Annotated in this window: 49 protein-coding genes and 1 pseudogene (2 of these 50 cut by a window edge); 27 read left to right on the top strand and 23 right to left on the bottom strand. The window is 66.0% G+C overall.

The window, feature by feature from the left end:
• The 8 genes from AC1ROK_RS11150 to AC1ROK_RS11115 form a co-directional block, all read left to right on the top strand.
• Window positions 1–916, top strand: the 3' portion of a protein-coding gene (locus AC1ROK_RS11150) for a dihydrodipicolinate synthase family protein (protein WP_492846793.1). It extends 11 nt beyond the left edge of the window; 916 of the gene's 927 nt are visible here — the last part of the coding sequence; its start codon lies off the left edge, out of view; it ends in the stop codon at window positions 914–916.
• Window positions 916–2085 (top strand): mandelate racemase/muconate lactonizing enzyme family protein, encoded by a 1170-nt coding sequence (locus tag AC1ROK_RS11145; protein WP_492846790.1) that lies wholly within the window; start codon window positions 916–918, stop codon window positions 2083–2085. The genes AC1ROK_RS11150 and AC1ROK_RS11145 overlap by 1 nt, the downstream gene beginning before the upstream one ends.
• A 27-nt stretch (window positions 2086–2112) precedes the next feature.
• Window positions 2113–3372 carry an ABC transporter substrate-binding protein gene (locus tag AC1ROK_RS11140; RefSeq protein WP_492846788.1) on the top strand — a complete coding sequence of 420 codons (1260 nt, stop codon included), beginning with the start codon at window positions 2113–2115 and terminating at the stop codon, window positions 3370–3372.
• A 94-nt stretch (window positions 3373–3466) separates the two neighbouring features.
• Window positions 3467–4396: a carbohydrate ABC transporter permease gene (locus tag AC1ROK_RS11135; protein WP_492847385.1), complete on the top strand. Its 930-nt coding sequence runs from the start codon at window positions 3467–3469 to the stop codon at window positions 4394–4396.
• Between the two features lie 13 nt (window positions 4397–4409).
• Window positions 4410–5240 (top strand): carbohydrate ABC transporter permease, encoded by an 831-nt coding sequence (locus tag AC1ROK_RS11130; RefSeq protein WP_492846786.1) that lies wholly within the window; start codon window positions 4410–4412, stop codon window positions 5238–5240.
• 4 nt (window positions 5241–5244) lie between these two features.
• Window positions 5245–6375 carry an ABC transporter ATP-binding protein gene (locus AC1ROK_RS11125; protein ID WP_492846783.1) on the top strand — a complete coding sequence of 377 codons (1131 nt, stop codon included), beginning with the start codon at window positions 5245–5247 and terminating at the stop codon, window positions 6373–6375.
• Between the two features lie 235 nt (window positions 6376–6610).
• A complete protein-coding gene (locus AC1ROK_RS11120; protein WP_492846781.1) occupies window positions 6611–8317 on the top strand; it encodes an SMP-30/gluconolactonase/LRE family protein in 1707 nt (568 codons plus the stop codon).
• Window positions 8314–9066, top strand: coding sequence for an SDR family NAD(P)-dependent oxidoreductase (locus AC1ROK_RS11115; RefSeq protein WP_492846779.1), 753 nt, complete (start codon window positions 8314–8316; stop codon window positions 9064–9066). Before AC1ROK_RS11120 ends, AC1ROK_RS11115 begins: the two co-directional genes overlap by 4 nt.
• 44 nt (window positions 9067–9110) lie before the next feature.
• Here the strand turns inward: AC1ROK_RS11115 and AC1ROK_RS11110 are convergent, their stop codons facing one another.
• The 6 genes from AC1ROK_RS11110 to AC1ROK_RS11085 are packed head-to-tail and all read right to left on the bottom strand — an operon-like array spanning window position 9111 to window position 15833.
• Window positions 9111–10586 carry a M81 family metallopeptidase gene (locus AC1ROK_RS11110; protein ID WP_492846777.1) on the bottom strand — a complete coding sequence of 492 codons (1476 nt, stop codon included), beginning with the start codon at window positions 10584–10586 and terminating at the stop codon, window positions 9111–9113.
• A gap of 21 nt (window positions 10587–10607) precedes the next feature.
• A complete protein-coding gene (locus AC1ROK_RS11105) occupies window positions 10608–11588 on the bottom strand; it encodes an ATP-binding cassette domain-containing protein (RefSeq protein WP_492846775.1) in 981 nt (326 codons plus the stop codon).
• Entirely contained in the window at window positions 11585–12403 is an 819-nt protein-coding gene (locus tag AC1ROK_RS11100) for an ABC transporter ATP-binding protein (RefSeq protein ID WP_492846773.1), read from the bottom strand. The genes AC1ROK_RS11105 and AC1ROK_RS11100 overlap by 4 nt, the downstream gene beginning before the upstream one ends.
• Entirely contained in the window at window positions 12400–13275 is an 876-nt protein-coding gene (locus tag AC1ROK_RS11095; RefSeq protein WP_492846771.1) for an ABC transporter permease, read from the bottom strand. Before AC1ROK_RS11095 ends, AC1ROK_RS11100 begins: the two co-directional genes overlap by 4 nt.
• Window positions 13272–14213 carry an ABC transporter permease gene (locus AC1ROK_RS11090; RefSeq protein WP_492846769.1) on the bottom strand — a complete coding sequence of 314 codons (942 nt, stop codon included), beginning with the start codon at window positions 14211–14213 and terminating at the stop codon, window positions 13272–13274. The genes AC1ROK_RS11095 and AC1ROK_RS11090 overlap by 4 nt, the downstream gene beginning before the upstream one ends.
• 39 nt (window positions 14214–14252) lie before the next feature.
• Window positions 14253–15833, bottom strand: coding sequence for an ABC transporter substrate-binding protein (locus tag AC1ROK_RS11085; RefSeq protein ID WP_492846767.1), 1581 nt, complete (start codon window positions 15831–15833; stop codon window positions 14253–14255).
• Between the two features lie 573 nt (window positions 15834–16406).
• Between AC1ROK_RS11085 and AC1ROK_RS11080 the strand changes: the two genes are divergently transcribed.
• From AC1ROK_RS11080 to AC1ROK_RS11055, 6 genes are all read left to right on the top strand, one after another.
• The gene (locus AC1ROK_RS11080) at window positions 16407–18176 is read left to right on the top strand and encodes an acetolactate synthase 3 large subunit (protein ID WP_492846765.1); all 1770 of its coding nucleotides are present in this window, start codon (window positions 16407–16409) and stop codon (window positions 18174–18176) included.
• A gap of 138 nt (window positions 18177–18314) precedes the next feature.
• Entirely contained in the window at window positions 18315–18869 is a 555-nt protein-coding gene (gene ilvN, locus AC1ROK_RS11075) for an acetolactate synthase small subunit (protein ID WP_291308381.1), read from the top strand.
• Window positions 18870–18920: 51 nt separating this feature from the next.
• A complete protein-coding gene (locus AC1ROK_RS11070) occupies window positions 18921–19808 on the top strand; it encodes a DMT family transporter (RefSeq protein WP_492846763.1) in 888 nt (295 codons plus the stop codon).
• A complete protein-coding gene (locus tag AC1ROK_RS11065) occupies window positions 19808–20683 on the top strand; it encodes a DMT family transporter (protein ID WP_492846761.1) in 876 nt (291 codons plus the stop codon). Before AC1ROK_RS11070 ends, AC1ROK_RS11065 begins: the two co-directional genes overlap by 1 nt.
• Window positions 20684–20769: 86 nt before the next feature.
• On the top strand, window positions 20770–21657 hold the full coding sequence (locus AC1ROK_RS11060) for a DMT family transporter (RefSeq protein WP_492846759.1): 888 nt from the start codon (window positions 20770–20772) through the stop codon (window positions 21655–21657).
• Between the two features lie 95 nt (window positions 21658–21752).
• Window positions 21753–22511, top strand: a complete 759-nt coding sequence (locus tag AC1ROK_RS11055; protein ID WP_492846757.1) for a pyridoxine 5'-phosphate synthase — start codon at window positions 21753–21755, stop codon at window positions 22509–22511.
• A 107-nt stretch (window positions 22512–22618) separates the two neighbouring features.
• On the opposite strand, the gene AC1ROK_RS11050 is transcribed toward AC1ROK_RS11055, so the two are convergent.
• Window positions 22619–22942 carry a hypothetical protein gene (locus AC1ROK_RS11050; RefSeq protein ID WP_492846755.1) on the bottom strand — a complete coding sequence of 108 codons (324 nt, stop codon included), beginning with the start codon at window positions 22940–22942 and terminating at the stop codon, window positions 22619–22621.
• A gap of 264 nt (window positions 22943–23206) precedes the next feature.
• Between AC1ROK_RS11050 and AC1ROK_RS11045 the strand changes: the two genes are divergently transcribed.
• The 5 genes from AC1ROK_RS11045 (at window position 23207) to AC1ROK_RS11025 (ending at window position 29432) form a co-directional block, all read left to right on the top strand.
• Window positions 23207–23503 carry a hypothetical protein gene (locus AC1ROK_RS11045; protein ID WP_055878440.1) on the top strand — a complete coding sequence of 99 codons (297 nt, stop codon included), beginning with the start codon at window positions 23207–23209 and terminating at the stop codon, window positions 23501–23503.
• 277 nt (window positions 23504–23780) lie between these two features.
• Window positions 23781–24386: an NADPH-dependent FMN reductase gene (locus AC1ROK_RS11040; protein ID WP_492846753.1), complete on the top strand. Its 606-nt coding sequence runs from the start codon at window positions 23781–23783 to the stop codon at window positions 24384–24386.
• Window positions 24387–24603: 217 nt separating this feature from the next.
• Window positions 24604–26517, top strand: coding sequence for a potassium transporter Kup (locus AC1ROK_RS11035; RefSeq protein WP_492846751.1), 1914 nt, complete (start codon window positions 24604–24606; stop codon window positions 26515–26517).
• Between the two features lie 30 nt (window positions 26518–26547).
• On the top strand, window positions 26548–27783 hold the full coding sequence (locus AC1ROK_RS11030) for an FAD-dependent oxidoreductase (RefSeq protein ID WP_492847383.1): 1236 nt from the start codon (window positions 26548–26550) through the stop codon (window positions 27781–27783).
• Entirely contained in the window at window positions 27780–29432 is a 1653-nt protein-coding gene (locus AC1ROK_RS11025; protein WP_492846749.1) for a saccharopine dehydrogenase family protein, read from the top strand. Before AC1ROK_RS11030 ends, AC1ROK_RS11025 begins: the two co-directional genes overlap by 4 nt.
• Before the next feature lie 163 nt (window positions 29433–29595).
• Here AC1ROK_RS11025 and AC1ROK_RS11020 read toward each other — a convergent pair whose 3' ends face one another.
• Window positions 29596–31434: an ABC transporter ATP-binding protein gene (locus tag AC1ROK_RS11020; protein WP_492846747.1), complete on the bottom strand. Its 1839-nt coding sequence runs from the start codon at window positions 31432–31434 to the stop codon at window positions 29596–29598.
• A 174-nt stretch (window positions 31435–31608) separates the two neighbouring features.
• Window positions 31609–32307: a TetR/AcrR family transcriptional regulator gene (locus tag AC1ROK_RS11015; protein WP_492846745.1), complete on the bottom strand. Its 699-nt coding sequence runs from the start codon at window positions 32305–32307 to the stop codon at window positions 31609–31611.
• Between the two features lie 202 nt (window positions 32308–32509).
• On the opposite strand from AC1ROK_RS11015, the gene AC1ROK_RS11010 reads away from it, so the two are divergent.
• Window positions 32510–33718 (top strand): multidrug effflux MFS transporter, encoded by a 1209-nt coding sequence (locus AC1ROK_RS11010; RefSeq protein WP_492846743.1) that lies wholly within the window; start codon window positions 32510–32512, stop codon window positions 33716–33718.
• A 211-nt stretch (window positions 33719–33929) separates the two neighbouring features.
• On the opposite strand, the gene AC1ROK_RS11005 is transcribed toward AC1ROK_RS11010, so the two are convergent.
• From AC1ROK_RS11005 to AC1ROK_RS10965, 9 genes are all read right to left on the bottom strand, one after another.
• The gene (locus AC1ROK_RS11005; RefSeq protein ID WP_492846741.1) at window positions 33930–34358 is read right to left on the bottom strand and encodes a hypothetical protein; all 429 of its coding nucleotides are present in this window, start codon (window positions 34356–34358) and stop codon (window positions 33930–33932) included.
• 246 nt (window positions 34359–34604) lie between these two features.
• Entirely contained in the window at window positions 34605–35741 is a 1137-nt protein-coding gene (locus tag AC1ROK_RS11000) for a helix-turn-helix transcriptional regulator (protein WP_492846739.1), read from the bottom strand.
• A 72-nt stretch (window positions 35742–35813) separates the two neighbouring features.
• A complete protein-coding gene (locus tag AC1ROK_RS10995) occupies window positions 35814–36941 on the bottom strand; it encodes an NADH:flavin oxidoreductase/NADH oxidase (RefSeq protein WP_492846736.1) in 1128 nt (375 codons plus the stop codon).
• Between the two features lie 119 nt (window positions 36942–37060).
• The gene (locus tag AC1ROK_RS10990) at window positions 37061–37423 is read right to left on the bottom strand and encodes a hypothetical protein (RefSeq protein ID WP_492846734.1); all 363 of its coding nucleotides are present in this window, start codon (window positions 37421–37423) and stop codon (window positions 37061–37063) included.
• 118 nt (window positions 37424–37541) lie between these two features.
• Entirely contained in the window at window positions 37542–38957 is a 1416-nt protein-coding gene (locus AC1ROK_RS10985) for an MFS transporter (protein WP_492846732.1), read from the bottom strand.
• A gap of 164 nt (window positions 38958–39121) precedes the next feature.
• Window positions 39122–39949, bottom strand: a complete 828-nt coding sequence (locus tag AC1ROK_RS10980) for a carbohydrate ABC transporter permease (protein WP_492846730.1) — start codon at window positions 39947–39949, stop codon at window positions 39122–39124.
• Window positions 39946–40827 (bottom strand): carbohydrate ABC transporter permease, encoded by an 882-nt coding sequence (locus AC1ROK_RS10975; protein ID WP_197421198.1) that lies wholly within the window; start codon window positions 40825–40827, stop codon window positions 39946–39948. Before AC1ROK_RS10975 ends, AC1ROK_RS10980 begins: the two co-directional genes overlap by 4 nt.
• A 112-nt stretch (window positions 40828–40939) precedes the next feature.
• Window positions 40940–42226 (bottom strand): ABC transporter substrate-binding protein, encoded by a 1287-nt coding sequence (locus tag AC1ROK_RS10970; RefSeq protein WP_492847381.1) that lies wholly within the window; start codon window positions 42224–42226, stop codon window positions 40940–40942.
• Window positions 42227–42312: 86 nt separating this feature from the next.
• On the bottom strand, window positions 42313–44655 hold the full coding sequence (locus AC1ROK_RS10965; RefSeq protein ID WP_492847379.1) for a family 78 glycoside hydrolase catalytic domain: 2343 nt from the start codon (window positions 44653–44655) through the stop codon (window positions 42313–42315).
• A 236-nt stretch (window positions 44656–44891) separates the two neighbouring features.
• On the opposite strand from AC1ROK_RS10965, the gene AC1ROK_RS10960 reads away from it, so the two are divergent.
• From AC1ROK_RS10960 to AC1ROK_RS10940, 5 genes are all read left to right on the top strand, one after another.
• The gene (locus AC1ROK_RS10960) at window positions 44892–45920 is read left to right on the top strand and encodes a LacI family DNA-binding transcriptional regulator (RefSeq protein WP_492846728.1); all 1029 of its coding nucleotides are present in this window, start codon (window positions 44892–44894) and stop codon (window positions 45918–45920) included.
• Between the two features lie 61 nt (window positions 45921–45981).
• The gene (locus AC1ROK_RS10955; protein ID WP_492846726.1) at window positions 45982–46944 is read left to right on the top strand and encodes an acetylxylan esterase; all 963 of its coding nucleotides are present in this window, start codon (window positions 45982–45984) and stop codon (window positions 46942–46944) included.
• Window positions 46941–47816 carry a carbohydrate ABC transporter permease gene (locus AC1ROK_RS10950; protein WP_492846724.1) on the top strand — a complete coding sequence of 292 codons (876 nt, stop codon included), beginning with the start codon at window positions 46941–46943 and terminating at the stop codon, window positions 47814–47816. Before AC1ROK_RS10955 ends, AC1ROK_RS10950 begins: the two co-directional genes overlap by 4 nt.
• A 2-nt stretch (window positions 47817–47818) precedes the next feature.
• Window positions 47819–48358, top strand: a complete 540-nt coding sequence (gene hpt / locus AC1ROK_RS10945; protein WP_055878403.1) for a hypoxanthine phosphoribosyltransferase — start codon at window positions 47819–47821, stop codon at window positions 48356–48358.
• Between the two features lie 40 nt (window positions 48359–48398).
• The gene (locus AC1ROK_RS10940; RefSeq protein ID WP_492846721.1) at window positions 48399–50429 is read left to right on the top strand and encodes a GMC family oxidoreductase; all 2031 of its coding nucleotides are present in this window, start codon (window positions 48399–48401) and stop codon (window positions 50427–50429) included.
• A gap of 35 nt (window positions 50430–50464) precedes the next feature.
• Here AC1ROK_RS10940 and AC1ROK_RS10935 read toward each other — a convergent pair whose 3' ends face one another.
• The 4 genes and pseudogenes from AC1ROK_RS10935 to AC1ROK_RS10920 form a co-directional block, all read right to left on the bottom strand.
• Window positions 50465–50899 (bottom strand): BA14K family protein, encoded by a 435-nt coding sequence (locus tag AC1ROK_RS10935; RefSeq protein ID WP_492846719.1) that lies wholly within the window; start codon window positions 50897–50899, stop codon window positions 50465–50467.
• Between the two features lie 102 nt (window positions 50900–51001).
• Window positions 51002–51634 carry an outer membrane protein gene (locus tag AC1ROK_RS10930; protein ID WP_492846717.1) on the bottom strand — a complete coding sequence of 211 codons (633 nt, stop codon included), beginning with the start codon at window positions 51632–51634 and terminating at the stop codon, window positions 51002–51004.
• A 181-nt stretch (window positions 51635–51815) separates the two neighbouring features.
• Window positions 51816–53168, bottom strand: coding sequence for a sensor histidine kinase (locus tag AC1ROK_RS10925; protein ID WP_492846715.1), 1353 nt, complete (start codon window positions 53166–53168; stop codon window positions 51816–51818).
• Window positions 53165–53838: pseudogene (locus tag AC1ROK_RS10920) on the bottom strand (response regulator transcription factor). The gene AC1ROK_RS10925 and the pseudogene AC1ROK_RS10920 overlap by 4 nt, the downstream one beginning before the upstream one ends.
• A 238-nt stretch (window positions 53839–54076) precedes the next feature.
• Here AC1ROK_RS10920 and AC1ROK_RS10915 point away from each other — a divergent pair.
• Entirely contained in the window at window positions 54077–54673 is a 597-nt protein-coding gene (locus tag AC1ROK_RS10915) for an HdeD family acid-resistance protein (protein WP_492846713.1), read from the top strand.
• A 324-nt stretch (window positions 54674–54997) separates the two neighbouring features.
• Here AC1ROK_RS10915 and AC1ROK_RS10910 read toward each other — a convergent pair whose 3' ends face one another.
• Window positions 54998–55987 carry an aldo/keto reductase gene (locus tag AC1ROK_RS10910; RefSeq protein ID WP_492846711.1) on the bottom strand — a complete coding sequence of 330 codons (990 nt, stop codon included), beginning with the start codon at window positions 55985–55987 and terminating at the stop codon, window positions 54998–55000.
• A 227-nt stretch (window positions 55988–56214) separates the two neighbouring features.
• Between AC1ROK_RS10910 and AC1ROK_RS10905 the strand changes: the two genes are divergently transcribed.
• On the top strand, window positions 56215–56841 hold the 5' portion of the coding sequence (locus tag AC1ROK_RS10905; RefSeq protein ID WP_492846709.1) for a TetR/AcrR family transcriptional regulator C-terminal domain-containing protein. Its footprint extends 12 nt past the window's final position; 627 of the gene's 639 nt are visible here — the first part of the coding sequence; its start codon is at window positions 56215–56217; its stop codon lies off the right edge, out of view.

Raw genomic sequence — 56841 nt, 5'->3', positions numbered from 1 at the left:
AGTGCTGCCGGTCCTGCCGACGCCGTTCGACGCGTCGGGGCAGATCGATGAGGCCGGCATGGCGCGGGTGACCGAGTTCGCCCTCGATGCGGGTGCGGATGGCGTGGTGTTCCCGGGCGTCGCCAGCGAGTTCGACCACCTGAGCGCCGCCGAGCGCGAGACGCTGGTGCGGATCGTCGGCCGTACTCTCGGCGGCCGCCGTCCGCTCATCGTCGGCGCCAGCGCCGCAACTCCCGCCGAAGTCATCGCCTTCTGCCGCCTGGGCAAGGCGGCCGGCGCGACGGCCGCCATGGTTATGGCCCCGGCATCCGTGGGCGCCGATCCTGCTCGCCTCGTTGCGTTTTTCGACGCTGTCGCGGCCGAGGCCGGTATCGACATCATTCTGCAGAACGCGCCGGCGCCGGTGGGCAGCGGCCTGCCGGTCGCGGCCATCGCCGAGGTGGTTCGCGCCGTGCCGGCCATCCGCTACGTCAAGGAGGAAACGCTCCCCTCAGGCCCCCGCATCACCGCCTTGCTCGAAGCGGCCGGCGATCGGCTCGACGGCGTCATGGGCGGGGGTGGCGCCCGCTATGTCTATGACGAGCTCGAGCGGGGCGCAGTGGCGCTGATGCCGGCAGTCGAGATCACCGATCTCCACGCCGCGCTGTTCCGGGCCTATCGCCGCGGCGATTTCGGTGGGGCGCGTGAGCTCTATATCCGCTCGCTGCCGCTGCTCCTGGTGCAGATGATCTACCGGATGTCGCTGACCAAGGAAGTGCTGATGCGCCGCGGCATCTTCACCAGCTCCGGCGTGCGGGCTCCGCTGCCAAAGTTCGATGCCCACGGCTTCGCAGAGATCGACATGATGATCGCCGAGATCGCCGACCTGCTGCCGGTCGGCACCGCGCCGAAACTGCCTGCGCTGGGAGATGCATGATGACGAGCCGCATCAAGTCGGTCGAAAGTTTCACCATCCAGATCGACCGGCAGGACGAGCCCTATCTGGGCGGCCCCAAGAACGGCGAATCCGCCAACGAGGCCGGCTATTTCGTCCGCGCCGAGAACCGGACGGTCTATCCGACCAAGGACCGCACGGTGCTCTGCCGCATCGAGACGGTCGATGGCACGGTGGGCTGGGGCGAGACCTATGGCATCGTCGCCCCGGGCGCGGTGCGGGCCATCATCGATGACCTGCTGTCGACCTTCCTCGTCGGTCGCGACCCATTCGACGTCGCGGTGATCTACGAAGACCTCTACGACCTGCAGCGCGTCCGCGGCCAGCACAGCGGCTATACCCACGACGCACTGGCGGCGGTGGATATCGCGCTGTGGGATATCTGCGGCAAGCTCCGCAACGCCCCGATCGCCAAGCTGCTGGGCGGGGCGCGCCGCAGCGAGGTGCCGGCCTATGTGTCGGGCCTGCCGGGCGAGACGCTGGCCGACCGGGCGAAGTTCGCCGTCAGCTGGCTCGAGCGCGGCTTCACCCAGTTCAAGTTCGCCTCGCCGCATGCGGAAAGCGGCGTGGTCGAGGAGTTCCGGGTGCTGCGCGACGCGCTCGGCCCCAAGCCGATGATCGCCGCGGACCTGCACTGGACCTTGACCGATGTCGAGACGGTGGCGCTGGCGCATAAGTGCCTGCCTTACGATCCCTGGTTCCTCGAAGCGGTGTGCAAACCCGAGGATATCGAGGGCATCGGCCGGGCGGCCGAGCATTCGCCCGTGCCGATCGCCGCAGGCGAGGAATGGCGCAACGTCTTTGATCTGCGCGCCCGGCTCGAAGCCGGGCCCCTGGCTATCGTGCAGCCGGAGATGGGGCACACCGGGATCACGGCGTTCCATCGCATGGGCCTCCTGGCCCAGGCGCATCACCGCCAGATCATCCCGCATGCCACCATCGGCACGGGCATCTTTCTCGCCGCCAGTTTGCAGGTCAGCGCGACGCTGCAGAACCTCCGCGGCCATGAATTCCAGCACTCGGTCATGGCGCGCAACGCGCCCTACGTCGAGACGGCGCTCGAGGTGCGGGAGGGCAAATATCTGGTGCCCGACAAGCCCGGCCACGGCGCCGAGCCGTCGGCCCGGGCGCTGGCCACGATGGTCAAATAACACGTCACATTTGGGAGGATATTGACGATGAAGCTTTCGAGAACATTCGCCGCGCTGCTCTTGGCCGGCATCGTCGCGCTACCGGGGCTCGCCGCCGCCGAAACGCGGTTGAACTTCGTGTCCTGGCAGAAGGGCGAGAAAGGCTATGGCGACTGGTGGCAGGCCGTTATCGACGAGTTCGAGACGACCCATACGGACGTCAAGATCGACTTCACGCTGATGCCGCGTGACGGCTACTCGGACGCGATGATCACCCAGTTCGCCGCCGGCTCGGCCCCCGACATCGTGCATCTCACCTCGTTCGAATATGTCACCTTCGCCGAGAACGGCTGGCTCGAGGACCTCGGCCCGTGGATCGAGAAATCGGGGATGGATCTCAACGGCTGGGCCGGCCAGAGCGTCTGCGAATGGGACGGCAAGACCCAGTGCATCATGATGCTCTATTTCGGGTACATCATGGCCTATAACGAGCAGATCCTCGCCGAGGCCGGCATCACCGAGCCGCCCAAGACCTGGGAAGAGTTCCTCGCGGCGGCCCGCGCCACCACCATCGACCGCGATGGCGACGGCATCAAGGATGTCTACGGCACCGGCGTGCACATGGTTTCGGCCAATTCCGGCTGGACCAACGACATGCTGATCTACGTGCTGTCGGCCGGCGGCAGCTGGACCAATAATGAGGGCAAGGTCACCATCAATACCCCCGAGACCATCGAGGGGATCAACCGCTGGCGTACGCTGGTGGATGAGGGGCTGGTGCCTCCGGGTGGGGCCGAGCTCGACCAACTGTTCATCGAGGGCAAGGTCGCCATGCGCCTCAATGGGCCGTGGATCAACGCCTTCCTGCAAAAGGCCGATCCGGCGATCCAGCCGCATCTGAAATATGCGGCCTCGCCGATGCAGCCACCGCTGGGTGGGGCGTCCAACGTGCTGACCCTGGCAGCCGAGACGCCGCAGGAAAAGAAGGAACTGGCCTGGGAGTTCATCCAGCTCGCGACCAGCCAGAAGTTCCAGGAGCTCTATTCCGAGCTCGGTGCCTCGCCGGCGCCGCGTCCGGGCGCTGTCGGCCCAGCCTCGTTCGAGAAGGTGCCGCACATGCAGCTCTTGATCGACGCCACCAACGCCGCCTCCGCTGCCGGTGTCGACCGCATGCCCAAGGGGCTCGAAGCGCAGAACAACGAGTTCACCAAGCTCGCGGCTGAACAGTTCCAGCGCATGATCATCGAGAAGCTGCCGACCGAGGCAGTCGCGGCGACGGTGCAGGCGGAAGCCGAAGCGCTGCAGTGATGACCGGCGGGCCGTGCATCGGAGGTGCGCGGCCCGCTTCCAGCCATCTTGAGGAGGAGAGGCTGATATGACCGACCTGACCCAGCCACGCCCGGTGACGGCGCCGGTGCGCCGCAGTTCCGGCTTGTTCGGCATTGACCTCGCGAGCCCGCGCCACGCCAGAAAGCTCGGCTACCTGCTGCTGCTGCCGGCAGTGCTGCTGATCCTCGGTATTCTCGTCTACCCGATGCTGCTCGCGATCGAGATCAGCTTTCATGACGTGAAGTTCGCGACGCTGAGCTTCGGCGCCAGCGAATACACGCTCAAGAACTACGTCAAACTGTTCTCTTCGAGCGATTTCTGGAACGCCATCGGCGTCAGCGCCAAATTGCTGGTAGTGGTGACCACGATCTCGATGCTGGTGGGGCTCGGCGCGGCCTTGCTGGTCAACCAGCAGTTCCGCGGCCGCGGCGTCGCCCGCATGCTGATCGCGCTGCCCTGGGCCATCCCCGAAGTGGTGGCGGTGATCACCTGGCTGTGGATCCTCGATGCCTCGTTCGGCGTGCTCAACTGGATGTTGCTCAAGCTCGGGGTGATCGGCCTGCCGATCTCGTGGCTCAACCAGCCGCTGCCGGCTTTCTCGGCCGTCACCATGGTGATGGTGTGGAAGGGCTTCCCGTTCATTTCCATCATGATCCTCGCGGGCCTGCAGTCGATCCCCGAGGAATATTACCAGGCGGCCCGGGTCGACGGCGCCAATGTGTGGAAGCGCTTCATCTGGATCACGCTGCCCTGCCTGATGCCGGTGCTCGGGGTGTCGCTGGTGCTGACCGTGCTCTGGGTGTTCCGCGACTTCTCGATCATCAACGTGCTGACCGGCGGTGGTCCGGTGGGCGCCACCGAGACGCTCGCCATCATGACCTATGAGGAAGCCTTCTCGTTCTTCCGCATGGGCTACGCCTCGGCGCTCGGCGTGGTGACGCTGGTCATCTGCGCGCTGATCAGCGCCTTCCTGGTCAAAAAGACCAGCCACGCCGTGTTCTGAGGGAGGGGGCTCGATGAAACGCAAGCTCTGGCAATCCATCCTGCTCTACGCGACGGTGATCGTTGCCTGTGCCGTGGTGCTGTTCCCGGTCTACTGGATGGTGGTCACCTCGTTGCAGCCACCCGGGTCGCTGCGCGCCTACCCGCCGCATTTCCTGCCGCCCGACCCGCAGTGGCAGACCTATATCAGGCTGTTCATCGAGACCGACATCCTGCGCTGGATGGCCAACTCGGCCATTGTCGCCGTCACCGCCACCGCCATCTCGATGGTGGCCGCGGTGCTGGCCGGCTACAGCCTGTCGCGCTACCAGACCAAGAGCAGCGAGAATGTCGGCCTGTTCATCCTGATGAGCAAGATGCTGCCGGCGACGATGTTGATCATCCCCTTGTTCGGCATCATGCGCTCCCTGGGCCTGATGGGTTCGCTCTGGTCGCTGATCTTCGCCCATGCCACGGCTATCGTGCCGTTCGCCACCTGGATGCTGAAGGGCTATTTCGACTCCATTCCCAACGAGCTCGAGCAGGCGGCGCAGGTCGATGGCTGCACGCCCTGGGGCGCGCTGTTCCGGGTGATCCTGCCGGTGGCCGCGCCGGGGCTCGCCGCCACCTCGCTCTATGGGTTCGTCCTCAGCTGGGCGGATTACCTGTTCGCCCGCACGTTCCTTGCCAACAATGCCGACAGCTGGACGGTCAACCTCGGCATCGCCACCTTCAAGGGCGAGTACCAGACCGACTGGAACCTGGTGATGGCGGCCTCGCTGCTGGCCGCGCTGCCGATCATGATCGCCTACCTCTTCCTGCAACGCTTTCTCGTCGGCGGCATGACCGCAGGCGCTGGGAAATAGTCCGATGGCCGATATCCAGATCCAAAACCTCAACAAGCGCTACGGCACCTTCCAGGCGCTCCACGACATGTCGCTTGACGTCAAGGATGGCGAGTTCATCGTCTTCGTCGGCCCCTCGGGCTGCGGCAAGTCGACGGCGCTGAAGATCCTCGCCGGGCTCGAGGCCGCCAGCACCGGCAGCATCATCATCGGCGGCGAGGACGTGACTGAGCTGGCGCCGGCCAAGCGCGACATCGCCATGGTGTTCCAGAACTACGCGCTCTACCCGCATCTGACGGTGCGGCAGAATATCGGCTTCGGCCTGATGATGCGCGGCACCGACAAAAAGCAGATCAATCAGCGCGTCGATCGGGCAGCCCAGGCGCTCGAAATCAGCGACCTGCTGGAGCGTCGCCCCAAGGCCCTGTCGGGCGGACAGCGGCAGCGCGTGGCGCTGGGCCGGGCGATCGTGCGCGAGCCGCGGGTGTTCCTGATGGACGAGCCGCTGTCCAACCTCGACGCGGCCCTGCGGGTGCAGATGCGGGCGGAAATCACCGCGCTGCAGCGGCGCATCGGCGTCACCACCATCTACGTCACGCACGACCAGACCGAGGCCATGACCATGGCCGACCGCATCGTCATCATGCGCAAGGGCGTGGTGCAGCAGATCGGCTCGCCTGACGCGCTGTTCAATCATCCGGCCAATATGTTCGTCGCCGGCTTCATCGGTTCGCCGGCGATGAACTTCCTCAGTGGCAAGGTGCAGCGCGACGACCGGGGCCTTAATATCGATGCCGGTGGCCTAAGGCTGCCGGTGGCCGAGGCGGCAGCGGCCTATCTCGGCAAGACCGTGATCTGCGGCATCCGCCCGGAATCGCTGGATCTGGCGCGCGGCGATGCGCCGGCGCTGGAGATCACCCCGACGCTGGTCGAGAGCTTGGGCACCGAGGCCTATGTGCATTTCAAACTGCCCGGACAGCAGGTCGCGACGGCGGTGGCCGGCGAGCACGAGCACCAGCCGCTCGGCAACGGCACGCTGATCGCTCGGCTCTACGACGTCGGCACGCCGCTTTCCGGGGGGACAATCCGGCTGGGCCTGAAGCCGCAGGCTTCCGTCCACCTGTTCGACCCGGCTACAGAACAGGCTATCAGCTAGAGAGCATTTCACAGATGACTGGAACCACACTCGATGTCATCCCTGCGAAAGCAGGGACCCAACTCGCCGCAGCGCAAATGGACAGATGGCTCCCAGCTTTCGCAGGGATGACAGCCGGTGGGTGGGTCAAAGCGCCGAGCCTGGCCGCCATGCCGATGCTGCCGATCGTTAAATGATCTAGAGCGCTTTCAGGAAGGCGCGACAAATCAAAAGCGCTGTCAGCGCTGGAGCCCCAATGCCGATCGATGCAAAGCAACTAGGCGGGCATGAGATGCCCATGGGCACCTCGGCCCTGGGCAAGGGGCTCTATGTGCTCGACCTGCTCGGCGAGGTCGAGCGGCCGCAACGCTTCACGCAACTGCTCAAGCTCACCGGCTTTCCCAAGGGGACGCTGCACCGCATCCTCGAAGCGCTGATGGAGTTCCGACTGATCCGCTTCAACGAGGCGGACCAGACTTATCGTCTCGGGCCGCGGCTGTTCGAACTGGCGCACAAGGTGTGGGACGAGTTCGATCTTAGGGGCGCCGCCGCCCCCGAGCTCGACCGGCTCGCCGACCTTACCCACGAGACCGTGTCGCTGTGTGAGATCGAGAGTGGCGCGATCCTCTATATCGACCGGCGGCTGGGGGCGGACGCCTTCGGCTTCCGCATCGAAGTTGGGCGTCGCGCCCCGTTGCACTGCACCTCGGGCGGCAAGGCGCTGCTGGCCTTCCTCGCGCCGCATCGCCAGCATGAATTGATCGCCGAGCTGCGCAATTCCGGCGATCCGACCAAGATTCCGCCCGACGAAGCGGGACTGCTGGCCGATCTCGGGCTCACCCGGGCCCGCGGCTATGCGCTGTCGATCGAGGAACACGTCGCGGGCGTGGTGTCGGTGGCGGCGCCGGTGCTCGACCATCGGCATGAACCGATCGCGGCGATCGGCGTCTCCGGCCCGCGCGAACGCATTTCGGTCGAGCGCCTGCACACCATCGGCCGCGACCTGATGGAGGCGGCCCGGCGCATTTCGGGCAATGTCGGAGCCACAGCCATGAGCATCAATGCCCCGGACCGGCCGCGCACCGCGGTTACCGCCAATGCCGAGTGCGTCTTGCCGGTGGCGGCGCATCTGGGCGAGGGGCCAATGTGGAGCGCGGCGGACAGCAAGCTGGTCTGGCTCGATATCCTCGCGCCGGCGGTGCATGTGTTCGACCCGGCCAGCGGAGAGGATACCACCACCAAGGTGTCGCGTATGGTCACCGCCATCGCCCCGCGCGCTGCCGGCGGCTATGCGGTGATGACGCAGAACGGCCTTGAACTCCTGGACATCGCCACTGGCGAGCTGACGCCGGTGGTGGACCCCGAAGCCGATATCGAGACCAACCGCTTCAACGATGCCAAGTGCGACCGCCGCGGGCGGTTCTGGGCCGGCTCAATGGCTCTCGATGCGTCGCGGCCGGCCGGCTCGCTCTATTCGATCGAGGCGGATGGCAAATGGCGGCGGCACGACACCGGCTTTACGGTCTCGAACGGCATGGGCTGGAGCCCCGATGACCGGCTGATGTATTTCGTCGACTCGGCCCAGGGCTGTGTCTTTGCCTATGATTTCGACATCGAGGCCGGCACCCTGTCGAACCGCCGCAGCGTGATCCAGATTCCGCCGGTCGAAGGTAAGCCCGACGGCCTCACCGTCGATGCCGAGGGCCATATCTGGGTCGCGGTCTGGGACGGCTGGGCGGTGCGCCGCTATGCGCCGGATGGCCGGCTGGATCGCGTCGTCGGCGTGCCGGTGCCGCGTCCTTCGAGCTGCTGTTTCGGCGGTGACAAGCTCGATACGCTCTACATCACCTCGGGGCGCATCCGCCTCGCCGAGCGCATGCTGGTGGAAGCGCCGCTGTCGGGCGGCATCTTCGCCATTGCCGCGGGCGTGCGCGGGCAGCCGAGCGGGACGTTCGGCCGATGAGCCTTTCCAACCGCTATCCCAGTCTTGACGGGCGTCCGGTGCTGATCACCGGGGCCGGCGCTGGTATCGGCCGCGCCATGGCGCTGGCCTTTGCGGGGCAGGGCGCCCGGTTGGGGCTGATCGACCGCGATGCCGCCGGGCTCGAACGGACGGCGAGCATGATCGACGGCACGGCGGTGACGCGGGTTGCCGATGTGACCGATATCGAGGCGTTGCAGAGCGCCATTGCGGCGATACGGTCAGAACTCGGGCCGATCCGCATCCTCATCAACAATGCCGGCAGCGATACCCGGCACGACTTCCGCACCATCACCCCGGACTATTGGGACGACCGCATGGCGACGAACCTCCGCCATCTCGCCTTTGCGGCGCAGGCGGTGACGCCGGACATGGAGGGCGCCGGCGGCGGCGTCATCATCAACCTCGGCTCGACCTCGTGGATGCAGGGCGCTGCCGGCCTCATCGCCTATGGCACGGTGAAGGCGGCGATCGGTGGCTTCACCCAGTGCCTCGCCCGCGATCTCGGCGAGGCAGGGATCCGCGTCATGTGCATCGCGCCGGGACGGACGGTGGTCGAACGAACGGCGACCGATCCCGCCTACGTGGCCGAGACCATCGGGCGGCAGGCCGTGAAGCACCTAGTAAAGGCCGAGGATATTGCGAGCCTGGCGCTGTTTCTGTGCTCCGACGATGCTCGCATCTTCTCGGGCCAAACGATCATCGCCGACGGCGGCCACATGATGCGCTAGGGGCGGAAGGCCAGTGGCCGTAGCGCCCGAAATTGGGCCTGCCGTCAGCTGAGCGGGAAGACCGGGCTGCGCAGGTTCTGGTAGGGGAGCGTCCGGATCGCGCTGGTGCAGGGCCCCGGTGTGGTCACGGTGTAGCTGGCCTTGGCGATCTTGTCGTAGGCGCGGCGATGGGCGACTGCGGCCTTGACCCCGATGACCGCGAGCTCCTCGGGGATGATGCCTTGCGAGCGGAGCTGACCAAGATCGAAAGGCGGGGTCTTGAGCGTCGTCAGCAGCACCTTGATGCCCTCTGTCTCGACGACGGCGCTGGGGCCCATGCTGATGTGGATGCCGCGCAGCGCAGCGAGGTGGCTGTTGCGATCCTCGAGGATGAACTCGCCGTCGCTCCGTGAGATGAAGGTCGCTTCGATCTCGACCGGCCCGGGGTCGAGCCGGCTGCCCTTGCCGCCCACCGAAAGCTTGCGACGCTCGCCGGGCCGGGCGTCGGCCAGCGCTTCTACGGCTTCGGCATCGGCGATGACGACGGCGGCATTGGAAATGCCGAGCCGCAGCAGGCCGCGCAGCACCGCGGTGCAGTCCCCCGGCGCGCCGCCGCCGATATTGTCCGCCGCTTCGACGATGACATAGGGCCCGCCGCCGCGCTGCTTCGCGTCGGCCAATGCGTCGTCGAGCGACCATTCGTCGGGCAGGCCGAGCTCGCGCAGCGAGATCGCCAGCGCCTCGAGCTCGGCCAGGGCGGTTTCGGCCAGCGCGGGCGCCGTTGATATCGCCGAGAAGGCAACACCGGCATAGGGAACATCGGAGAAGGAATAGCCCCCGATCACGTTGATGGCCCAGATCTCCGGGTGCTCGGCTTCCAGCCGGCGGGCCAGTGCCTCGAGATCGCGCATCGGCCGGTCGGCGGTTCCCGTACCGGTCGGGGGCCACATGATGGGCGCGTTGCGCACCGACATGCTGGGCCGGACGCCGGTAATGAGGGCGCGCGCCAGCAGTTTTGCCGCCAGCACCGCGGTGTCGCGGGCGTCGATGTGGGGGTTCTCGCGATAGCCGACGAGGCCGCTGGCATGCTCCGCCATCAGCGGGGTGAAGTTGGCGTGGAGGTCGAAGGCGGCAAACAGCGGAAGCTCGGCGGCGCCGGGAAGGGCGCGGATGCGGGCCAGCAACTCACCCTCGGGGTCCATGCTGGCTGTGGTCACCATGGCGCCATGGAGGTTCAGCCAGATGCCGTCGATGCCCTCACCAAGCGCGGTAATGAGGCCCGCTTCGAGCTCGCTCCAGAACAGTTCGAACACCGCATGGTCGACCGGGCCAGAGGCCATGGCGACGAAATTGCTCACCGGCAGGGTCTGCCAGCCTTCGGCCTCCGCCACCTCGAGGAAGCCGTCGAGGGCAGAGCCTTTGCCCTGGTGCGCCAGCAGCTCGGCGCCGCGCTCGATAGTGAACTCGGCAAGCGGGGTGATGGCATCAACGAAGCTATGGGTTTCGTGGACGAAGCCGGCAAACAGGATGCGGTGGGTCATGGGCTCGGCTGCTTGGTGGGATCACGAGGGTTTCGGCAGGAAGCGGCAGGAAATGCTGTGTCCGGGGGCGATCTCGTGCAACGGCGCGGTGCCGGTGGCGGCGTGGTCCTCGCCGAGGGCGCAAGGGCCCGGCGCGTGGTCGTCGACCAGGCGCAGCTCGGGTGGGGCCCGGCGCAGCCGCTCGCGCTGCAGCAGCGGATCGGGGATCGGCACGGCGTCCAGCAGGGTGCGTGTATAGGGGTGGCCCGGCGTATCGTAGACCTGCGCAGCCTCGCCCATCTCGACGATCTGGCCGCTATACATCACCGCCACCCGGTGGGCGACTTCGCGGACGATGGCGAGGTCGTGCGCGATGAACAGGTAGGAGAGGCCGAGCCGCTCCTGCAGCGATTGCAGCAGCGCGACGATCTGCGCCTGCGTCCGCACATCGAGCGCCGATACCGGCTCGTCACAGACGACGAAATCCGGGTTCACCGCCAGGGCGCGGGCAATGACGATGCGCTGGCGCTGGCCGCCCGAGAACTCGTGCGGATAGCGCTGCATCACGGCGGGGTCCATGCTCACCAGTTCGAGGAGCTCGGCCACCCGTTCCTTCATCCGGTTGGGCGGCACCGAGCGGTGCACCTCAAGCGGCTCGGTCAGCGTCTGCGCGATGGTCATGCGCGGATGGAGGCTCGAATAGGGGTTCTGCAGCACGAACTGCATATGCCGCCGCATGGCGCGGAGCTTGCCTGATGGCATCGTGGTGAGGTCCTGGCCCAGCAGCCTGACCGAGCCCGAATGCGCCTTCTGCAGCTGCAGTACGGCTCGTCCGGTAGTCGTCTTGCCCGAGCCGGATTGCCCCACCAGCCCCAGCGTCTCGCCTGGTCCGATCGAAAAGCTGGCACGGTTGACCGCCACCACCGGGCCATTGCCGCGCCGTGCCGGAAACACCACCGAGAGGTCGCGCACTTCGAGCACCGGCGCCGAAACCCGGGCCGCATCCGAAACGGGTGAACTCATGCGACCCGCCCCGCTGTATCGAGCCGCGGCACGGCGCCCAGCAGCGCGCGGGTATATTCGTGCTCGGGCTGGGCGAAGATGCGCTCAACTCCACCGGCCTCGACGATCTCGCCGCGGTACATGACATTGACCCTTTCGACCATGCCTGCCACCACGCCGAAATCGTGGGTGATCAGCATCAGCGACATGCCGCGTTCCTCCCTGAGCCGCATCAGCAGCCTGAGGATCTGGGCCTGCACCGTCACATCGAGCGCCGTGGTCGGTTCGTCCGCGATCAGGAGGTCGGGGTTGCAGGAAATGGCGATGGCGATCAGCACGCGCTGCCGCATGCCGCCGGAAAACTGGTGCGGATGGTCGTCGGCGCGGCGCTCGGGTTGCGGAATGCCGACCTGGCCGAGCAGTTCAATGGTCCGCTCCCGCACCGCCTTGGGTGAAAGGTCCATATGGCGGCTGACGATGTCATCGATCTGGGCGCCGATGGTCATCACCGGGTTCAGCGAGGTCATCGGGTCCTGGAACACCATGGCGATGCGGCGGCCCCGTACATCCCGCATCTGCTTCTCGCTCAGTTGCAGCAGGTCGCGGCCGTTGAAATCCACCGCACCGCCCAACGTGATCGACGTGCCCTCGGCCGCGAGCCGCATGATGGCCCGGGCCGTGACGCTCTTGCCGCAGCCAGATTCGCCGACGAAGCCGACTGCCTCGCCCTTGGCTATATCGAAGGAGACTCCCCTGACGGCATGGACCGTCTCCTTGCGGGTGACGATCTCGGCCGTGAGCTTCCTGACGCTCAGGATCGGCGGCTCGGCGCTCATCGCTTAGCTCCGACATCCAGCACTTCGCGCAGCCCATTGGCGAGGATGATGAAGGTGAGCGTGGCAAAGACGATCGCCGCGGCGGGCGCGACCACGGTCAGCGGCGCCAGCTCCATGAACTGCCGCGCCTCGGCCAGCATGCCGCCCCAGTTCGGATCTGGCGGCGGCGGCCCCATGCCGAGAAAGGAGAGCGCCGTGACCGTGAAGATGGTCTGCGCCAGGGTCAGGCTGGTGGCCACCACCACCGGTGAGATGACGATCGGCAGCACATGCCGGACCACCAGCCAGAACTCGCTGACGCCGACGCTGCGGGCGGCCTCGACATGGTCCCATTGCTTGACGCTCAGCACGGGCCCGCGCACCACGCGCGCCATGGCCGGGGTGTAGACGATGGCGATGGTGAGGATCAGGTTGGGCAGTGTCGGCCCCAGCGCCGCCACCACCGCAATGGCGAGCAGGAACACCGGGAAGGCGAACACCACGTCCAGCACCCGCATCACGGCTTCGTCCACCGCGCCGCCGACATAGCCCGAGATCAGCCCCAGGATCAGCCCGGCGACCAGCGCCAGCGCCACCGCGACGGTGGTGATCAAGAGGGTTGTGCGCCCGCCGGTGATCAGCCGGCTCAGCACGTCGCGCCCGATCAGGTCGGTGCCCAGCCAGTGCAGCGCGCTCGGGCCGGCCAGCGAATCCGGCGAGGTGGCCGAAGGATCGAAGGGCGCGATCAGCGGCGCGAACACGGTGACGACCACCATGATCGCCAGCATGATGAGCCCGAGCCCCAGCAGCACCGCGCCATTACTCGGGGCCAGCCGTCGCGCCGGCTTTGAGCGTTTGAGCCCGGGGGCGCTGGTATCCAGTGTGTCGCTCATGACTTCACCCGCGCGTCGACCCGCGCATAGGCGATGTCCACCAGCATGTTGACGAACACCACCACGGCCGCGGCCACCAGCACGATCGCCTGGATCACCGGATAGTCGCGGCTGGTGATCGAATCGAACAGGTATTGGCCCATGCCGGGGATGGCGAAGATGGTCTCGACGAGGATCGAGCCGCCAAGCAGCGACGCGACCTGCAGCCCGGTCACCGTAATCACCGGGGTCAGCGCGTTGCGCACCAGGTAGTTGCGCAGCACCGTGCCCGGCTTCAGGCCCTTGGCGCGGGCTACCATGACGAAATCCTGGCTCGAGACTTCCAGTACCGCGGCGCGGGTATTCTCCGAGATGGTCACCGATACGGCGAGCGCCAGGGCGAGGCCGGGGAGCAGCAGGCTGGTGATGTTGGCGATCGGATCGACCAGGAACGGCGTGTAGCCGAACACTGCGAGCTGCGGGAAATAGAGGCCGGCGAGCAGCACGATCAGCGTGCCGATGACGAAATTGGGCACGGCGAGGCTGAGCCCGTTGAAGATGCGCACCACCCAATCGACCCGGCCGCGCAGCCGCGCCGAGAGGAGCCCGGTGGTGACCCCGATCAGCATGGCGATCACCGCCGCGACCAAGGTGAGTTGGGCGGTGACGAGGAAACGTGGCCCAAGCTCGCCCAGCACCGGGCGCTTGGTGACGAACGAGGTGCCGAAATCGCCGCCGAGCGCATGGCCGAGCCACAGGAAATACTGCTCGAGCAGCGATCGATCGAGCCCGAGCTGGCTGCGGATATTGTTGAGCGCATCGTCACCGATGCTGCTGGTGCCCGCCGCGGCCTGGGCGAAATCGCCCGGCAGGGCGCGCATCAGCATGAAGGCGATGAACGACACGGCGAAGAGGATCGCCAGTGTCCAGGCGAGCCGGACCAGCACCGTACGGAGCATCTAGACCTCAACCACTTTGATGCGCACCCTCGGCATGGGCTATTTGGTCACCGAGGCCTCACGCACGAACGAGCGGATGTTGGCCGCCAGCGGTACGTAGCCCTCGACATAGTTCCACCATAGCTCCCAGCGCAGCGGGTACTGGTAGATCTGCAGCAGGTAGGCGTTCTCGGCGATCCGCTTCTGGATCTCGAGATTGGCCGCGGCGCGGGCCGCCGGATCGACCGTGGCGCGGGCGGCGGCGATCATCGCGTCGAGTTCGGTGTCGGAATAACCCTGGGCCTTGCCATAGTCGCTCTGGGAGTTGAGCCGCTGCAGGATCTGGTCCGGATCGGGGGTCCAGGACAGCGCGATCGACATCAGCGTCGGATAGGTACCCTTGACCCACAGGTCGATCAGCGGCGCCGTCTCCATCGGGTTGAGCTTTACCGTGATGCCGGCCGCCGCCCATTGCTGCTGCAGGATCTGCGCGCAGGCCACGTCGAGCGCGTTGGCTGCAACGACGATGTATTCGCCCAGGTCGATGCCATTGGCAAAGCCCGCCTCGGCGAGGAGCTTCTTCGCCCCCTCCGGATCGTACTTGTAGAACGGCAGCTCGCTGACGCCGTCATAGCCGCCCACCTGGCTCTCGGGCAGCATGGCGCCGATCTTGCCCGAACCGCCGAGCACCGTCTGGAGGCACGCCTCGCGGTCGGTGGCGAGGCTCAGCGCCTGGCGAACCCTGACGTCGTTGAGCGGCGCTGTCTTGAGGTTCATCCAGACCGGGAAGGTGCGCGAGGTCTGGCCCGGCGCAGAGGTCAGATCCGGCGAGGTTTTCGAGATCTGCGCGGCGACGCGCGGATCCTTCAGCCAGGTCATGTCGATGGCCTTGGAGCGCAGCGCTGAGGCCAGTGTCGCCTGGTCCTTGTAGAATTTGAACACCACATTGGCGAGCTTGGGCAGGCCCGCTTCGTAGTAATCGGGGTTGGCCTTGAGGGTGAACTGCTGGTTCGGTTCGTAGGAGACGAAGCTGAACGGGCCGGTGCCGACCGGCGCCGCGTCGAGGTTGTCGACTCCCACCGGCACGATGGCGCCGTCCGGATTGGTGGCCAGGTAGTTGAGGAACGCAGCGTCAGCCGTCTTGAGCTCGAATTTCACCGTCTGCGGATCGACGACCGTCACGGCCTTGACCCCGGCATAGTTGGTCTTCAGCCGGCTGGTGCTGTCGGGCGCGAGGATCCGATCGAAGGTGTGCTTGACGTCCGCGGCGCTGAACGCCTGGCCGTTATGGAACTTCACCCCGTCGCGCAGTTTGAAGATGTAAGTCGTCTCGTCCGGCTGCTCGTAGCTCAGCGCCAGGTCCGGCTCGATCTTCATCTCGGCGTTCCAGCGCAGCAGCCCGGTGTAGAGCAGCGAGGTGAAGTCGAACGACGAGAACGCCGAGATCGTCACCGGATCGAGCCCGATCGGATCAGCGTCGGCGCCGATCGTCAGCGTGCCGCCTTCGGCCGCCAGCACCGCACTCATGAACGGCGAGGCGGCAGCCACCGCACCGGCGGCGAGGCCAAGCCGCAGCAGGCTCCGGCGCGACAGCGCATAGGCGTCGGTATCGAATGGACCAGGCAGATCGTTGGTTTTCAACTTCAAGCTCCGGATGAGAAATGACTTCGGTTCGATCTCGTGAAAGTGTGGACGCCTGCTGCGTCGGCCGAGAGACACATGCCGGCTGCAAAGGAGCCGGCGATGAGCGGCGAGGCGCGAGACGTGCGGTCTATTGAGTGCCCTGCCTAGGAGGGCGTATCGCGCCAGCCCTGTAAATCGCCCGGCGTTCCGCTCGACGGAAAAACGCGACGCATTTGTCAGCCGAGCGCAACTTCCTGCCACTGGCCGATCCTGAGGGAAGGTGAGCCTGCAGACAGAGGAGCAGCGCATGGAGGCCGTATTGGCCCGAGTTCGAGTGGCCACACCTGGTGCAAAGCAGCCCCTTGACACCGCCACCCCGCCACCCCCATAACTCCGCACCTAATCTTGGAGCACGATCCGTGCAGAAGCTTATCGTAGTAGTGGGGCGCATCGAGCACGTGGGGTAAATCCCTGCGAGGGTCGGTGCGCTCGTTCGAAGGTCCCTAACGGGGCCTTTTTTGTTGCCGAATTTCCGCCGGTGACGGCGCGTTGCGAATGAAAGACCGGGTGAGCCCGGGGGAGTATGAGAAAATGGCCGAGCAGATGACAGGCGCGGAGATGGTGATCCAGGCCCTGGTCGATAACGGGGTGGAGCACATCTTCGGCTATCCCGGCGGGGCGGCGTTGCCGATCTACGATGCGATGTTCCAGCAGGACAAGGTCCAGCATATCCTCGTCCGCCACGAGCAGGGCGCGACCCACATGGCCGAGGGCTATGCGCGCTCGACCGGCAAGGTCGGCGTGGTGCTGGTGACCTCGGGGCCGGGGGCGACCAACGCGGTCACCGGGCTCACCGACGCGCTGATGGACTCGATCCCCTTGGTCTGCATTACCGCCCAGGTGCCGACGACGCTGATCGGCTCGGACGCCTTTCAGGAATGCGACACCGTCGGCATCACCCGCTCGTGCACCAAGCACAACTACCTGGTGAAATCGGTCAACGACCTGTCGCGCGTCATGCACGAAGCCTTCCATATCGCCAATTCGGGCCGTCCGGGTCCGGTGCTGGTCGATATCCCCAAGGACGTCCAGTTCGCGCTGGGCACTTACCTCGGCATCGACGAGGTCGGGCCGAGCCGCCACAAGAGCTACCATCCGGCCACTGCCGGCGACAGCAAAGCCATCGAGGCGGCCGTCGATATGATGCTGAAGGCCGAGCGGCCGATCTTCTATACCGGTGGCGGCATCATCAACTCGGGGCCGGAAGCCTCCGAGAAGCTGCGCGAGCTGGCCGAGCTGACCGGTTTCCCGGTGACCTCGACGCTGATGGGGCTCGGCGCCTTCCCGGGCTCCAGCCCGCAGTGGATGGGGATGCTGGGCATGCACGGCACCTACGAAGCCAACATGGCGATGCATGATTGCGACCTGATGATCAATATCGGGGCGCGGTTCGACGACCGCATCACCGGCCGCATCGATGCGTTCTCGCCGGGCTCAACCCGCATCCATGTCGATATCGACCCGTCCTCGATCGGCAAGAACGTCCGCACCGATCTCGCCATCGTCGGCGATAGCGGGCTGGTGATGGAAGAAATGGTCCGCATCTGGCGCACCAAGACCAACCAGCCGCGCACCGAGGCGATCGCGCCGTGGTGGGAGCAGATCGAGGGCTGGCGCAGTAAGCACTCGCTCGGCTTCAAGAACTCGACCACCACGATCAAGCCGCAGCACGCCATCCAGCGCCTGTATCAGGCGACCAAGGGCCGGGACGTCTACATCACCACCGAAGTCGGCCAGCACCAGATGTGGGCGGCGCAGCATTTCCCGTTCGAGATGCCCAACCGCTGGATGACCTCGGGTGGCCTCGGTACCATGGGCTACGGCCTGCCGGCGGCAGTCGGAGTGCAGGTGGCGCATCCTGATGCGCTGGTCATCGACATCGCCGGCGAGGCGAGCGTGCAGATGACCATGCAGGAGCTCTCGACCGCGGTGCAGTACCGCCTGCCGATCAAGGTGTTTATCCTCAACAACGAGCGGATGGGCATGGTCCGGCAGTGGCAGGACCTGCTGCATGGCGGGCGCTATGCGCACTCCTACAGCGAGAGCCTGCCCGATTTCGTCAAGCTGGCCGAAGCCTATGGCGGCAAGGGCATCCGCTGTTCCGATCCGGCGCTGCTCGATGCGGCGATAGAGGAGATGCTCGATTACGACGGCCCGGTGCTGTTCGACTGCCTCGTTGAAAAGCACGAGAACTGCCTGCCGATGATCCCGTCGGGCAAGCCGCATAACGAGATGATCCTGCCCGATTTCGAGGACGATATCGGCGCGGTGATCGACGAAAAAGGCCGGCAGCTGGTTTGAGTTAGGGCCGCCTCCACCCACGTCATTCCCGCGAAAGCGGGAATCCATCGCGCCGCAAGCGCGAAACGAGAGATGGATCCCCGCCTGCGCGGGGATGACGCCGGTGGGAGGGGACCTCAAGAGAGGGTACGAAAGATCATGAACGCACATTTGCAGCCGAGCGGTTCGGCATACTTCCTCGCCGCGGAAACCCAGGTTCCGGAGCGGCACACGCTGAGCGTGCTGGTCGATAACGAGCCGGGCATTCTCGCCCGGATCGTCGGGCTGTTCGCCGCCCGTGGCTATAATATCGACAGTCTCACGGTCTCAGAGACCGAGCACGAAAAGGGCCTCAGCCGCATCACCGTGGTTACGGTTGCGACGCCCAAGGTGCTGACCCAGATCAAACTGCAGCTCGAGCGGCTGATCCCGGTGCACCGGGTGCATGACCTCACCAGCGAGGGCAAATCCCTCGAGCGCGAGCTGGCGCTGATCAAGGTCGGCGGCTCGGGCGAGCCGCGCGCCGAGGCACTGCGCCTCGCCGACGCGTTCCGCGCCCAGATCGTCGATGCCACCACCGAGAGCTTCGTTTTCGAAGTGACCGGCAAGCCAAGTAAGATCGACAGCTTCATCGCCCTGATGATGCCGCTGGGCCTGATCGAAGTGGTGCGAACCGGGCTCGCGGCGATATCGCGTGGGCCGGAAGGCATGTAAGGAGAAAAGGCCGGGAGCGATCCCGGCCTTTTCTTCGAGGGGAAATCGCCGGTGTCGTTCGCATCGCACCCGTTCCGCGGGCCGTTGTTCATGGTCATCGCGACCTGTTCGTATGTGATCAACGACACGCTGATGAAGCTCGCCACCGAAGGGCTGCCGCCCTACGAAGTGCTGTTCCTGCGCGGTTGCGCGGGCCTCATCTGGGGGGTGCCGCTGATGCTGGTGCTGGGCTACGGCCGGCAATTGCCGCTGGTGTTCGAGCGGCGCGTGCTGGCACGCAACCTCGCCGAAACGGCGGCGATCCTCTGTTACGTGGTGGCGCTCGCCAACATGCCGATCGCCGATGCCTCGGCTTTGGGGCAGATCACCCCGCTACTGGTGCTGCTCGGCGCTTCGATCCTGTTCCGCGAGAAGATCGGCGGCGTGCGCATGGCGCTGATCGGGGTCGGCTTCATCGGCGCCATCATGGTGGCGCAGCCGACCATGCAGGGTATCTCGATCTATGCCGTGCTGGCGCTGGCCAACGCCGTGCTCTGCGCGGTGCGTGACCTCGCCGGACGGCGGATCGCGGCCGAGGTGCCGGGGATGATCGTCGCCATGTCGGCCATCATCGTGGTGCTGATCGGGGCAGGGGCCATGCACCTCGCCACCGAGCAATGGGTGGCGCCTCAGACGCATCACCTGCTGCTGCTCGCCGGGGCTGGGCTGTTCCTGATCTTCGGCCACTTCTTCATCTTCATGGCCTACCGGGTCGGGCCGACCGGCGTGGTCGCGCCGTTCTACTACTTCTTCACCTTCTGGGCGGTGCTGTCGGGCCTGGTGGTGTTCGGCCAGTTCCCGAACCTGCTCGCCATCAGTGGCATCGTCCTGGTGGTTGCCGCCGGTCTCACCATCGTGCTGCTCGATGAGCGCAAGCGCCGGCTGGTGCCGGTGGCGTGATGCCGGCTCATGCATCGAATCTCCGCGGCATCATCTTCATGGTGCTGGCGAGCGGCTGCTTCACCATCAACAACGCGCTGCTGAAGCTGGCGGTCGTGAACCTGCCGCCGCTCGAGTCGCTGTTCCTGAGGGCGCTGGCCGGGATTATCCTCGGCGTGCCGGTGCTGCTGCTGACGACGCCGCGCGGCAGCCTGCGGCATGTGCTCGATCCCAGGGTGCTCGCCCGCAATGTCGTGGAATGCGCCGCCGCCATCGCTTTTGTCTTCGCCGTCGCCAACGCGCCACTGGCCGATATCACTGCGCTGCTGCAGCTGACGCCGATGCTGGTGCTGCTGGGTGCGGTGGTGTTGTTCGGCGACCGGGTCGGCGGCCTGACGGCGTCGCTGATCGTCCTGGCGCTCATTGGCGCGCTGCTGGTGGCGCAACCGGGAGCCTCCGGGCTCCAGCCCTATGTGCTGTTCGGTCTTGCCAGCGCGGCGCTGAGCGCTGGTCGCGACCTGATCGGCCGGCGGGTCGCCGCCGGCATCCCGGCGCTGGCGGTGGCGGTCGGGCTGTCGGTGGTCTGTGTCGTGGTGATCGGCTGCCTGATGCTGGTGTTCGAGCGCTGGGTGACGCCGTCGCTGCCGCAGCTATTGCTGATATCAGGCGCCAGCGCCTTCATGACCTTGGCGCAGCTGCTGCTGTTCCTGTCGTTCCGCGTCGCCGAAACCCGGGCAGTGGTGCCGTTCTTCTATACCGGAACGCTGTGGGCGCTGCTCATTGGGGCAGTGGTGTTCGGCACGCTGCCCAACACCGTCGCCGCCGTCGGCATCAGTCTGATCGCCCTGAGCGGCGTATTGGTGCTGCTGCTCGACCAGCGCCGGAAACCGAGCTGACAGGACGCATCGGTGCCATGAGCAATCCCGAATGGTAACGGCCGGTTGGGTGCGCTAGAGGCTCTGCGGCTCTCACCGGATTCTCCATGTCGCACCAGCATTCGAACCTGCGTGGCATCGTATACATGCTGCTCGCCACCGGCTGCTTTCTGATCAATGACAGCCTGCTAAAGCTGGCGATGGCCAATGTGCAACCGCTTGAGGCGCTGTTCCTCAGGGCGGCTATCGCGGTGATCCTCGGCTTGCCGGTGCTGGCGGCCACCGGCGTGCTTGCCAAGGCGCCGATGATGTTCCGGCCCTCGGTGGTGGCGCGCAACTTCTTCGAGCTGGCCGCAGCTGCGGGCTACATCTTTGCCATCGCCAACGCACCGCTCGCCGATATCACGGCGCTGGCGCAGTTGACCCCGATGCTGGTGATGCTGGGTGCGGTGGTATTCTTCGGCGACAAGGTCGGCGGTGCGGCGGCGTCGCTCATCGTCGTGGCCTTCATCGGCGCGGTGCTGGTGGCGCAGCCAGGCGGTTCGGGCTTCCAGCCCTTTGCCCTCCTGGGCCTCTGGAGCGCGCTGGGCTGTGCGATCCGCGACCTGATCGGCCGGCGCGTCTCGGCCGACGTCCCGGCGCTGGTGGTGGCGGTCGGTGCGTCGGCGGTGTCGCTGCTGGGGATCGGGGTGCTGATGCTGATGTTCGAGGAGTGGGTGATGCCCGGCCCGGTCGAACTGCTGCTGATCGCCGGTTCGAGCTCCATGCTGACCCTGGGACAGCTATTGCTGTTCTCTGCCTACCGCGTGGCGGAGACCCGTGTGGTGGCTCCGTTCTTCTATGCGGGCACGCTCTGGGCGCTGATCATCGGCGCGCTGGTGTTCGGCACTATCCCGAACACGCTGGCGCTTGCGGGCATCGCACTGATCCTCGCGAGCGGGGTGCTGGTCGTGGTGCTCGAGTGGCGCTCGCGGCAGGTGCCGGTACCTGTCTAGCCATTTCGGCAACTGATCGGGCTCATCAAAACGTTCGATTGGCCCGCTGACATCCGATGCGGTAAGCCTCGGCCCCGTTCAGCCGAGGTCCCGCGATGACTCATCTCAGCGTCAATCTCAATGCCGTCGCCATGCTGCGCAACCGGCGCTCCGTGCCCTGGCCGAGCGTCACCGGCATCGCCCGGATCGCGCTCGATGCCGGTGCCGACGGCATCACCGTGCATCCGCGGCCCGACGAGCGACACATCCGGCGCACCGACGTGTTCGAGCTGGTGACCCTGTTGCGGCAGGATTATCCGGGCCGCGAGTTCAACATCGAGGGGTATCCGACTGAGGATTTCCTGACCCTGGTCGAGCGCGCCGCGCCGGACCAGGTAACCTTCGTGCCGGACGATCCCCTGCAATCGACCTCGGACCACGGCTGGAACGTCGAGGCCAATCGCGCCGTGCTGACCCCGGCTATCGAGCGGATGCGCAAGGCCGGCATCCGGGTGTCGCTGTTCATCAATGCCGACCCCTCGGCGCCGGCGGCGGCGGCCAATGTCGGGGCGGACCGGGTCGAGCTCTACACCGGCCCCTATGGCGGCTCGCTGAAGCCGGAGGTGCAGGCCGTGCATCTCGACGCGCTGCGCGAGACCGCGGACGCGGCACGCGGAGCGGGACATAATGCGCGGCCGGGGCAGGGTGGCCTCTTGGTCAATGCCGGGCACGACCTCAACCTCGTCAACCTGCCGCCGCTGAAGCAGGCGATCCCCGACCTGGCCGAGGTCTCGATCGGTCACGCCATCACTGCCGATGCGCTGATCTACGGCATGGCCGAGACGGTGCGCCACTACAAGATCGCCTGTGCCTGACGGCTACAGCAAGTCTCCCGAAACTGGGTGCCGGTTTCGGGCCAAAGACATGCGTGAAAACAAAGAGCTAAAGCGCACAGCGCGAATCTGAAGGATCGCGACGCGCTTTAGGGCCGACCGCGGAAGGTGAAGGTGTGGTCCTCGCAAAGGCGGGCCCGGTAGGAGTATTCCTTGCCGGCGGTCGACAGCAGTTTCAGATCCACCACGCATTTGTCGACGCCGTCCTCGAGCATGAACTGCATCTTGCCCTTTGGCTCGATCGTTTTGCCGCGTAGCCGCTCGGCGCCCCAGTCGCTGCCCATGATCTCGATGTAGAGTTTGTCGATGGTCACCGGCGAAGCGTTCTTCACCCAGAGTCGCAGCGGCGGACCAGCGGTTGCAGTTGTCGCGAAGAACGTCATGGCCAGCACGGCCGTGGCGACCAGCTTCATCTCAAATCCCCCAAAACACTGGGGCGGACACTGATCCGGCTACGTGCCCGACGCAACCTTCGCGGCTGGACGTGGTGAATGCCACCGCGGACTGTGCGCTTTCGCACATGTGTTAACGGGCAACCCGTGGTCGGCGGTCAAATCCGACTTAACTACTGCCATTGCCGCTTATTTCGCTTCAACGGTGGATGGACCAAGTTGGAGCCTTTCACGGATCGGGCGGGTTGCCATATGGCTTTGAGAGCAGTTGCGTACGAGCAGGCGATGAGCGACCCGATCAACGAAGCACTGGTGCTCTATACCGGTTTCGGCAACTCGCCGTTCCCACGGGCCAAGACCCCGCATCTGGTGCAGCGCTTCGGCGAAGCCGAGGGCACCGAACTCAAGCAGCGCATCCTCGGCCTGCTCGAGGAACTGCAGCAGCCCGTCGATGGGCTCGAGAAGCGGTCGAAGAAGAGCCTTACCGAGCGCGCCATCGAACAGCTGCAGCCAAAGCATCCCGAGCTCGATGAGTCCGGCCTCAAGGCGCTTGCCTGGACCTATTCGTTCGGCCTGCGCTGATACGGTTCCTGTAGCTCTTCCTGAAGCGCTCCACCGTTCGATAATCGCGAACGCTGCATTTCACGCCTCGCGCGAATGGGGCGCGCTGGCCGACCCACACCTGATGCGGGGTAGCGAAACCGCCGGAACTGCTTCACTCACAACGCTGTAACCCCACGAACAGGGATGTAACCGGGGCTGGATTGTGTGCCTTCGCTTCATCGAGGTGCCTGCTTGTGCGGCACCACCTTGGGCACTTATTTGCCGCTAGTCACATTTTGATACTGGAGTGCAGCAAATGTCCAAACCCAAGATTGCAGTGATCATCAGCTCGATCCGCCCGACCCGCTTCGGCGACAAGCCGGCCAGCTGGATCGCCGGTCACGTCGCCGCCCGCGGCGATGTCGATGTCGAGATCGTCGACCTGAAGGATTACCCGCTTCCGCTGTTCGACGCGGCCGCGTCCGACTTCTGGATGCCGACCCCGAACGAGATCGCCGCCAAGTGGCAGGCCAAGCTCAACGAGTTCGACGGCTACATCGTCGTCACCGCCGAGTACAACCGCTCGATCACTGGTGCGCTGAAGAACGCCATCGACTGGGCCTACAAGCCGTTCATGAAGAAGGCCGTGGCCTTCGTCGGCTACGGTTCGGTGGGCGGCGCCCGTGCCATCGAGCACCTGCGCAACATCATGGTTGAGCTGCAGGCCGTCCCCGTCCGTCACGCCGTCCACATCGGTGGCTCGGACTTCATCCCGATCATGATGGGCCAGAAGAGCTGGGACGACACCAAGGGCAACTTCGACTTCTTCGTGCCCGAGATGCTCGACAACCTGGTCTGGTGGACCAATGCCACCCGCAATGCCCGCCAGGCCGACGCGGCTGCCGCGGTCAAGGCCGCCTAAGGTCTGCGACTGGTAGTCTTCCGGGGTTCTCCTCCTTTCGCACCCCGGTCGGGGGCGGCGCTTCCCATGGCGCCGCCCCCTTTTTCGTTGTCGTGCCCCCGCAAATCCGCATAACTGTCCATCGGCAAATGCGAACCTCAGCGGAATTTGACCGTTGAGTGCGCCGTTGGGCGGGTGTAGACACCCGCCCACCCGAAACAGGGTGAGCGAAGGGCATATGACGCAGACCACTCCGTCCGGCGTGACAGCCGGCGCTGGGGCGACCGATCAGGCCGGCCACGCCACAGGCAAGCTACCCCTCATTATTCTCGGCGCCCTGGGCGTCGTCTTCGGCGATATCGGCACCAGTCCTCTCTACGCCTTCCGCGACACACTGCATGCGGCCGGTGGCTCTCCCAATGAGCCCGAGGTGCTCGGGCTGCTGTCGCTGATCGTCTGGTCGCTGACCATGGTGGTCACGGTCAAGTACGTGATCTTCGTGCTGCGCGCCGACAACAAGGGCGAAGGCGGCACCCTGTCGCTGATGACCCTCGCCAGCAACGCTTTCGCCAAGCGGCCGGCCTGGATCCTCGGGCTCGGCATCGTCGGTGGTGCGCTGTTCCTCGGTGACGCGATCATTACGCCTGCCATTTCGGTACTCTCGGCGGTCGAAGGCCTCGAGGTGGTGGAACCGCGGCTCACGCCCTGGGTGGTGCCGATGACGGTGGTGATCATCATCGGGCTGTTCATGGTGCAACGCTTCGGCACGGCGCGGGTATCGACGGTGTTCGGACCGGTGATGGCCATTTGGTTCGTCGTCCTTGGGGGCACCGGTCTGCTGCATATCGCCGATGCGCCGCAGGTGCTGATGGCGCTGAACCCGGCGCATGGCATCACGTTCCTCTACACCCATGCCGGTATCTCGATCGTGGTGCTGGGCGCGGTGTTCCTGTCGGTGACGGGCGCCGAGGCTTTGTATGTCGACCTCGGGCATTTCGGCCGCCGGCCGATTATCCTGGCGTGGCTGATCCTGGTGTTTCCGGCCCTGCTGCTCAACTATTTCGGGCAGGGCGCCTTCGTCCTCAGCCACCCCCACGAGGTGGTCAACCCGTTCTTCGAAATGCAGGCCGATTGGGCCCGCTTGCCGATGGTGGGCCTGGCAACGCTCGCCACCGTCATCGCCAGCCAGTCGGTCATCACTGGCGCCTATTCGCTGGTCCGCCAGGCCATGCACCTCAATCTCCTGCCGCGCCTCGAAGTGCGCCACACCTCCGAGGAGGTAGCGGGGCAGATCTTCATGCCGCAGGTGAACTTCCTGCTCTTGATCTGCGTCGTGCTGCTGGTCGTCGGCTTCCGCTCGTCGACGGCGCTGGCAGCCGCCTACGGCATCGCGGTGACCGGCGAAATGCTGGTGACGGCCGTGCTGTTGTTCATCGTCATGTGGCGGCTGTGGAAGTGGAGCCTCGTCGTCGCGGTGGTGGTGATCGCCCCGCTGCTGGTGATCGACACCAGTTTCTTCATCGCCAACGCCGCCAAGTTCTCGCAGGGCGGCTGGGTGCCGGCCGTGGTCGCGACGCTGATTGCCTCGATGATGACGATCTGGATCTGGGGCCGCCGCCGGCTGGCCGAAAAGACCCGGCGTGACGAGGTGCCGCTCGAGTTCCTGGTCGAGAACCTTGCCAAGAAGAAGCCGACCATCGTCCCCGGCACGGCGGTGTTCCTCACCTCCGACATCGAGGGCGCGCCGACCGCGCTGCTGCACAGCCTCAAGCACTATAAGGTGCTGCACGAGCACAACGTCATCCTGACCGTGGTGACCTCGGATCGGCCACGTGTCGCGGACGAGGAAAAGATCAGGATCGATGCCTATAACGACCTGTTCTACCGCGTGGTGGTGACCTTTGGTTACATCGAGACGCCGAACATCCCCAAAGCGCTGGCGCTGGCTCGCAAGCTCGGCTGGAAGTTCGACATCATGTCGACGTCCTTCTTCCTGTCGCGCCGCTCGTTGAAGCCGTCGCTGAAGGGTGGCGCGCCGCTATTCCTCGACCGGATCTTCATCGGTCTCGCGCGTAACGCCACCGACGCAACGGAATACTTCCATATTCCTACCGGCCGTGTGGTTGAAATCGGCACGCAGGTGGTGATCTAGTCCGTCCTCGGGTACCCTGGGGACGCGAGACTGCTGAAATCACTTGATATTGCGATCGCGGGCGCTGGCCCGGGCGGACTGGCTACGGCGCTGCTGCTGAGCCGCGCCGGCCATCGCGTCCGCCTGTTCGAGCGCTTCGAGACGCCGCGCCCGCTCGGTTCGGGCCTGATGCTGCAGCCCACCGGCCTTGCCGTGCTGGCGGCACTTGGCCTTTACCCCGAAATTGCGGCGCTCGGCTCGCGAGTCGAGCGGCTGATCGGCACCGACGCGCAGAGCGGCCGGGTGGTGCTCGACGTGGGCTATCATCCCCTCGGCCCCGATGTGCATGCCATCGCCGTCCACCGCGCGGCGCTGTTCAATGTGCTGCATGACGCCGTGGTGGCCGCGCGTCTGCCGATCCGCACAGGCTTTGCCATCGAGGCGCTGGAGCGCGCCGGTGGCAAGCAATGGTTGCTAGCCCCGCAGGGACGTGAGGGGCCGTTCGATCTGGTGGTCGACGCGCTGGGCTCGGCCTCGCCGCTGAAGCTCGAGGCGAAGCTGCCGAGTCGGTCACGGCCGTTGAGCTTCGGCGCCATCTGGGGCACCGTGCCCTGGGTTGATCGAGGGTTCCGCCGCGATGCGCTGATGCAGCGTTACCGCAAGGCCAGCGTGATGATCGGCGTGCTGCCGGTCGGTCGCCAACGCCGCGACGGACCGGAGCTCGCGGCGTTTTTCTGGAGCCTCAAGCCTGAGACGTTCGAGGCGCTGCAGGCCGCCGGCATTGATGGCTGGCGCGACGAAGTGCTGGGGCACTGGCCGGAAACCGCGCCGCATCTCGAGGCGATCCGTAGCTTCGACGAGATGACGCTGGCGCGCTATGCCCACCACACTCTCGCGGTTCCTGCCGGCGACGGCATCGTCTTCATCGGCGACAGCGCCCACGCCACCAGCCCACAGCTCGGGCAGGGGGCCAATATGGCGCTGCTCGATGCCGCGGCGCTGGCTGGAGCGCTTGCCGGGGCGGCCTCGGTCGGCGAGGCCCTCAGCGAGTATGCGCGGTTGCGCCGCTGGCACGTGCGTCTCTACCAGTTGCTGTCGCTGACGCTCACCCCGTTCTACCAATCCGATGGCGTCCTGCTGCCGCTGGCGCGCGACGTGCTGGTGTCGGCGGTGGCCAGGCTGCCGCCGTTGCCCTGGCTGCTCGCCACCATGGTGTCGGGGCAGTTGCTCAACCCGCTCAAGGCGTTGCAACTGGAAACTGAATCGTTACGCGAGGTTGTGGCATGAGCCGGCCGCACATCCTCATCGTCGGCGGCACCGGCGTGTTCGGCTCGCGCCTGGCGCGCCTCTTGGCGCGCCGCAAGGGCTTTCGCGTCAGCCTCGGCGGACGCACCGAAAGCCGGGCGCAGGCGCTGCAGCGCGAGTTGCGGGCAATCGACGAGCAGGGCGAATACGGCTTCGTGCTGATCGATCGCGACCGCATCGGCGTCGAACGGCTGAAGGAGATCGACTGCGACGTCGTCGTCGATTGCTCCGGCCCGTTCCAGCTCAGCGGCACCCAACTGATCGAGGCGGCAATCGGCGCGCGCTGTCACTATGTCGACATCGCCGACTCGAGGGCCTTCGTCGCCGGCGTCGCCAGGTTCGACAGTGCGGCCCGCGCCGTCGCCATCTCGGTGATCTCAGGCGCCAGCTCGACGCCCGGGCTGACCCACGCCGTGCTCGACCAGGTCACCAGCGCCTGGCTCGCCGTCGACAGCGTTGATGTTGCGATCGTCCCGGGCAACAGGACGCCCAAGGGCCGCTCGGTCATCGAGGGTATCCTGAGCTGGGTCGGTCAGCCGGTCCGGGTGTTCCGCGAGGCCGGCTGGGAGCGGGGCCGCGGCTGGAGCGGTGGCCGCTCGGTCACCATCGAAGGGCTGCCTCCCCGCCGCGCCATGTTGGCTGACGTTCCCGATCTCGACCTGCTGCCCGCTCGCTTTGCGCCGCGGGTCCGGGCTGGGTTCGATGCCGGGATGGAGTTGCCGCTACTCAACTGGTTGATCGGCGTCGCGGCGGCGCCGGTACGCTGGGGGTTGGTCAAATCGGCTGGCGTATTCGCCGGGCTGGGGACGCAGATCGCCCTTTGGCTCGATCGCTTCGGCACCGCCGATGGCGGCATGCTGGTCGAGGCGGCCGGGCAGGATGCCCGCGGCGACCCCCGCGTGGTGCGCTGGTGGCTGCGGGCCGCCAATGGCGACGGCCCCTATGTGCCGGTGCTGCCGACAGCGGCGATCATCGAGCTGCTCACCTTTGGCGGCCGGCTGCGCGGCGGCGCCCGCTCGGCGGCCGGCGTCGTCAGCCTCGAACAGATCAAGCCCTGGCTCGAGGGCCTCGCCATCGAGACCAAACAGGTGGCCTTCCGGGGCGAGAAGCCGCTCTACCGGCGGGTGATGGGCGAGGGGTTTGACCGCCTGCCCGAGGTGACGCGACGGCTGCATCGCGGCCGGCCGGCGGTGATCGCCGAGGGCGAGGCCGTAGTGGCGCCGGCCGAGAACCCTGTCGCCCGCTTCCTCGCCAAACGCCTCGGCCTGCCGCTGGACGAAGGTCGGCTGCCGGTGCGGGTGGTCATCGAGAGCCGTGAGGGCAGGGAGCATTGGACCCGCTTCTTCGCCGACCGGCCGATGCGCTCGGTGATGAGCGCAGCGCCCGACGGGCTGCTCGAGGAGCGCTTCGGCCCCGTCGCCATCCGGATGCGTCTCGTGCCGCGCGGCGACGGGCTCGACATGCAGCGGGTCTCCGGCCGGATCTGGAACCTGCCGCTCCCCGGCATGCTGCTGCCACGCATCACCGCCGAGGAACGGGTCGATGAGGGCGGCCGCCACCGTTTCGAGGTCGACATCGGCCTGCCCTTGTTCGGACGGCTGGTGGCCTATCGCGGGTATCTGGTGCTGTAGGGCACAGTTGTCGACTGATAGAGACGGCCCCCTCCCGGCCTCCCCCATAAAGGGGAGGTGAAGAGTCGAGGCCCTGTCTTCGATCATGCCCAGTGAACTGCCAGGGCACCTCCCCCTTTATGGGGGAGGATGGGAGGGGGCCGTCTGCCTGTGTTCAAGCACCCTAAATACTCGCCTGCACGCTGTGCAGCGCCGCATAGACGCCATCCCGCGTCACCAGGTTCTCATGTGTCCCTTCTTCGGCGATCCCGTCCCTCGTGAGCACCAGGATGCGGTCGGCATGGCGTACCGTCGAGAGCCGGTGCGCGATGACGATGGTGGTCCGCCCCTCGGCGAGGGTCAGCAGCGCCTGCTGCACTGCTCGCTCGCTCTCGTTGTCGAGCGCGCTGGTTGCCTCGTCGAAGATCAGGATCGCCGGGTCCTTGAGGAAGGCGCGGGCGATGGTGAGGCGCTGCTTCTGCCCGCCCGAGAGCTTGACGCCGCGCTGCCCGACATCGGTGTCGTAGCCGTTGGGCAATGCCATGATGAACTCATGTGCGTTGGCGGCGCGGGCGGCGGCCTCGATCTCGGCGTCGGTGGCGTCGGGCCTGCCATAGCGCAGGTTCTCGGCCACCGAGCCCGCGAACAGGTAGACATCCTGCTGCACCACCGCGACATGCCGGCGGAGCGATCGTAGCTGCACATCGCGGATGTCGCGCCCATCGATCCGGATGGCGCCCGCATCGACATCGTAGAAGCGCGGGATCAGCGCACAGAGCGTGCTCTTGCCCACGCCCGAGGGGCCGACCAGCGCCACGAACTCTCCCGGGGCGATATCAAGCGACAGCTTCCTCAGCACCTGCGGCCCGCTCGCCTCGTAGCGGAAGGTCACGTCGTCGAAGCGGATCGCGCCGCGCGGCACCGGCATCGGCGCCGCACCGGGGCGGTCGGCGATATCGGGCTCGACCTCGAGGATCTCCATGGCGCGCACGAACCCGGTATAGCCCTCCTGCAGCAGGCGGGCGAAGTTGGCGAGCCGCTTGACCGGATCGACCAGCACCGCGACGCAGAGCAGGAAGGTCAGCATTTCGGCGACCGTCAGCTCACCCGAGAGGATGCGCAGCGCCCCGACCACCACCACCATGATGGTGACCAGTTGGGCAAAGCTCTCGGTCCCCACCGAGAACCAGGCTTCCGAGCGATATCCGTCGGCGCGGCTCACCACGAAGCGCCGGTTCTGCTCGGCGAAGCGATCGGTCTCCAGCCCCTCGTTGGTGAAGGACTGGACGACCCGGATGCCGGCGAGCGCATCCTCGACCCGCTCGTTCACCGCCGCGATCTGCTGCTTGCTCCGCTCCAGCGCGCGGTTCATCCGCCGGTTGAAATGCAGCGCATAGGCCACCGCGAACGGGGTAAGGGCGAGAATCAGGGCGGCCAGCACCGGATCGATGAAGAACAGCACCAGCATGGCGCCGCCGAACTTGAACACGGCGATGGCGAGGTCTTCCGGGCCGTGGTGGAACAGCTCGCCCAGCCACAGCGTGTCGTTGCTGATCCGGCTCATCAACTGGCCGGTGCGCTGCCGGTCATAAAAGCCGAAGGACAGCTTCTGGCAGTGCTCGAACAGTTCCTGGCGCACCGCTGCCTCGATGCGGGCGCCCATCACGTGGCCCTGGTAGTCGACGAAGAATGTCGCCGCCACCTCGACCGCGAGGATGGCGAGCATCACCGCGCCCATGATGAGGATCTGCCAGAACGCCTCGGGCGCTTCGGGGAGGGCGAGCAGGCGCGTCGTCACGAAGTTGGCACTGAGCGGCAGCGCGATAGCGGTGCCGGCCACGAGGATGGCGCAGCAGAGATCGGCCACGAGCAGCGGCAAATGCGGCCGATAGTAGGAAACGAACTTTTGCGCTCGCGAACGATTGCGCTGCCGGGCAGCGGGATCGGTCGAACTGGCGAAGAGGCTGCGAAAGCGGTCAGGGCGCTGCGGGTTTTTCCTCGCGCGCGGGGAGTGAGAAGGCATGAAGCGTGGTGTCCTTGCTGAAATAGGCTCCTTTCTGGTGGGACAGCGTCGCTTTCATTCGGATCTCCCTGGGGGCAGCGGTTTGGGAGGCGGACAATAGGCCGACCTCTCGGCCCCGGCAACCGGGGCACGTGCGATCAGGAAGAACAGTGTGGCTGGCGGGTTACAGCAGGCCTAGAGCGTCAGGGCAGCGTCGCGCTTGCCGTAGGCACGAAGGAACGTGCGAACCCCATTGCGCGCGGCCTGCTCAAGTTCCGTATCGTTCACCAGTTGACCTGGTTCATTCGGCAGGTCCGCTCGGATCAGCGCCATGAACTGGCGGGCGGCGAGGTCAGGGTCGTCGAGATCGATGTCGCCGGCGCGGGCGAGGCGGGCGAAGCGCGACGAGATGGCTGGCCAGTTCTTGCCTGGACCATAGTCCTTCCAGGTCTCGAACAGCTCGGGATAGCGGCTGCCCTCGTTCTCGATCAGCTTGCGCAGGGCGCGCGAGTTGTCGTCGCACAGGCAATCGCGGGTCAGCCGGATGGCAAACTCGACCAGTTCGCGCCCGATGTTTTCGGGCTCGTCGGGGAAGGTCGCGAGAACGGCGACCAGCCGGGCGCTGCCCTGCTCGTTGATTCCCCGCACCACCTCGACGAACAGTTTCTCCTTGTCGCCGATCTGGTTGTAGATCGTCTGGCGCGAGACGTTCGCCTCTTCGGCGATCGCGTCGATGCTGGCGCCGACATAGCCGTCGCGCACGAACACTGCCGTGGCGGCGCTGATGATGGCGCATCGCTTGTTGTAGTTCCCCCGCTGCATGGCAGGGCTGCGAACGAGGTCGTGGCTGATCTCCATGGCGAGGATGATAATAGCACTTGACGAATTGGACAAGAGTGTCCAAAAGTCACTTTGACACTAGTGTCCAATTTTGTGGACTCGCGTGTCATTCAAGCGGCAGCTGAACCGGGTACACCGGCGAGGGAGGCAAACGACGCGCGGGGGTGATCCGCGCGCGGCCAAACTCTGTCCGACGCTCGTTGCCGGACGGCCTGCTCGCCTATCAGTCACACCAGCAGTGTTGGGATTTACTGCTATGAACGCCAAACTCATTCGTATGGCCATCGTGCTTGGCCTGTTGTCGGTGATCGGCCCCGTCGCCATCGACATGTATCTGCCGGCTCTGCCGGAAATCGGCGGGCAACTGGGCGTCACCGACGCGTCGGTGCAGCTCAGCCTGATGTCCTTCATGGCCGCCTTTGCCGTGGGACAGCTGATCTATGGTCCGATCAGCGACATGGTCGGCCGCAAGCCGCCGCTCTATATCGGCACGCTGGTCTTCATCGCCGGCTCGATCGGCTGCGCCGTGGCGCCTTCGGTCGAGTGGCTGATCGTTTCGCGTTTCATCCAGGGTATCGGTGGTTGCGCGGCAATGTCGCTGCCGCGCGCCATCGTGCGTGACGAATATACCGGCGCCGAGGCAGCACAGCTGTTCAGCCTCATCATGCTGGTGTTCTCGATCTCCCCGATTCTCGCTCCGCTCGCCGGCAGCGTCGTCATTGCCTTCGGCGACTGGCGGCTGCTGTTCTGGGTGATGGGCGCGGTGGGCGTGTTCGGCCTGATCCTGTCGATCGTCGCGCTCAAAGAGACGCGTCCCAAGCACCAGCGCACCGATTCGACCATCGGCAGCGCCATCCGCGGCTACGGCATGCTGCTGAAGGACTGGAACTTCCTCGGGCTGACCTTCATCGGCGCCTTCGGCATGTCAGCCTTCATGGCCTTTATCGGCAACTCGAGCTTCGTGTTCATCGAGCATTACGGGCTGACGCCGACCGAATACAGCCTCGCCTTCTCGGTCAACGCGATCTCGTTCTTTGCGGTGTCGCAGTCCACCGGCTTCATGGTGAAGCGCTTCGGCCTGCAGCGCGTGGTGCGCACGGCGGTGACCGGCTTTGCGCTCTCGATGGCGCTCCTGGCCGGCATCTTCGTCGCCGGCATCGACAGCATGTGGGTGCTTTCGGGCCTGATGTTCATCGCTTTCGGCTTCCTCGGCCTGGTGCTGCCGACCACTGGCGTCCTGGCGATGGAAGAGCATGGCGAGTTCGCCGGCACCGCATCGGCCCTGATGGGGACGCTGCAGATGGTGATGGGCGCCGTGGTGATGGGGATCGTCGGAGCCTTCCACGATGGCACCGCCATCCCGATGGTGCTCGGCTTCGCCATCTGCGCCATCCTCGCCTTCATCCTGACCCAGCTGACCATCCGCACCACGGTCACCCCGGTGGTCGGCGCACCGGCGGAATAACAGCTATCCCATGCAGGGAGACTGGCGCGGGAGGAAACTTCCGCGCCTTTTCTTTTGGGGGAGACGACTGAAGCAGACGGCCCCCTCCCGGCCTCCCCCGTGAAGGGGGAGGTGAAGATCCGAGGCTGTGGCTGGATGGTGCCAAACGCGCCAGCGCGGCACCTCCCCCTTTATGGGGGAGGATGGGAGGGGGTCGTCTCTATCAGTCAGCTTAGCTCTTCGGCATATCCGGGCACACGTACGGCACGGTCGCCGTCACGTATTTCTCCTCGACCGCGTCGCTGCCGAGCTTGAGGCTCAGCACCAGCTCGGCGTCGGTCAAGGAGACGATGTCGGCATTGATGTCCATGCCGTCCTCGTTCCACTTCAGCGCGGTGTCCGAGGTGAGCTCCCAGGCCGAGAGACGGTGAGTTTCCCAGCAGGAATCCTGCACCAGCGTGCCGTCGGAGAGGAAGATCTTCATCACGCCGGGCAGGTCGCCATCGGCCTTGGTCCAGACCCGGTCGACGAGGCCGGCCTTGCTGGTCTTGGCGTCGGCGGCGGACTCGGTCGGGGTATCCTCGGCGAAGGCCGGAAGGCAGGTAGTGGAGCCAACGCCCCACATGGCGAGCAAGGCGAAGAGAGCGGCTTTGCTGGTCATTCGGCGTCTAACTCCCGTGGTGATCCGAAGATGGGTGCGGCGCAGTCGGCATGCAAGGAGGCATGGCGATTGCGACGGAAATCGGATCATTAGCGTGGGAAAATGAACGGCCGATGAGCGTGGGGCTCACCGGCCGTATCGAGAAGCAACGCGGGTGGGGGCTGCTACTCGATCCCTCGGGGCGGCCCCCTGAGGTCGATGTTACCGATCTCGGCGTCGCATTCGCCCTCCGATCGGACAGGGGCATCACGCGCTGGCGAGGCTGGTGAAACCGGCGAACAGCTTCACCAGGTCGGCGTGCCGACGGCTGCCGGTCTTTTCGTACAGCCGGCGCAGATGAAACTTCACCGTCGTTTCGCTGATACCAAGCGCCTCGGCGACCTCCGGCGCGCCGCCGATCTCGACGATGGCAAGCAGCACCCGCAACTCGGCCGGCGTCAGTCCATAGGCACGGATCAGCGCTTCGGGCGCCGTCTCGATGTGCAGTTCGGCGCGCTGCACGAACAGTGCGGCCACCGCGGCGGTGCTGGTGCGAACCTGGCGGCGAAAGCCCGAGCTCAGCGGCAGCACATGGGCGACCAGTGCCTCCCCGCCATGGCCGGCGAGAGGCAGGGCGATGCCGCGCTCGCCGAGCAGTGCGTCGCCCCCCTCGTCGAACGAGGCCGCGTCGCGGAGGCACTGTTCCAGTGCGGCATCGGTGGTGACCAGCCGGCCGGCGGCAACCCGCAGCGGCCCGCCCGGTGCGAGCAGGGCGTGGCCTGCGGCGTTGGCATGAACCAGCACGCCGTTGGCGCCGACGAGGAACATGCCGGCGCGGATGGTGTCGAGCGAGCTCGCCAGCACCTCGGCGCGCGCCGAGTGCTGCTCCAGCGCCCGGCCGATCAGCGCCGCGCGGCGAATATGCGGCACGACCAGTTGCATGCGGTGGCGCGTCGCCTCATCGACGATGCCGTCGCGCTCGTGGCGGAACACCCCGAACATCGAGGCCGAGGTGCCGGAGCGGTCGAGCACGGTGCTGACGAAATCCACCAACTGCTGCGGCTGCACCCACTCGCGATAGAAGCGTGACTGCTGGAACTCGGCATGCGGCATGATGTCGATGGTAGCGACCAACTCGCCGATCTCGGTGAAGAAGTGCCGCGTCGTCGCCGGGTCGAGCTGCACGTAGCGCTCGAAGTAGGCCGTGCGATAAGCCAGCGACAGGCCACCGTCGTCATAGAGCACGCCGCCCGAACGGCTGGTGGGGTCCTTGCTGTAGATGGCCGCCGAACAGCCGCCGACAAACCGCGCTGTTTCCCGCAAGGCAGCGGGCCAGAAGCCCGGATCGATGGCTGCGTCGTAGATCTGGCCGACCAGCCCGGAGAGGGCCTCAGACTCGTTCACTGTGGTATTCCGCCTGGACGCCCCCGGCGCCGCGACCTTAGGTCGAGCTGGGAGCGTTTGGCAAGAGTCGTATTATGACTGGCGAATTCCCAGCGCGCGATCGCGGTCGCGGATGCGGCCGCGGGCCTGCTTGGGCCACAACTGGTAGGCATCGCCGCCGCCTTCGAGGGTGTGACGGGCGTGCACGGCCCAATTCGGATCTTCGAGCGCGGTGCGCGCGAAGGCGACGAGATCGGCTTCGCCTTCGGCAAGGATACGCTCGGCATCGTGCGCGTCGTCGATGAGACCGACTGCGATGGTGGGGATACCGGCGGCTCGCACCGCCTTGGACAGCTCCACCTGGTAGAGCGGCGCCGCCTTCAGCGCGTAGCCGTCGAAGCCGCCCGACGAGCAATGGATCATGTCGACGCCCAGCGCCCGCAATTCTTGCGACAAGACGATTGAGTCCTCGACGCCCCAGCCGCCCGGGCTGCCATCGGTCACCGACAGCCGCACGATCAGCGGCTTGTCCGCCGGCCAGGCGGCGCGCACCGCCTCTGTCACCTCGAGCGGGAAGCGCATCCGGTTCTCGCGGCTGCCGCCATATTCATCGGTGCGGTGGTTGGCGAGCGGCGAAAGGAACTGGCTGATCAGGTAGCCATGTGCGCCATGGATCTCGACTGTATCGAAGCCCGCCTGGTCGGCGCGGCGGGCGGCATCGGCGAAGCTCTGCACGACCCGCTGAATGCCGGCCTTGTCGAGCGCCACCGGCATCTGGAAGCTGGGATTGTCGGAATGGCGTTCGGCGCTGGGGGCCTCGGGCACCCAGGTCTCGTAGGCATAGTCGCGCTTGTCGGCCTCGGTTTCATCGAAGCCGCGGCGCCAGGCGATCGGCGTTGCCGCCTTGCGGCCGGCATGGCCGAGCTGGATCCCGGTCGCAGCGCCTTCGGCCTTGAGAAACTCCACAATGTGCTTGAGCGGTGCGATCTGCTCGTCATTCCACAGGCCCAGGTCGCCGTAGGAGATGCGGGCCTCGGGGCTGACACCGGTTGCCTCGAGGATGACGAGGCCGAAGCCGCCGAGCGCGAAGCGGCCCAGATGCACGAAGTGCCAATCGTTGGCGAGGCCGTGCTGGGCTGAATACTGGCACATCGGCGCGATGACCGTGCGATTGCGCATGGTCAGGCCACGCAGTGTGAACGGCGAGAAAAGCTGGGACATATGGGAGGTTTGCTGCACTGGGTTGGAGTCGGCAGCACCATGCACCGCTCACCATCCATCGGCAAGTGCCGATGAAGTGATTGCGTTGAGCACGCCAAGGCTGTGCTTTGCCGAAGGCGTTAGTCGGTGATCGTATACTCGGTAATGCCGTTTGCCGCGACGCTGAGGCGCTGGCGGGCCTCGCCATAGCCGACCGAGCCCGCGTCGACATCCCAGCAGCCGGCCGAAACGGTGAAGCTGTAGCTCTGCCCGGACCCGAGGGCGACGGTGTCGGGCAGCCGGTCGAGTCCGTAGGTCGAGGCGCCGCACTCCGAGATCAGGACGACATCGATCACCCGGCTGGTGCCGTTGACCACGGTGATCGTGCCGGTGGGCTCACCCGGGCGGATCAACTCGCCGCCGGTGATCCATGCGTCGCCGCTGCAGCCGGTCAGCAACATTAGGCATGCTGCCGATGCGGCAGTGCGAAATACAGAATTCATCTTGCCCCCCAAAATGACGAGGGGACGTGCCGCACCGTTTCCCCCCAGACAATTGCTAGCAGAGCAACGAGGGCAGTCAATTGGTCTGCTTGCGGCGTTCGGGCAGGGGAGGGAAAGGTCAGGCGGCTTGCGGTTTCTGATGGCCCGATACTTCAGCGCCGGCGTTTCGCTCGAGCGTCAGCAACTGCAGCGCACAGACGATGATGATCAGGCCCATGAAGAGGTAGGCGATCTGGAAGTCGATCACCCCGAGCGTCGGTGCGCCGCGCCACATCTGGCTGAGGTTGAGGCAACCGGCGGCAACGGCGACGCCGAACACCATCGAAAGCTGTTGCGACATGCTCGAGATGGTGGTGGCGGAACTGCGCTGCTTGGCATCCACATCGGCGAAGGCCAGCGTCGCCAGCGCGGTGAACTGCATCGAGCGGGTGGCGCCGGCAATGAACAGCACGGCAGCCGTCAGCAGGTATGGCGTCTGTGGCCCGAGCAGGCCACAAGCCGCGACGGAGATGCCGGCCAGCACGCCATTGACCGTCAGGATGCTGCGGAAGCCGAAGCGGCGCAGCGTCGGAGTGGTCACCGCCTTGATGGCGAGATTGCCGAAGAAGTAGATCACCACCAGCCCGCCGGCGCTCAGCGCATCCATGCCATAGGCGACCTGGAACATCAGCGGCAGCAGGAACGGCGTGGCGTTGATCGCCGTTCTCAAGATCGCGCCGGCCTTGGCGTCGGTGGCGGCAAAGGTGCGGATGCCGAGCGTCCTCAGATCGATCAGCGGGTGAGCGGCGCGCAGCAGCCAGATCACCGCAGCCGTGCCCACGGCAAATCCGATGGCGATCAGCAGCACCGACTGCCACACCGGCAGCCCGCCCTGCACCAGCGCATCAAAACCGTAGAGCAGGCAGCCCAGCGTGATCGCGGTCAAGACGAACCCGATGCCATCGAACGGGCGCTCCGCAAACTCGGTGTCCTTCGGCACGATCGCCAGCACCAGTGCCATGCCGATGATGCCCAGCGGGATGTTGATCCAGAAGTTCCAATGCCAGGAAATGTACTCGGTGATGAACCCGCCAAGCGCCGGGCCAAGCACCGGGGCGAACAGCGCCGGCCAGATGGTGAGGCCGATAGCCGGAACGATCTCCGACTTCTGCGCGGTGCGCAGCACGATGATGCGGCCGACCGGGAACAGCACTGAGCTGCTGGCGCCCTGCAGCGCGCGGGCGACGGCGAACTGGCCGAGATCTTGCGCCATGCCGCACGCGATGGAGGTCAGCGTGAACAGCGCAATCGCCACGACAAAGACACGCCGTGCTCCGAAGCGGTCGGAAAGCCAGGCGGCGGCGGGAATGCACACCGCCACCGCCAGCATGTAGATGGTGACGCCGAGGCTCATCTCGAGCGTCCCGACGTTGAAATCGAGCGCCATGCGGGGCAGGGCGGTGACGATGATCACCCCGTCCAGGAACTGCATGAACAGCGTGGCGGCGACCACGAGGGCGACGTTGCGGGCGTGTGGGCTGAGCGGTGTGGACATGGCGAGGATGCAAATGACTAGTATGGTACCAATACATCATTCGCTGGCCGCGCCTATCGGCGAATAGGATGAGGCGGAGGATTTTCGAGCGACGTGGCGGCGGTGCACATCAGCCCAACTGACGGAGACGGCCCCGGGAGGGGGCCGTCTCTCTCAGTGACGCACTACCCCTTCACCGCACCCGCCGTCATCCCCGCCACGATCTGGCGGTTGAAGAACAGGTAGACGATCAGCGGCGGGATGGTGATCAGGAGGATGTTCATGAAGAGCAGGTGCAGCGAGGTGTTGAACTGCCCCTGGAAGTTGAACAGCGTCAGCTGCACCGTGACGTTCTGCTTGCCCGGCAGGTAGTAGAGCGGGTTGGTAAAATCGTTGAAGATGGCGACCGACTGCACCACGATCACCGTCACCACCACGGGTTTGAGCAGCGGCAGCACCACCTGGAAGAACAGCCGCAGCGGCCCGGCGCCGTCGATGATCGCCGCCTCATCGAGCTCGCGCGGGATGGTCGCAACGAAGGCGCGGAACAGCAGGATCGTGAAGCTCAGCCCATAGGCCACCTCGATCAGGATCATGCCGTGCATGGTCTTGAACATGCCGACCGATTGCAGCACCCAGATTGTCGGCACCACCGCCGGCGGGATGATCAGCCCGGCCAGCACCAGGAAATTGACGATCGGCGTCCAGCGCGACGGCCGGCGTTGCAGCACGAAGCCGACCATGGCGCCGAACACCACGAGGAGCGTGACGCTCACCACGGTGAGGATGATCGAGTTGATGAACGCCGTGACCAGCATGTAGTCCTGCGTCCTGAGCACCTCCATCAGGTTGTCCCAGAAGTGCCAGCTGGTTGGCCAGTCGAACGAGCGGGTTGCCGCCTGACGCCGGTCCTTGACCGCGGTCAGGACGATGAAGGCGAACGGCACGAGGAAAACCACGATCGACGCGGCGATCGCGATGCCGCCGAGAATGTAGCGCTGGGCGTGTCTCACCGGTCGGTCTCCTGGCGATTGAGCAGCATGGAGAGCGGCACGATGATCAGTGCGACCATGATGAACAGCACGACATTGCCGGCGGTGGAGAGGCCATAGAAGCCGGCCTGGTACTGCTTGTAGATCACCGAGGCGATAACGTCGGAGGTGAAGCCGGGGCCGCCCTTGGTCATCGCCCAGATCATGTCGAAGGAGCGCAAGCCCCCGATGAAGCTGAGGATGATCACGGTCGCGGTGGCCGGGTGGACCAGCGGCAGGGTCACGGTCCAGAAGCGCTGCCACGGGGTGGCGCCGTCGATTTTGGCGGCTTCGTAATATTCGAGCGGGATCGAGACGATGCCGGCGATGTAGATCACCGTGGCGAGGCCGACACCCTTCCACACATCAACCAGTGCAACCGAGTAGAGCGCGAAGCGCGGATCGGTGAGCCAGCCCGGCCCCTTGATGCCGATCGAAGCCAGCGTCTCGTTGATCAGCCCCTGGGTCGGATGCATCATGGCCGTGAAGGTGATGCCGACGCCGACGGTCGAGACCAGCACCGGGAAGAACACCACGGCGCGCAGGTACCCGCGGCCGAAGATGTCGGAGGTGAGCAGCAGCGCCAGCAGCATGCCGAGCACCACCTTGAGCCCCGAGGTGACGACGCCGTAGATCAGCGTGTTGACGAGGCCCTGGAACAGGAACGGCTCGCGGAAGAACTGGGCGAAATTCTCGAGCCCGATAAAGTCGGCCTTTTGCAGGGTCCACCGGGTCAGGCTGAAGAACAGCGAGGCGAAGGTGGGCAGCATGAACAGTACGGCAAAGATGATGGCCGCCGGAAGGTAGAACCAGCTCGGATAGAGCCCCGCCGTGCGCGACTTGCGGCGCGGGTTTGCAATGGGCACCGAGCCCTCAGCGACCGCAACTGCCATACCTGTCCTCCTCCAAGTCCAAGGTGTTGGCGTCCGACCGGTGAGGCCGGACGCCGAGTTTCACACGCAGATGGCGCTATTACCAGCCGGGCAGGCCGAGCTGCTGGGCCTGCTTCTTGACGTCTTCGTCGTAGAGCGCGGCGCCGTCAGCGGCCGAACGGATGCCCGAACCGACTTCCACGGTGATCTGCTCGAGCGCCGGGCCCTTGATCGGCGACAGGTACTCAAGGGCAGGGGCGCTGTGGCCGCCCTCCTGGAAGTAGGGCAGCAGGTCGGAGACCACCGGCGGCACGTCGGCCGGCAGGGTGCAGCCCTTCACCAGGTAGGGACCGGTCGCGCCGGCCGACTGGGTCTGGATGTCGCAGCCCTCGATCGAGGCGACGAAGGCGACGAACGCCTTGGCCTCTGCCGGGTGCTTCGAGGTCTTGGGGATGTAGAGGCCGGCCGGCATCCAGGTGGTTAGGCCATTGCTGGCCGCGTCGTCGCCGGGAATGGCGAAGAAGCCGACATCATTGATGTGCTCGGGCGCCAGTTCCTTGATGTTGGAGACGGCGAACGACAGCATCGGGTAGTGCGCGCCTTCACCGGTGGCGATCTTGGTGACGCCGTCGGGGAAGGTGGCCGCGGCGAAGTCCTCGTTGAGGTAGCCGGCCTTGAACACCTCTTCCTGGCGCTCAAAACCCTTCATGGCGGCAGGCGTCGAGGCGTACTTGGCCTTGCCGGCGGTATAGTCGGCGGCGAAGGTCGGAACCGCCGCCTGCACGTTGTAGAAATCGCCAAGCACGAACAGCTGGCTGGTCCAGGTCTCGCCGAACGTCTGGATCACCGCGGTCTTGCCGGCCGCCTTGATCTTCTCGTTGTTGGCCATGAACTCCGCCCATGACTTCGGCACGGAGAGGCCCAGCTCCTTGTAGATCGGGATGTTGTAGAGCATGCCGCCGCCCATCGCGGTGCCGATCGGTGCGCCATAGACGCGGCCATCGGTACCGGTGACGGTGGCCTTGAAGCTGTCGATCACGTTGGCCTGGAACGGCTCATCGGTGACATCGACGAGGTTCTGCACCGGGTTGATCGCCTGGAACAGCGAGCCGGCATTGTAGAGAAACACGTCGCTCATCTCGCCGGTGGCGAGACGGGTCTTGATCAGGTTGTCGCCATCGGCGCCGCCCGGACGGCTCTCGGTCTCGATGTCGATATTGGGGTTCTTGGCCTCGAAGGCGGCGGCGAGCGCCTCGGCCATGGCGACCGTCGACGGCGCATTGTCGAACAGGAAGGTCAGCTTGACCTTGTCCTGGGCGCTCGCGGCGCCCGCCATGATCACGACGATGCCGGTGGTTGCCAGCGCCGCACGCGTCAGTTTGCGCATCAGCATTGATAGTTCCTCCCTTGTGGCCGCCATGGTCCTCCGGCGGCCGGTTGCAGTTTTCCTCTGTCCCTCGGGCTCCTCCGCCGTCAGGGCTTGCTGATCCGGAACGTCACCTTGTGCTTTCCGGGCGCCAGCAGGCTGCGCGCTTTTCCGTCCGTGCCACGTTCGCTGACGGCGATGCCGTCGACGCTGGCTTCGGTGTAGTCGGCGGCGAGGACGAGCGTGCCGCTCGCGCCCTCGGGCACCGTGAGATTGTAGGTCACCTTGCCGCCATCGACCTTCCAGCCCGCCTCGATCCGGCCGGCGGCCGAGTCATGGTTGGCGGCGACCGGCGACAGCGCCGGGATGATCGTCGGCTCGAAGAAGATGTGCTTGAACGCCGGCAGGGCCGGATCGGGGCGGAAGCCCGCGACGCCTTCGAGCAGCCACTGGCACACTGCGCCATAAGCATAGTGGTTGTAGCTGTTCATCTGCGGGTCGAACGCCACGCCGTCCTCGTTGAGGGCGTTCCAGCGCTCCCAGATCGTCGTGGCGCCCATCTTCACCTGGAACAGCCAGCCGGGCAGTCCTTCCTGCAGGAACACCGAGCCGGCGAGCTCGGCCTCGCCGATCTTCACCAGCGCCGGCAGCAGCGCCGGAGTGCCGATGAAGCCGGTGCCGATCCGGCCATGGGCGCGCGCCACCGTCTCCTTGAAGTAGCCCTTGGCCGCCTCGTAGTGCTCGGGCGGGATCAGGTCCCACAAAAAGCCCAGCGCATAGGAGGTCTGGTCGTTGTAGCCGATACGGCCGGCGGCGGTCATGAACTCGCGCTGGAAGGCCTTCTTCACTTCGGCGGCGCGGTCGTTGAGGCGCTTCGCCTGTGCCTGGTCGCCGACCACCTCGGCCGCTTTGGCGGCGAGGTGTGAGGAAATGTAGAGGTAGATCGTCGCCGCGGCGTCGTCGCCGATGGTCGGGTAGGGCTTGGCGAAATCCCCCTGCGGCTGCAGCCAGTCGCCGAAGGTGAAGCCGCGCCCGCCCCAGCCGGCCGGCGGGCGGACGATCGGGCCATCGCTGATCGACCAGACGAAGTCGTTCCACTTGACCATCGCCGGCAGCGCTTCCTCGAGGATCGCGCGGTCGCCATAGTGGTTGTAGAGCGTCCACGGGATGACGGCGATCGCATCGCCCCAGCCGGTCGAGCCATAAAAGCCCGGCACCACGTCCTCATGGTTGCGCGTCGGATCCGGCACCACATGTGGGATGGCGCCATCCGGCCGCTGGTCGGCGATCAGATCGCGGACATACTTCACCAGCATGCCGTGGCTTTCGTGCAGGTAGCAGGCGGTGGGGGCGAACACCTGCGCATCGCCGGTCCAGCCCAGCCGCTCATCGCGCTGCGGGCAATCGGTCGGCACCTCGATGAAGTTGGAGCGCTGCGACCAGACGGTGTTCTCGACCAGCCGGTTGACCAGCGGATTGGCCGAGCTGAAATTCGCTGTGCGGGTGACCGCCGAGCTGATCGGGATCATCTCGATCTTGGTGATCGTCGCCTTGCCCTCGATGGCGACGCGGGCGAAGCGGAAGCCGAAGAAGCTGAAAGTCGGACGATAGCTTTCCGGCGCGCCGCCTTTCAGCACATATTCGACGCGAGCCTCGGCCGAGCGCATGCTTTCGCGATCGAACTCGCCGAGGTGGTTGGTGAGTTCGGCATGCTCGACGATGACCTTGGCGCCGGCCTCGCCTTCGACGGTGAAGGCGACGTAGCCACCGGCGTTCTGGCCGAAATCGTAGACCGTGCGCCCCTGAGCGTCGGCAAAGGATTTGACCACGGGCAGGGCCGGCAGTTCGTGCACGCCGGCCGTCTCGGCCGGCAGCAGCGTCGACTTGTCGAACCCGCCGAGCACGCTGGCGCCGCCGCTCACCGGCGCATTCTCGGCCCGGGCATCGTAATTTTCGCCATAGTAGATGCCGGACTTCATCACCGGTGCGAGGCCGCTCTGCCAGGTGCCGTCGGTGCCGACGATGAGCTCGCCATTGGCGCCGCGCAGTTCGGCGATGGCGCCGATCTTGTCGCCCCAGGTGTTGAACAGCTGGTTGCGCGGCCACATCATCCGCGAGCGGTACCAGCCGTCGCCCAGCCAGATGTCGATGGTGTTGTCGCCGTCCTTGAGCAGGGTGCTGACATCGTAAGTCTGGAAGCTGAGGCGGTCCCAGTAGCTGGTCCAACCCGGGGTCAGCAGGTCGTCGCCCACGCGCTTGCCGTTGATGAACGCACGGTAGAGGCCGAGAGCGCTGATCCTGAGCGTTGCGGCCCCGCCGCGGGAGGAGAGGTTGAAGGTCTTGCGCAGGAACGACGACTGGGTGCCGACGCCCTGATCGACGCTTGGGTGGATCATTTCGGCGACCCAGGCACCATGGCTGGATACGGCTTCACCTGCCCGGATGAGCATCGTCTCGTTCACTTTTGATCCTCCCAGGGACCTGTTGCGGTCCGTTCGGCGCCTGCGGCTGCCGTCGTCGTGTCACGTTCTACGTATACCGTTCTACACGACCAGTTCAAGCAGGATTCGCGCAAGAACCACCAAATCGACGCATGGGCCGCCAAATGCCCTCAAGAACCGCCAAAATCGCTCACGTTGTGTTGTGGAAAGCGGGTTGCTAGAAGGGGGGCGGTTCGGGGGAAACAGTGGCGCCAACAACGAAAACCGGCCGGGTCACCATCAAGACGGTTGCCGCCGATGCCGGGGTATCGGTGGCGGCAGTCTCGAAAGTGCTGCGCGACGCCTATGGCGTGAGCGATGCCCTGCGCGCCCGGGTGCAGGCTTCGATGGAGAAGCTGAACTACCGGCCGCATGCCGGCGCGCGCGCCATGCGCGGGCGCACCTATACGCTCGGCATCCTATTGCCGGACATGCGCAACCCGTTCTTCGCCGACATCCTCGCCGGGGTCAACGAGGCGCTGGATCGCACCCAGTACCAGACGATGATCGGCGTGAGCCGGTCGGCGGAGACCATCGAGATGTCGCTGATCGACTCGATGATCGATCGGCAGATGGACGGCCTGATCATGATCGGTCCCCGCATGCCGCCCGGAACGGCGGAAGCAGTGTCGACGCGCATCCCGACGGCAGTGGTCGGTTACCACGTGCCGGAACTGGCGACGCTCGATACGGCGAATAACGACGACGTTGCCGGCGCCGCCCAGGTCGTGCGCCACCTCGCGGCCAACGGCTATCGCCGGATCACCATGGTGACGCTGGCCGTTCCCACCAAGAACGTCGTGGTCACGGTGCAGCGCGAGCGCGGCTATCGCGAAGCGATGAAGGAACGCGGACTGGCGCAGCACATCAATATCGTGCCGGCCGATCAGACGGCGCGTGAGGTGCAGACGGTGGTTCGGCATCTGCTCGAATCCCGGCATCGGCCGGAGGCGCTGTTCTGCTGGACCGACATGGTGGCGCTGCATGCGCTGAGCGTCGCCAAGGACCTCGGGCTGTCGGTACCCGGTGACCTGGCCATCGTCGGCTACGACAACACCATCTATTGCGACCTGGCGCAGAACAGCCTGACCAGCGTCGATCAGTCCGGCCAGGTGCTGGGGCTGCAGGCGGCGCGCCTGTTGATCGAGCGGATCGACGGCCGCCAGCAGGGCGATCATTTCGTCGTCACGCCGCGGCTGGTGGTGCGCGGCAGTTCGCGGCCCCGCCCTTCGTAGTGCTTTTCTTTAGCTACCATTCCAGTCAAACATTGCCCGCCAACAAAACCAGATAGAGATCATGCCCTTTTTCGACCTGCCGCAGTCACAGCTCGATAGCTACCGTTCGAGCGCCGTCGCTCCCGCCGATTTCGACAGCTTCTGGGCCGAGACGCTTGAGCAATCGCGGGTCAAACCGCTTGAGGCAGTGTTCGAGCCGGTCGATACCGGGCTGAAACTGTTCGACGTCGCCGACGTCACCTTCTCGGGCTTTGGCGGTGACAGAGTGCGCGGCTGGTACATCAAGCCGGCGGGCGTCGCGCCGCGCGGCACTGTGGTGAAATTCATCGGCTATGGCGGTGGTCGCGGTCTGCCCCAGGAGCACCTGTTGTGGCCGGCCACCGGCCGCGCTGTGCTGGTGATGGATACACGCGGGCAGGGCAGTTCGTGGTCGCGCGGCGATACCCCGGATCCGGCCGGCTCGTTCCCCGCGCACCCGGGCTTCATGACCCGCGGCATCAACGACCCCCGCGACTACTATTATCGCCGCGTCTACACCGACGGCGTGCGTGCCGTCGAAACCGTGCTCGGCCGCGCCGAGACCGATCCGTCCAAGCTCGCGGTCGTCGGCGGCAGCCAGGGCGGCGGCATTTCGATCGCCGTCGCCGGGCTCGAATCCAGGGTGAAGGCAGCGATGCCGGACGTGCCGTTCCTGTGTGATTTCCCGCGCGCCGTCGGCCTCACCACCCGAGACCCCTACGGCGAAATCGTCCGCTTTCTCGCCACGCATCGCGAGAAGGCGGCCGCCGCCTACAGCACCATCAACTATTTCGACGGCGTGCACTTCTCGGCGCGCTCCAAGGCGGCGGCGCTGTTCTCGGTGGCGTTGATGGACGATGTCTGCCCGCCCTCGACCGTCTATGGCGCCTACAACGCCTGGGCCGGTCCGAAGACCATCGAGAGCTACACCTTCAACAACCACGAAGGCGGCGGTACCTGGCAGGAGCGGCGGCAGGTCGCCTGGCTCGACGAGACCCTGCCGTGACCGCCCTGACGCTCGACTACGCCGACCGGGACGGAGCCATCGCCCGTCGCCGGTGGGCGCTGTCGCGCGTGCTGATCTACGCAGCGCTGGCGCTGTTCGGGCTGACCTATGCACTGCCGGCGCTGCTGGTGCTGTCCAATTCGTTCCGCGACGGCGAGGAAGTGTTCCGCAACGGCATCATCGCGATTCCGGAGAGCTTCTCGTTCGACAACTACCTGCGCGCCTGGAACGACGCCTGTGTCAGCGGCATGTGCCGGGGGCTCGGGCCGAACTTCCTCAACTCGCTGATCATCACCGTGCCGGCGACCATCGCCACCGCCATCATCGGGGCGCTGAACGGCTACGTGCTGAGCAAATGGAAGTTCCCCGGCTCCGAGTTCATTTTCGTGATGATCTTTCTCGGCATCTTCCTGCCCAGCCAGATCGCGCTTTTGCCCTGGGCCTGGATCATCGGGCAACTCGGCCTGCAGAACAATGTGCTGGGCCTGCTGCTCATCCACACGGTGATGGGCATTTCGTTCGCCACCCTGTTCTTCCGCAACTTCTACGCCAGCGTTCCCAACGAGATCGTCAAGGCAGCGCAGGTCGACGGCGCCGGGTTCTGGCGCATCTTCGTGCGCGTCATGCTGCCGCTCTCGGGACCGATCATTGCGGTGACGGTGATCTGGCAGTTCACCCAGATCTGGAACGAATACCTCTACGGCATGGTGTTCACTTCGGGAACGCAACAGCCGATCACCGTGGCGATCATGGGAGTGCGCGCCGGCGGCTCGGCCGCGACGGTGATGATGGCGATCGTGCCGCCGCTGCTGGTGTATCTGATCGGCGGCAAGTATTTTGTCCGCGGACTCACCCAAGGGGCACTGAAGTAGGCATGACGACCAGGAACTACGTGATCGACGAGATGATCTCGGCCAAGGCGATCGCGGCTCGGGTAGAGGCGCTCGCCAAGGAGATCTCGAACCACTATGCCGGCACCGACAAGCTGGTGGTAGTGGGGTTGCTGCGCGGCTCGTTCATCTTCATTGCCGACCTGGTGCGTGAGCTCGACCTGCCGGTGGAAGTCGATTTCCTCGAGGTCTCGAGCTACGGCAACTCCACGGAGTCGAGCCGCGAGGTGCGCATCCTCAAGGATCTGCGCGGCGAGATCGAAGGCCGCGACGTGCTGGTGGTCGAGGACATCGTCGACACCGGCTACACGCTCAAGCACGTGCTGGAAATCCTCGCGACCCGCCACCCCAAGCGCATCGAAGTTTGCGCGTTGCTCGACAAGCCGTCGCGGCGCGAAACCAGTGTCAAGGCGCGCTGGATCGGCTTCGAGATACCCGACAAGTTCGTCGTCGGTTACGGGATCGACTACGCGCAGCGCAACCGCAACCTCGATCACATCGGTGCCGTACGGTTCACCGACTGAGGGAAGGCCGGGGGAGGCCGAGGGCGGCGGAGGAGGGGACATGGATCGTACGCTGCTCACGGCGGTAGTCGACCGCATCATGCCGGCCGACCGGGACGGCGGCGCCGTTGCCTTCGGCGCGCTCGATTACCTCGATGGCATCCTTCCCGCCCAGCCGAAGCTGGGCGCTGCCATCGCTGCCGGCCTCGCGCGGCTGCCTGCCGATTTCGCCGCTCTCCCCGAGGCCGAGCGGGATGCGACGCTCGCCGGCCTCGATGATGCCGGCTGGTTCCGCGAACTCTGCGAACTGGTAGCCGAGGGTGTCTATGCCGATCCCGGCAACGGCGGCAACCCGGACGCCCTGTCGTGGCGGATGGTTGGCTACGAGCACGGGCTGCCGGAGGGACCGACAGGTCCCGCCCGGCGCGACGGGCAGGCGCCATCGCCGTTCTCCGGCACGCTCGACTATGACGTGATCATCGTGGGAGCTGGCGCCGGTGGTGGCGTGGCCGCCGGTGTGCTCGCCGAGGCCGGCAAGTACGTGCTGCTGCTCGAGCGCGGGCTTGAACGCGTCTATGCCGATAGCGGCCATCGCGATCACCTGCGCAATCACCGTCTGGCGCTTTACGGCCACAACACCGGTCCAGAACTCGACGGCAACCCGCGGGTGCTGGCGGGGCCGGATGGTGTCGAGCGGGTGCTCCGCCCGCACGAGAACGGCTATCAGAACCTTGCCGCCGCCGTGGGCAGCGGCACGCTGGTCTATGGCGCCCAGGCCTGGCGCTTCCATCGGGCCGACTTCCGCATGGCGAGCCTCTACGGTGTTCCGGAGGGCTCATCCCTCATCGATTGGCCGATCGGTTACGATGATCTCGCACCCTGGTACGAACGCGCCGAGTGGGAGATCGGCGTCTCCGGCGAGGGCGCCGCCCATAGTCACGAAGGCCTGCGCACTCGCGACTATCCGATGCCGCCGCTACCGGACAGTCCGGCCCGCTCGGTGCTGAGGCGCGGCGCCGCCGCCCTCGGCATCACCACGACCCGCCCGCCGCTTGCCATCAACAGCCAGCCGCGCCACGGCCGCGACGGCTGCATCGGCTGCGGCAGCTGCGTCGGCTTCCCGTGTCCGAGCGACGCCAAGAACGGCACCCAGAACACCATGATCAGGAGAGCCCTCGCCACTGGCCGCTGCCATCTGGTCACCGGCGCCATGGTACTGCGCGTGGACACCGACAGCGCCGGGGTCGTCACCGGTGTTCGCTTCGCTGACAGCACCGGCGCGGAGCATTCCGTGCGAGGCAAGGTAGTAGTGCTGGCCGGCGGCGCGATCGAGACCGCGCGCCTGCTGCTCAACTCGCCCTCGGCGCGCGAACCGGATGGTCTGGGCAACAAGCACGACCTCGTCGGCCGGAACCTGCAGGGGCACGTCTATGCCGTCGCCTACGGTCAGTTCGACGAGACGGTGCATGCCTCGCGCGGGCCGGGCGTGAGCATCGCCACCACCGCCTACAATCACGGCAACCCCGGCATCGTTGGCGGCGGCATGCTGGCCGACGATTTCGTCCAGCCGCCGATCATCTTCTGGAAGAACGTACTGCCGCCAGGGCAGCGGCGCTGGGGGCAGGGCGCCAAGGATTTCATGCGCGATCAGTTTCACCGCGTGTTGCGCGTCGCGGGGCCGGTGCACGAGATCCCCAATGCCGAGGCACGGGTGCGAGTCGCTCCCGGGGTACGGGACAAATGGGGGCTGCCGGTCGCGATGCTGTCAGGCGCGGTGCACGCCGAAACCATCCGGACGGCCCATTACATGCACGGCAAGGCGCTCGGCTGGCTTCGCGCTTCTGGGGCGCTTGCTACCTGGGGCATCGCACCCAATCCCGGACTATCGGGTGGCCAGCATCAGGCCGGCACCTGCCGTATGGGCACCGATCCATCCAACTCGGTGACCGACGCCTTCGGTCGCGTCTGGGGACACGACAACCTGTTCGTCTCGGACGGCGGCCTGCACCCGACCAATGGCGGCTTCAACCCGGTGCTGACTATCATGGCGCTGGCCTTCCGCAATGCCGAACATCTGGCCAGTTCAATGTAGCCGGTCCGGATCGCTCCGGACCGGCTGGACGTCGCTCACCGGCAAACGTAGCGACGTCCGTTGCTGGCCCGATAAGTACCGGTTTCCGGGTCGAAGCTGCGGTACTTGCGACTGCAGTAATCGAGCCAGCGTTCGTATTCGATATCGTAGCGATCGCGCCTGCTGCGTTCCTGCTCGGCCGAGCCGGCGATGATGGCGCCGAGGGTGAGGCCGATAATGCCCGCGCCGATCGCCGCGCCGATATCGTCGTCGTTCTTCTTCTTGTCCGGGCGGCCGCCCCAATGGTCGCGCTCGCACCGCTCACGCTCGCGCCGGTTGTCGATGGCGCTGCAACTGGCCCAGCGCTGGTCTTCGGCCTGGGCGAGATGGATACGGCTGTCGGCCGGCGACTGCGCCAGGGCGGGCGAAATCGCGGGTAGGGCAATTGAGGCCGCCATCATGACGGCAGTCAGGGTTCTGGCGATGGCCATTTCAAGATTCCTCGGGGATAGGGAGTGGGCAGCTGGGGTGGCCGCGAGCCGCCCTGGGGACCGACGGAATGGGTGACAGATCCGTCGATCCCATGTCGTCGATCAGAAGCGGAAGTTGAGGCCCGCCTTGACCGCATGACTGGTCAGGTCGTCGGTGCGGTGGATGTTGCCGTTAAGGGTCGAGTCGACGTCGTTGAAGCGCGTCTGGGTGTACTCGACCCGCGCTGACAGGCCGTTGCCAAAGCTCTGCTCGAGTCCGGCGCCCCACAGCAGGCCGCCGACCCACTTGTCGTCGGAGATGACGTTGTTGCCGGCATCGAGCCGCGCCACCGAATAGCCGGCAGTGCCGTAGACCAGCGTGCCGCCCAGGGCGAGACCTCCGCGGACCTTGGCGGCGCCGCTCCAGTTCTGCTCGAGCTCGCCGCTGCCGACGCCGTGGACGATGCCGCGGGCATAGCTGCCCTCGAGTTCGGCGCCGATCACCGCCGGGCCAAGCTGCATGGTGTAGCCGGCCTGCACGCCGCCCAACAGGCTCGAGTCCTTGAAGATGTTGATGGCGGATGCCTTGGGCGCGAGACCGCCATGGATACCGGCGTAAAAGCCGGTCCATTCCGAGGCCGGCGCCGGTGCGAAGGGCTCGCTCCAGCGGCCGTCCTGCGCGTCGGCCGCAGTCGCCGGCAGGACGCCAAGCAGCAGGATGGCAACGAGGCCAGGGATAGAAAGCTTCGAGAACATGGGAACTCCGCGAACAACGGGCCCCGCAACCAGGGAGGTGGCTGCCGGGCAGTGAGGATGCGCCGGCATGCACCTTGCAACCGGACTGCAGAGGTCATTCGGTGACCTCGCGGTCATTCACTGACCGCGTTCGCCATTTTCAACGTTGGGATTGCGCGAGCATTGCGCGGCGGCGAAATCGCTACGGCGCGGCTGCGACGGGCAGTTCGACGCGGAAACACACGCCGCCGAGATGGCTCGGCAGCACCGAGATGTTGCCGCTATGCTGGCGCACCACTTCGCGCACCAGGTTCAGCCCGAGCCCAGCGCCGCGGTCGAGCGGGCGGATGCGGTAGAAGGGCTCGAAGATCTTCTCGCGATGTTCCGGCGCAATGCCCGGTCCGCTGTCATGCACCTCGAAAGTGCCGTTGCCGGCGATCTCGATCTCGATGGTTCCGTTGTTGCCGCCGTGCACCACCGCATTCTGCGTCAGGTTCGCCAGCAACCGCTCGATGGCGCCGCGATCGCCCAGCACCCAGGCAGACGGGGCGGGTGCCCTGAGCGAGATGTCGTAACCGGCGGAGATGGCTAGCGGTGCATGATCGGCGACCACGCGCTCGGCCAGCGGCACCAGGTCGATCGGCTGGAAGTCGATCTGCGATTGCGCCAGCCGCTGCAGGTCGAGCAACTGCTCGGCCATGGCCGCCAGTCTCGCCGTGTCGGTGAGCAACCGGGTTCGCTCCGGGCCGGTGTCGAGATTCTCCACCCGGGTCTGCAGAATGGCGATCGGCGTCTTCAACTCATGCGCCGCGTCGGCGAGGAAGCGGCGATGCCGTTCATAGCCTTCGTCGAGGCGAGTCAAGGCTTCGTTCATTGCCGTCACCAGGCCGCGGACCTCGTAGGGCACCTTGTCGAGCGGCAGGCGTGTGCCGTGCTTGTCGAAGTTGATGCTGCGAGCCTGCTCCTCGGCGGCGTCCAGCCCGCGCATCACCTTGCGGACGATCAACGGGATGGCGATCACCGTCGCGATGATCAGCATCAGCAGCAACGGCAGGATGAAGATGTTGCCGACCAGGATCGCAGCGAAGATCGTGCTGACAAAGCCGCCGCCGCCCGCCAGCACGTAGAGTTTGCCAATCGGTGTATCGTCGCCGTGGAATGAGGCGGCGAGGTCGTTCTCTGCGCCGGAGTCGCGAATATCGACGAACCACAGCCGGTTCAGGCTCGATGCCATCTCGCTATATGCGGCCGGCACCGGACCATCCTCGAATGAGTGCCCCTGGTCATCCGTGACAATCATCCAGACCGTGGGGGACTCGGCGCGATAGCGCTCGAGCTCCGCATTGGGGCCGATCACCAGTTCGCCATTGGGTCCGCGCTGCATGGCGGCGGCGACCGCCTCGGCAAGCGAGCTGTCGACGATCCGCTCACCCGGATTGAGCTGCATGATGAGGATGGTGAGGATGGCGGAAGCCAGCGACAGCGTGACGGTCTGCAGCAGCACCAGACGCCAGGCCAGGCGTCGGCGCAGCGAGTGGGGACGCCAGAACTTCATGCTACCGCCTTGATCAGGTAGCCGACACCGCGGATGCCGTGGATCTCGACCCCGCCTTGGCGTCCGCGAGCTTGCGCCTGAGCCGCGAGATATGGGCATCGAGCGAGTTCGACTGGATCTCGTCACCGTAGCCATAGACCGCGTCTTCGAGTGAGGCGCGCAGCACCGTGCGCCCGGCGCGTCGCAGCAGGCATTCGAGCACCAGCAGTTCGCGCCGCGGCAGCTCGATGGAGGTCTCGCCGATCCGCGCCTCGCGACTATCGAGATCGAATGACAGCGCGCCCAATTGCACCGACGCCGGCGCAACCTGGACCGGTCGCCGCAACACGGCGCGCAGCCGCGCCAGCAGTTCCTCCACCGCAAACGGTTTCGGTAGATAGTCGTCGGCGCCCGTATCGAGCCCTTCGATCTTGTCGGCGATCGAGCCGCGGGCCGAGATGATGATCACCGGCACGCCAGCGTGGCGCTTGCGCAGCAGCGGCACCAGATCGATGCCATCGCCGTCCGGGAGCTTCCGATCCAGCAGCACCGCGTCGTGTGCATGGCTGAGGATCGCTTCCTCGGCGATGACCTTGGTGCGCGCATGGTCGACGACCATGTCATAGCGCAGCAATACGGCGCTCAGCGCCGCGGCCATCTCCGGCTCGTCTTCGACAAGTAGCAGTCGCATCCAGGAATCCCCGCGCCACGATCTGCCATATGCAGCGTGCATTGCGCCAGGATTGCGCCGGAGCTGGCCGGGGCGGGGGCAGCCGAGTTGTCCCCCGGGGGGGGGTGACTAACCTACTAGTTATTCGAGCCATTTTCGGGCTGCGTTTGGCCGTTTCGACGCTCGCAGACTCTGTTACTGTCGTTGCGGGAGCGCTCGGAGGTTCCGGAGCTTTCCCGCGAAAAAGTGGAGAAGCATGATGGCCGAGACACAGACTTCTACGCCTTCCGATCTTCCCGCCGGACTGCGCGCCATGCTTGGCGACAACTGGTGGCTGCTGCTGTTGCGCGGCATTGCCGCCATCGCCTTCGGCGTGCTGGCCATCTTCTGGCCCGCCATCACGCTTATCTCGCTGACGCTGCTATGGGGCGCCTACACGCTCATCGACGGCGTCTTCGCTCTGTGGGCCGCGATCTCGGGCCGCGCCAACTCCCCGGCCATGGGGCCGCGCTGGTGGATGGCGATCAGCGGCGTCGTCAGCATTCTCGCCGGTCTTGCTGCCTTCTTCTGGCCTGGCATGACCGCATTCATCCTTCTCATCTTTATCGGAGTGTGGGCGATCATCATTGGCGTGCTGACCATCTGGGGCGCTATCCAGGCCCGCAAGGAGATCGAAGGCGAGTGGGTGCTCGGCCTGTTCGGCGCGCTCAGCATCCTGTTCGGCCTGCTGCTGCTGTTCCAGCCGGGGGCAGGGGCGCTGTCGCTGATCTGGACGATCGCCGGCTACTCGATCTTTGCCGGCGTGCTGCTGATCATGCTGGCCTTCCGGGTGCGCAAGTTCAAACGCCCGGCCTGACTGGAACCACGCCGCGTAAGCCACGTTGGAAGGGCACGGTGAAAGCGCCCTCAAGAACGCGAAGCCATTGATCAATGCCCCGGATCGTTGCGCGACCGGGGCATTTTCTTGTGCGACGGTCGGAGGGGCAGGGCGCAGATGACGGGCGTTCCGAGCTGTCGTCGAAACGCCCGCCAACCCCGTCAGTGTGTGGACGCAAGATCAGGGCGGCGGCCTGATAGCGGATCGTTCCTGCAATTTCGCTGACAAAGCCGGGACAGTTGCCGTGCGGCTGCCGCGGGTGGCCCGGCGATGCTGTCCTGCCAGATCCACGCGATCGTGCCGCTACGGCTGGACAGGTCCCTGGCCGGCGCCGGTCTTGACGATGAGCGTAGCGATCGCGTCGAGGTCTTCGCCGTCGAGCTCGATCGTCGCCGCGTCAATCCAGCCGTCGACCTGCGCCGGTGAGCGGGCGCCGACAATAGCAGCGCTGAGCCCCGGCCAGGCCAGCACCCAGGTGAGGGCGATCGTCGAGATCGAGGTGCCGTGCTTGTCGGCAACCGGCTTCAATGCCGTCGCGAGGGCAAGGTTGCGATCGAGCCGCTCGCCGCTGAACTCGGGGTTGGTTTTCCGCCAGTCATTGTCGGCAAGTGTCGCGGCGCGCTCCCGGGTGAAGCTGCCGGTGAGCAGACCCGCCTGCATCGGGCTGTAGCAGATGACGCCCGTGCCATGGGCCGCGCACCAGGGCAGGATTTCCTCCGCTGTCTCACGCTTGATCATCGAGAACGGCGGCTGCAGCGTTTCCACGTGGCCCATCGCCTCGGCGCGCGCCAGCTGCTCGGCATTGTGGTTGGACAACCCGATATGCCGGACCTTGCCCTCGGCCTTCAGCTCAAGCATCGTCGCCCAATAGTCCTCGAGCGGCACGTCGTCGGCCGGCCAGTGCACCTGGTAGAGGTCGATCGCCTCGACCTGCAGGCGGCGGAGGGAGTTCTCGAGCTCGTTGCGCAGGCTCTCCCGGTTGGCAAGGCGACGCGGGTTCTGCCCGTTGACGTCGCGGATCACCCCACCCTTGGTGAAGACGAACGGCCGCCGGTCGCTCGGCAACGCCTTGAGCGTCTTGCCGATCACTTCTTCGGAGTGCCCGACGCCATAGGCCGCCGCGGTATCAATCCAGTTGATGCCCAGGTCGATGGCGTGGCGGATGGCGGCGTCGGAATCGGCGTCGTCCTGCGGTCCCCACATATTGCCGCCCATGGCCCAGGCGCCAACGCCGAGGCGGGTGATTTCCATGCCGGTCTTGCCGAAGGCGCGGGTGGGCAGCGACGTCTTCATCTTCTTCCTCCATCTGCTTGGTAACTGCCATACCAGCATCTCCTCCCGGATCGGACAACCCAGCCTTGCGACCAATGTCCCGATCGCGACCGCATGCGTGGCCGACAATACATTGTCCCCCTAGATCCCGCTTGCGCCGAACCGTAACGTACGGTACGGTCCGCGCCATTGATATCGGGCGTCGGGTTCGCTGAGTGCGGATCGGGGCCCGCAGGGACTTGGGTGTCGTGGTGGTTGCCGTTGCCAACAACGAAGAGGTGTTCACGCCGCGCCAGCAGCAAGTGCTGACGGCGGCGCTGGATCTGCTCGTCGAGCAGGGTGACCGGCTGACCATGACCTCGGTGGCGCGCCGCGCCTCGTGCTCCAAGGAGACGCTCTACAAGTGGTTCGGCGACCGTGATGGGCTGCTCACCGCTACGGTGCAGTGGCAGGCGGCCAAGGTGAAGGCGCCGCAGGTCGATCGCTGGCGGCTTGACTCCGCCTCGCTGCGCCAGAGCATCGAACAGTTCGCCCGCGACCTCCTGGGCACCATCGTCGGCGACGTGTCGGTGACCCTCAACCGCCTCGCCATCGGCCATGCCGGCGCCGAGAAGCACGGGCTCGGCGCCATCGTCCTCGAGAACGGTCCGCTCGCCATCCGCAAGCGCCTGAAGCCGGTGCTGGAAGCGGGCAGGGAAGCGCGGCTGTTGCGCTTCGATAGCTCCGAGGAGGCTTATCGCAGCTTCTTCGGTCTGGTGGTGCGCGACGCGCAGATCCGCCTGCTGCTGGGCGAAACCTTCACCCCTACCGAAGCCGAGATCGCACGCGACGCGGCCCGGGCGACGGAACAGTTTCTTGCCATCTACGCGGTTCAC

This window comes from Devosia sp. GW821-FHT12F11 (genome assembly GCF_058806655.1).
This window is presented reverse-complemented; position numbering and strand designations above follow the sequence as displayed.

Excerpts from the sequence above, each read along its gene's own strand:
- hpt (WP_055878403.1), top strand. The coding sequence starts at position 47,819 with ATGACGACCAGGAACTACGTGATCGACGAGATGATCTCGGCCAAGGCG.
- AC1ROK_RS10965 (WP_492847379.1), bottom strand. The coding sequence starts at position 44,655 with ATGCTCATCCGGGCAGGTGAAGCCGTATCCAGCCATGGTGCCTGGGTC.
- AC1ROK_RS11120 (WP_492846781.1), top strand. The coding sequence starts at position 6,611 with ATGCCGATCGATGCAAAGCAACTAGGCGGGCATGAGATGCCCATGGGC.
- AC1ROK_RS10990 (WP_492846734.1), bottom strand. The coding sequence starts at position 37,423 with ATGAATTCTGTATTTCGCACTGCCGCATCGGCAGCATGCCTAATGTTG.
- AC1ROK_RS11025 (WP_492846749.1), top strand. The coding sequence starts at position 27,780 with ATGAGCCGGCCGCACATCCTCATCGTCGGCGGCACCGGCGTGTTCGGC.
- AC1ROK_RS11140 (WP_492846788.1), top strand. The coding sequence starts at position 2,113 with ATGAAGCTTTCGAGAACATTCGCCGCGCTGCTCTTGGCCGGCATCGTC.
- AC1ROK_RS11065 (WP_492846761.1), top strand. The coding sequence starts at position 19,808 with ATGCCGGCTCATGCATCGAATCTCCGCGGCATCATCTTCATGGTGCTG.
- AC1ROK_RS11045 (WP_055878440.1), top strand. The coding sequence starts at position 23,207 with ATGAGCGACCCGATCAACGAAGCACTGGTGCTCTATACCGGTTTCGGC.
- AC1ROK_RS11125 (WP_492846783.1), top strand. The coding sequence starts at position 5,245 with ATGGCCGATATCCAGATCCAAAACCTCAACAAGCGCTACGGCACCTTC.
- AC1ROK_RS10930 (WP_492846717.1), bottom strand. The coding sequence starts at position 51,634 with ATGTTCTCGAAGCTTTCTATCCCTGGCCTCGTTGCCATCCTGCTGCTT.
- ilvN (WP_291308381.1), top strand. The coding sequence starts at position 18,315 with ATGAACGCACATTTGCAGCCGAGCGGTTCGGCATACTTCCTCGCCGCG.
- AC1ROK_RS10915 (WP_492846713.1), top strand. The coding sequence starts at position 54,077 with ATGGCCGAGACACAGACTTCTACGCCTTCCGATCTTCCCGCCGGACTG.
- AC1ROK_RS11145 (WP_492846790.1), top strand. The coding sequence starts at position 916 with ATGACGAGCCGCATCAAGTCGGTCGAAAGTTTCACCATCCAGATCGAC.
- AC1ROK_RS10970 (WP_492847381.1), bottom strand. The coding sequence starts at position 42,226 with ATGCGCAAACTGACGCGTGCGGCGCTGGCAACCACCGGCATCGTCGTG.
- AC1ROK_RS11035 (WP_492846751.1), top strand. The coding sequence starts at position 24,604 with ATGACGCAGACCACTCCGTCCGGCGTGACAGCCGGCGCTGGGGCGACC.
- AC1ROK_RS10940 (WP_492846721.1), top strand. The coding sequence starts at position 48,399 with ATGGATCGTACGCTGCTCACGGCGGTAGTCGACCGCATCATGCCGGCC.
- AC1ROK_RS11100 (WP_492846773.1), bottom strand. The coding sequence starts at position 12,403 with ATGAGCGCCGAGCCGCCGATCCTGAGCGTCAGGAAGCTCACGGCCGAG.
- AC1ROK_RS11005 (WP_492846741.1), bottom strand. The coding sequence starts at position 34,358 with ATGACCAGCAAAGCCGCTCTCTTCGCCTTGCTCGCCATGTGGGGCGTT.
- AC1ROK_RS11105 (WP_492846775.1), bottom strand. The coding sequence starts at position 11,588 with ATGAGTTCACCCGTTTCGGATGCGGCCCGGGTTTCGGCGCCGGTGCTC.
- AC1ROK_RS10910 (WP_492846711.1), bottom strand. The coding sequence starts at position 55,987 with ATGAAGACGTCGCTGCCCACCCGCGCCTTCGGCAAGACCGGCATGGAA.
- AC1ROK_RS10955 (WP_492846726.1), top strand. The coding sequence starts at position 45,982 with ATGCCCTTTTTCGACCTGCCGCAGTCACAGCTCGATAGCTACCGTTCG.
- AC1ROK_RS11115 (WP_492846779.1), top strand. The coding sequence starts at position 8,314 with ATGAGCCTTTCCAACCGCTATCCCAGTCTTGACGGGCGTCCGGTGCTG.
- AC1ROK_RS11040 (WP_492846753.1), top strand. The coding sequence starts at position 23,781 with ATGTCCAAACCCAAGATTGCAGTGATCATCAGCTCGATCCGCCCGACC.
- AC1ROK_RS11130 (WP_492846786.1), top strand. The coding sequence starts at position 4,410 with ATGAAACGCAAGCTCTGGCAATCCATCCTGCTCTACGCGACGGTGATC.
- AC1ROK_RS10935 (WP_492846719.1), bottom strand. The coding sequence starts at position 50,899 with ATGGCCATCGCCAGAACCCTGACTGCCGTCATGATGGCGGCCTCAATT.
- AC1ROK_RS11090 (WP_492846769.1), bottom strand. The coding sequence starts at position 14,213 with ATGCTCCGTACGGTGCTGGTCCGGCTCGCCTGGACACTGGCGATCCTC.
- AC1ROK_RS11110 (WP_492846777.1), bottom strand. The coding sequence starts at position 10,586 with ATGACCCACCGCATCCTGTTTGCCGGCTTCGTCCACGAAACCCATAGC.
- AC1ROK_RS10925 (WP_492846715.1), bottom strand. The coding sequence starts at position 53,168 with ATGAAGTTCTGGCGTCCCCACTCGCTGCGCCGACGCCTGGCCTGGCGT.
- AC1ROK_RS11020 (WP_492846747.1), bottom strand. The coding sequence starts at position 31,434 with ATGCCTTCTCACTCCCCGCGCGCGAGGAAAAACCCGCAGCGCCCTGAC.
- AC1ROK_RS10995 (WP_492846736.1), bottom strand. The coding sequence starts at position 36,941 with ATGTCCCAGCTTTTCTCGCCGTTCACACTGCGTGGCCTGACCATGCGC.
- AC1ROK_RS11055 (WP_492846757.1), top strand. The coding sequence starts at position 21,753 with ATGACTCATCTCAGCGTCAATCTCAATGCCGTCGCCATGCTGCGCAAC.
- AC1ROK_RS11010 (WP_492846743.1), top strand. The coding sequence starts at position 32,510 with ATGAACGCCAAACTCATTCGTATGGCCATCGTGCTTGGCCTGTTGTCG.
- AC1ROK_RS11080 (WP_492846765.1), top strand. The coding sequence starts at position 16,407 with ATGGCCGAGCAGATGACAGGCGCGGAGATGGTGATCCAGGCCCTGGTC.
- AC1ROK_RS11060 (WP_492846759.1), top strand. The coding sequence starts at position 20,770 with ATGTCGCACCAGCATTCGAACCTGCGTGGCATCGTATACATGCTGCTC.
- AC1ROK_RS10985 (WP_492846732.1), bottom strand. The coding sequence starts at position 38,957 with ATGTCCACACCGCTCAGCCCACACGCCCGCAACGTCGCCCTCGTGGTC.
- AC1ROK_RS11050 (WP_492846755.1), bottom strand. The coding sequence starts at position 22,942 with ATGAAGCTGGTCGCCACGGCCGTGCTGGCCATGACGTTCTTCGCGACA.
- AC1ROK_RS11095 (WP_492846771.1), bottom strand. The coding sequence starts at position 13,275 with ATGAGCGACACACTGGATACCAGCGCCCCCGGGCTCAAACGCTCAAAG.